The organism is Otoolea muris (assembly GCF_943193115.1).
Lineage (GTDB): Bacteria > Bacillota > Clostridia > Lachnospirales > Lachnospiraceae > Otoolea > Otoolea muris.
Genome location: NZ_CALPCY010000005.1, coordinates 1 through 57,671, shown reverse-complemented (window position 1 = coordinate 57,671; position 57,671 = coordinate 1). Strand labels below are relative to the sequence as shown.

55 protein-coding genes and 2 pseudogenes (1 of these 57 running past the window's edge) are annotated in these 57,671 nt (G+C 52.6%); 29 read left to right on the top strand and 28 right to left on the bottom strand.

Going from position 1 to position 57,671, the window contains the following annotated elements:
- The 25 genes from NFS31_RS05120 to tnpA form a co-directional block, all read left to right on the top strand.
- On the top strand, positions 1–262 hold the final stretch of the coding sequence (locus tag NFS31_RS05120; protein WP_251492458.1) for a LytR/AlgR family response regulator transcription factor. The gene continues 683 nt to the left of window position 1, outside the view; only the last 262 of its 945 coding nucleotides appear in the window; the start codon falls outside the window, past its left edge; it ends in the stop codon at positions 260–262.
- Positions 263–573: 311 nt separating this feature from the next.
- A complete protein-coding gene (locus NFS31_RS05115) occupies positions 574–1,878 on the top strand; it encodes a sensor histidine kinase (RefSeq protein WP_251492291.1) in 1,305 nt (434 codons plus the stop codon).
- A gap of 654 nt (positions 1,879–2,532) precedes the next feature.
- Positions 2,533–3,141 carry a transcription termination/antitermination NusG family protein gene (locus tag NFS31_RS05110; protein WP_251492289.1) on the top strand — a complete coding sequence of 203 codons (609 nt, stop codon included), beginning with the start codon at positions 2,533–2,535 and terminating at the stop codon, positions 3,139–3,141.
- Between the two features lie 41 nt (positions 3,142–3,182).
- The gene (locus tag NFS31_RS05105) at positions 3,183–4,412 is read left to right on the top strand and encodes a DegT/DnrJ/EryC1/StrS family aminotransferase (protein WP_251492287.1); all 1,230 of its coding nucleotides are present in this window, start codon (positions 3,183–3,185) and stop codon (positions 4,410–4,412) included.
- A gap of 37 nt (positions 4,413–4,449) precedes the next feature.
- A complete protein-coding gene (locus NFS31_RS05100; protein ID WP_251492285.1) occupies positions 4,450–5,451 on the top strand; it encodes a methionyl-tRNA formyltransferase in 1,002 nt (333 codons plus the stop codon).
- Positions 5,414–6,064: a PIG-L deacetylase family protein gene (locus NFS31_RS05095; protein WP_251492283.1), complete on the top strand. Its 651-nt coding sequence runs from the start codon at positions 5,414–5,416 to the stop codon at positions 6,062–6,064. Before NFS31_RS05100 ends, NFS31_RS05095 begins: the two co-directional genes overlap by 38 nt.
- Positions 6,061–6,915: a sugar transferase gene (locus tag NFS31_RS05090; protein ID WP_251492281.1), complete on the top strand. Its 855-nt coding sequence runs from the start codon at positions 6,061–6,063 to the stop codon at positions 6,913–6,915. Before NFS31_RS05095 ends, NFS31_RS05090 begins: the two co-directional genes overlap by 4 nt.
- Positions 6,912–8,147 carry a glycosyltransferase family 4 protein gene (locus tag NFS31_RS05085; protein WP_251492279.1) on the top strand — a complete coding sequence of 412 codons (1,236 nt, stop codon included), beginning with the start codon at positions 6,912–6,914 and terminating at the stop codon, positions 8,145–8,147. The genes NFS31_RS05090 and NFS31_RS05085 overlap by 4 nt, the downstream gene beginning before the upstream one ends.
- Positions 8,144–9,463 (top strand): nucleotide sugar dehydrogenase, encoded by a 1,320-nt coding sequence (locus NFS31_RS05080; RefSeq protein ID WP_331482518.1) that lies wholly within the window; start codon positions 8,144–8,146, stop codon positions 9,461–9,463. The genes NFS31_RS05085 and NFS31_RS05080 overlap by 4 nt, the downstream gene beginning before the upstream one ends.
- 33 nt (positions 9,464–9,496) lie before the next feature.
- Positions 9,497–10,564: a non-hydrolyzing UDP-N-acetylglucosamine 2-epimerase gene (gene wecB, locus NFS31_RS05075; protein WP_251492454.1), complete on the top strand. Its 1,068-nt coding sequence runs from the start codon at positions 9,497–9,499 to the stop codon at positions 10,562–10,564.
- Positions 10,565–10,569: 5 nt separating this feature from the next.
- A complete protein-coding gene (locus NFS31_RS05070) occupies positions 10,570–11,643 on the top strand; it encodes a Gfo/Idh/MocA family protein (RefSeq protein WP_251492277.1) in 1,074 nt (357 codons plus the stop codon).
- Positions 11,643–12,182, top strand: coding sequence for an acyltransferase (locus tag NFS31_RS05065; RefSeq protein WP_251492275.1), 540 nt, complete (start codon positions 11,643–11,645; stop codon positions 12,180–12,182). The genes NFS31_RS05070 and NFS31_RS05065 overlap by 1 nt, the downstream gene beginning before the upstream one ends.
- A complete protein-coding gene (locus NFS31_RS05060; RefSeq protein WP_251492273.1) occupies positions 12,136–13,230 on the top strand; it encodes a glycosyltransferase in 1,095 nt (364 codons plus the stop codon). The genes NFS31_RS05065 and NFS31_RS05060 overlap by 47 nt, the downstream gene beginning before the upstream one ends.
- A gap of 14 nt (positions 13,231–13,244) precedes the next feature.
- Entirely contained in the window at positions 13,245–14,375 is a 1,131-nt protein-coding gene (locus tag NFS31_RS05055; protein WP_251492271.1) for a glycosyltransferase, read from the top strand.
- A gap of 7 nt (positions 14,376–14,382) precedes the next feature.
- A complete protein-coding gene (locus NFS31_RS05050) occupies positions 14,383–15,744 on the top strand; it encodes an oligosaccharide repeat unit polymerase (protein WP_251492269.1) in 1,362 nt (453 codons plus the stop codon).
- Positions 15,745–15,757: 13 nt separating this feature from the next.
- Entirely contained in the window at positions 15,758–17,212 is a 1,455-nt protein-coding gene (locus tag NFS31_RS05045; protein WP_251492267.1) for an oligosaccharide flippase family protein, read from the top strand.
- Positions 17,199–18,818, top strand: a complete 1,620-nt coding sequence (locus NFS31_RS05040) for an asparagine synthase-related protein (protein ID WP_251492265.1) — start codon at positions 17,199–17,201, stop codon at positions 18,816–18,818. Before NFS31_RS05045 ends, NFS31_RS05040 begins: the two co-directional genes overlap by 14 nt.
- Complete coding sequence (locus NFS31_RS05035; RefSeq protein ID WP_251492263.1) at positions 18,815–20,476, top strand: hypothetical protein; 1,662 nt, start codon at positions 18,815–18,817, stop codon at positions 20,474–20,476. The genes NFS31_RS05040 and NFS31_RS05035 overlap by 4 nt, the downstream gene beginning before the upstream one ends.
- Before the next feature lie 77 nt (positions 20,477–20,553).
- Positions 20,554–21,225, top strand: coding sequence for a class I SAM-dependent methyltransferase (locus tag NFS31_RS05030; RefSeq protein WP_251492261.1), 672 nt, complete (start codon positions 20,554–20,556; stop codon positions 21,223–21,225).
- Positions 21,183–21,788, top strand: a complete 606-nt coding sequence (locus NFS31_RS05025) for a glycosyltransferase family 2 protein (protein WP_251492259.1) — start codon at positions 21,183–21,185, stop codon at positions 21,786–21,788. The genes NFS31_RS05030 and NFS31_RS05025 overlap by 43 nt, the downstream gene beginning before the upstream one ends.
- A 17-nt stretch (positions 21,789–21,805) precedes the next feature.
- Positions 21,806–22,930 (top strand): DegT/DnrJ/EryC1/StrS family aminotransferase, encoded by a 1,125-nt coding sequence (locus NFS31_RS05020; protein WP_251492257.1) that lies wholly within the window; start codon positions 21,806–21,808, stop codon positions 22,928–22,930.
- Positions 22,931–22,953: 23 nt separating this feature from the next.
- Positions 22,954–23,946 (top strand): MBOAT family O-acyltransferase, encoded by a 993-nt coding sequence (locus NFS31_RS05015; RefSeq protein WP_251492255.1) that lies wholly within the window; start codon positions 22,954–22,956, stop codon positions 23,944–23,946.
- A gap of 15 nt (positions 23,947–23,961) precedes the next feature.
- Entirely contained in the window at positions 23,962–24,390 is a 429-nt protein-coding gene (locus NFS31_RS05010; protein WP_251492253.1) for an MBOAT family O-acyltransferase, read from the top strand.
- 50 nt (positions 24,391–24,440) lie between these two features.
- On the top strand, positions 24,441–24,878 hold the full coding sequence (locus NFS31_RS05005) for an alginate O-acetyltransferase AlgX-related protein (RefSeq protein WP_251492251.1): 438 nt from the start codon (positions 24,441–24,443) through the stop codon (positions 24,876–24,878).
- 64 nt (positions 24,879–24,942) lie between these two features.
- The gene (gene tnpA / locus NFS31_RS05000; protein ID WP_251492248.1) at positions 24,943–25,383 is read left to right on the top strand and encodes an IS200/IS605 family transposase; all 441 of its coding nucleotides are present in this window, start codon (positions 24,943–24,945) and stop codon (positions 25,381–25,383) included.
- Here tnpA and NFS31_RS04995 read toward each other — a convergent pair.
- The 5 genes from NFS31_RS04995 to NFS31_RS04980 all read right to left on the bottom strand — a co-directional run bounded on the left by NFS31_RS04995 (position 25,380) and on the right by NFS31_RS04980 (position 27,692).
- On the bottom strand, positions 25,380–26,138 hold the full coding sequence (locus NFS31_RS04995; protein ID WP_251492246.1) for a hypothetical protein: 759 nt from the start codon (positions 26,136–26,138) through the stop codon (positions 25,380–25,382). The two genes, tnpA and NFS31_RS04995, sit on opposite strands and share 4 nt — an antisense overlap.
- Before the next feature lie 70 nt (positions 26,139–26,208).
- Positions 26,209–26,493, bottom strand: a complete 285-nt coding sequence (locus tag NFS31_RS04990) for a hypothetical protein (RefSeq protein ID WP_251492244.1) — start codon at positions 26,491–26,493, stop codon at positions 26,209–26,211.
- A 352-nt stretch (positions 26,494–26,845) separates the two neighbouring features.
- Positions 26,846–27,127 (bottom strand): hypothetical protein, encoded by a 282-nt coding sequence (locus NFS31_RS04985; RefSeq protein ID WP_251492242.1) that lies wholly within the window; start codon positions 27,125–27,127, stop codon positions 26,846–26,848.
- A gap of 16 nt (positions 27,128–27,143) precedes the next feature.
- Entirely contained in the window at positions 27,144–27,269 is a 126-nt protein-coding gene (locus NFS31_RS26835; protein WP_275563873.1) for a hypothetical protein, read from the bottom strand.
- Between the two features lie 18 nt (positions 27,270–27,287).
- Complete coding sequence (locus NFS31_RS04980) at positions 27,288–27,692, bottom strand: hypothetical protein (protein WP_251492240.1); 405 nt, start codon at positions 27,690–27,692, stop codon at positions 27,288–27,290.
- A 286-nt stretch (positions 27,693–27,978) separates the two neighbouring features.
- On the opposite strand from NFS31_RS04980, the gene NFS31_RS04975 reads away from it, so the two are divergent.
- Together NFS31_RS04975 and NFS31_RS04970 are read left to right on the top strand one after the other, a co-directional pair.
- A complete protein-coding gene (locus NFS31_RS04975) occupies positions 27,979–28,692 on the top strand; it encodes a tRNA 2-thiocytidine biosynthesis TtcA family protein (protein WP_251492238.1) in 714 nt (237 codons plus the stop codon).
- Between the two features lie 56 nt (positions 28,693–28,748).
- Entirely contained in the window at positions 28,749–29,807 is a 1,059-nt protein-coding gene (locus NFS31_RS04970; RefSeq protein ID WP_251492236.1) for a tyrosine-type recombinase/integrase, read from the top strand.
- Positions 29,808–29,859: 52 nt separating this feature from the next.
- Here NFS31_RS04970 and NFS31_RS04965 read toward each other — a convergent pair whose 3' ends face one another.
- Complete coding sequence (locus NFS31_RS04965) at positions 29,860–32,118, bottom strand: alpha-galactosidase (RefSeq protein ID WP_251492234.1); 2,259 nt, start codon at positions 32,116–32,118, stop codon at positions 29,860–29,862.
- Positions 32,119–32,308: 190 nt separating this feature from the next.
- Positions 32,309–32,572, bottom strand: coding sequence for a LysM peptidoglycan-binding domain-containing protein (locus NFS31_RS04960; RefSeq protein WP_251492232.1), 264 nt, complete (start codon positions 32,570–32,572; stop codon positions 32,309–32,311).
- A 361-nt stretch (positions 32,573–32,933) separates the two neighbouring features.
- On the opposite strand from NFS31_RS04960, the gene lexA reads away from it, so the two are divergent.
- Positions 32,934–33,551, top strand: a complete 618-nt coding sequence (gene lexA / locus NFS31_RS04955) for a transcriptional repressor LexA (RefSeq protein WP_251492230.1) — start codon at positions 32,934–32,936, stop codon at positions 33,549–33,551.
- 131 nt (positions 33,552–33,682) lie between these two features.
- Here the strand turns inward: lexA and NFS31_RS04950 are convergent, their stop codons facing one another.
- From NFS31_RS04950 to NFS31_RS04855, 20 genes and pseudogenes are all read right to left on the bottom strand, one after another.
- Positions 33,683–34,414: a DUF554 domain-containing protein gene (locus tag NFS31_RS04950; RefSeq protein ID WP_251492228.1), complete on the bottom strand. Its 732-nt coding sequence runs from the start codon at positions 34,412–34,414 to the stop codon at positions 33,683–33,685.
- A gap of 173 nt (positions 34,415–34,587) precedes the next feature.
- Positions 34,588–34,938, bottom strand: a complete 351-nt coding sequence (gene rsfS, locus NFS31_RS04945) for a ribosome silencing factor (RefSeq protein WP_251492452.1) — start codon at positions 34,936–34,938, stop codon at positions 34,588–34,590.
- Positions 34,939–35,023: 85 nt separating this feature from the next.
- A pseudogene (gene yqeK, locus NFS31_RS04940) lies at positions 35,024–35,572 on the bottom strand (bis(5'-nucleosyl)-tetraphosphatase (symmetrical) YqeK); the annotation flags it as partial.
- Between the two features lie 59 nt (positions 35,573–35,631).
- Positions 35,632–36,306, bottom strand: a complete 675-nt coding sequence (nadD, locus tag NFS31_RS04935; protein WP_251492224.1) for a nicotinate-nucleotide adenylyltransferase — start codon at positions 36,304–36,306, stop codon at positions 35,632–35,634.
- A gap of 17 nt (positions 36,307–36,323) precedes the next feature.
- Entirely contained in the window at positions 36,324–36,620 is a 297-nt protein-coding gene (gene yhbY / locus NFS31_RS04930) for a ribosome assembly RNA-binding protein YhbY (protein ID WP_251492223.1), read from the bottom strand.
- Positions 36,621–36,646: 26 nt separating this feature from the next.
- A complete protein-coding gene (gene obgE, locus NFS31_RS04925) occupies positions 36,647–37,930 on the bottom strand; it encodes a GTPase ObgE (RefSeq protein ID WP_251492221.1) in 1,284 nt (427 codons plus the stop codon).
- An 85-nt stretch (positions 37,931–38,015) separates the two neighbouring features.
- Entirely contained in the window at positions 38,016–38,306 is a 291-nt protein-coding gene (gene rpmA, locus NFS31_RS04920; protein ID WP_160226685.1) for a 50S ribosomal protein L27, read from the bottom strand.
- A gap of 3 nt (positions 38,307–38,309) precedes the next feature.
- The gene (locus tag NFS31_RS04915; RefSeq protein WP_251492219.1) at positions 38,310–38,639 is read right to left on the bottom strand and encodes a ribosomal-processing cysteine protease Prp; all 330 of its coding nucleotides are present in this window, start codon (positions 38,637–38,639) and stop codon (positions 38,310–38,312) included.
- Positions 38,640–38,645: 6 nt separating this feature from the next.
- Entirely contained in the window at positions 38,646–38,954 is a 309-nt protein-coding gene (gene rplU, locus NFS31_RS04910; RefSeq protein ID WP_251492217.1) for a 50S ribosomal protein L21, read from the bottom strand.
- Positions 38,955–39,119: 165 nt separating this feature from the next.
- Entirely contained in the window at positions 39,120–40,340 is a 1,221-nt protein-coding gene (locus NFS31_RS04905) for a ribonuclease E/G (RefSeq protein ID WP_251492215.1), read from the bottom strand.
- On the bottom strand, positions 40,337–41,065 hold the full coding sequence (locus NFS31_RS04900; RefSeq protein ID WP_251492213.1) for a TIGR03936 family radical SAM-associated protein: 729 nt from the start codon (positions 41,063–41,065) through the stop codon (positions 40,337–40,339). The genes NFS31_RS04905 and NFS31_RS04900 overlap by 4 nt, the downstream gene beginning before the upstream one ends.
- Positions 41,049–42,917: a TIGR03960 family B12-binding radical SAM protein gene (locus NFS31_RS04895; RefSeq protein WP_251492211.1), complete on the bottom strand. Its 1,869-nt coding sequence runs from the start codon at positions 42,915–42,917 to the stop codon at positions 41,049–41,051. The genes NFS31_RS04900 and NFS31_RS04895 overlap by 17 nt, the downstream gene beginning before the upstream one ends.
- 169 nt (positions 42,918–43,086) lie before the next feature.
- The gene (locus NFS31_RS04890) at positions 43,087–43,362 is read right to left on the bottom strand and encodes a hypothetical protein (RefSeq protein ID WP_251492208.1); all 276 of its coding nucleotides are present in this window, start codon (positions 43,360–43,362) and stop codon (positions 43,087–43,089) included.
- Between the two features lie 131 nt (positions 43,363–43,493).
- A complete protein-coding gene (locus NFS31_RS04885; RefSeq protein WP_251492206.1) occupies positions 43,494–47,150 on the bottom strand; it encodes a DUF4132 domain-containing protein in 3,657 nt (1,218 codons plus the stop codon).
- A 136-nt stretch (positions 47,151–47,286) separates the two neighbouring features.
- Positions 47,287–49,626 carry an SWIM zinc finger family protein gene (locus tag NFS31_RS04880; protein ID WP_251492204.1) on the bottom strand — a complete coding sequence of 780 codons (2,340 nt, stop codon included), beginning with the start codon at positions 49,624–49,626 and terminating at the stop codon, positions 47,287–47,289.
- 96 nt (positions 49,627–49,722) lie between these two features.
- Positions 49,723–50,853: a VWA domain-containing protein gene (locus tag NFS31_RS04875; RefSeq protein WP_251492202.1), complete on the bottom strand. Its 1,131-nt coding sequence runs from the start codon at positions 50,851–50,853 to the stop codon at positions 49,723–49,725.
- Positions 50,854–50,883: 30 nt separating this feature from the next.
- Positions 50,884–53,349, bottom strand: a complete 2,466-nt coding sequence (locus NFS31_RS04870) for a DUF5682 family protein (RefSeq protein WP_251492200.1) — start codon at positions 53,347–53,349, stop codon at positions 50,884–50,886.
- A complete protein-coding gene (locus NFS31_RS04865; RefSeq protein ID WP_251492196.1) occupies positions 53,310–54,443 on the bottom strand; it encodes an ATP-binding protein in 1,134 nt (377 codons plus the stop codon). Before NFS31_RS04865 ends, NFS31_RS04870 begins: the two co-directional genes overlap by 40 nt.
- 115 nt (positions 54,444–54,558) lie before the next feature.
- Positions 54,559–55,695 carry a glycosyltransferase gene (locus tag NFS31_RS04860; RefSeq protein WP_251492195.1) on the bottom strand — a complete coding sequence of 379 codons (1,137 nt, stop codon included), beginning with the start codon at positions 55,693–55,695 and terminating at the stop codon, positions 54,559–54,561.
- A gap of 104 nt (positions 55,696–55,799) precedes the next feature.
- Positions 55,800–56,189, bottom strand: coding sequence for a PH domain-containing protein (locus NFS31_RS04855; protein ID WP_251492193.1), 390 nt, complete (start codon positions 56,187–56,189; stop codon positions 55,800–55,802).
- Between the two features lie 221 nt (positions 56,190–56,410).
- On the opposite strand from NFS31_RS04855, the gene NFS31_RS04845 reads away from it, so the two are divergent.
- Positions 56,411–56,737: a branched-chain amino acid transporter permease gene (locus tag NFS31_RS04845; protein ID WP_251492191.1), complete on the top strand. Its 327-nt coding sequence runs from the start codon at positions 56,411–56,413 to the stop codon at positions 56,735–56,737.
- Between the two features lie 61 nt (positions 56,738–56,798).
- Here NFS31_RS04845 and NFS31_RS04840 read toward each other — a convergent pair.
- Positions 56,799–57,593 (bottom strand): annotated as a pseudogene (locus NFS31_RS04840) (MATE family efflux transporter); the annotation flags it as partial.
- Between the last annotated feature and the right edge of the window lie 78 nt (positions 57,594–57,671).

The following is a 57,671-nucleotide window of genomic DNA, read 5'->3' as shown; positions in this document are numbered from 1 at the left end:
CGGCCGCTCCTATATTTTAAATATGGATCATATCGTCTCGGTGGAACGCGGCGAGATTGTGATGGATAATGGGGCGACGATCTATGTGCCGCGCAATAAGGCGGCGGAATTCAAAAAAAGTTATTTTTCCTACTATTTTGACCGCCGGGATGATACGGGGGGGGGTAAAAGCACAGAGTGTATAAACCATATTAAGCAGCCGCCGGGCCCGCGCCGGCAGGCATATGAGAGCATATGCAGACAGATATCCGGAAAATTTTAAGAAAGCTCCGTCAGCCGTTTCAGCAACGATTTTGCGGGGCGTTTTTTGTCGGCGGATGCTGTAACAGCACGGCGCTTCAGCCGCCGGATCGGGAAAGTTCTGTTTTTGTCCCTAAAAAATCCCCTTATATCCCATTATGTAGAATTTATCCGACAGAAATGATATAGTAAGTTCAGGTTACGATTCAGTCTGTGGTGTCAAGCTATGTCCAAACTACGATTCATCCATCTGCACCTGATTTGCTTCTGTTAATCCACAGCCTGAACCGTGCCAATTCAAGATTTCAGAACATGTAAGGGAGGGTTGGTTCTATGCTGGGAGGTTCATTTTGGCTCGCGCTTTTGCGCAATACCATTAGCGCAGGACTGATGCTGTCCTTTTTTCTGATGCTGGATCGCCCCCGGTTTTCCATGAAAAAAACGACAGGGTGTTATATTGCGTTCGGCGTTTCCCTGGTTACAGCCTACAGCCTGTGGTATCTTTTCGGAAATAAAAGCTTTGTCCAGTATGCGGCGCTGTCCACGCTGCCGCTTATCGGGATATTCTGCAGCCTGATGAGCAGCGAAGTGCTTTACCTTTCACTCTATAAAATGGCCCTGGCATTCTATCTGTTTTCGGTATCAACCTTCTGCGGCGTGGATGTGGCGCGCTGGGCGTTTGATGGAAACGCGCTGGTTGATATTCTGGTGCGTTTTCTGTGCAGCGCTGTCATTCTGATTATCACCTGGAAAAAGTTCAGAAGGCAGTTTTTAGGCGGCGTTGATTTCCTGATTGAAGAGATGGATATGTTCAGCGCCGTAACCCTGTTCGTGTCCGTGATGCTTGGCGCAATCATGGCGTATTGGCCAAACCTGCAGGGCTTTTCCATTTTCAATATGGTGCGGGCCTTCCTGATCCTGTTTATGGCCGGCGTGCTCCAGTACGCGATTCTGCATCTGTATATCCATCTGGGGCAGGAACACTACTATCAGGCGGAAAAGGAGCTTTTGGAGGTTAATGAACAGCTTTTGCACCAGCAGATGGAGCTGATGAAAGAATCAGAGAAGGAGGCGGCGCGGATCCGCCATGATGTGCGCCACCACACCCTCTTAATCAAGGAATACCTCAGTAAGGGGGAGTTTGGGGAGCTTTTGGACTATCTGGAAGAGTACGGGGCTGATGTGGCGAACCGGAATGCAGAGGAAGTCTGCATGAACCGGGCGGTCAACAGCATCCTGTGCGCCTATGCTAAAAAGGCCAGAAGCCAGGATATCCGCGTCTTAATGGATGTGAGAGTGGTGGAAGGCATTCCGGTCCGGGATATCGACTGGGTCGCGATCCTTGCCAATATCTTTGAAAACGCCATCCACGGATGCGCCGCTTCAGGCTGCCCGGAGCAGGAAATCCGCATATATATCGCCCAAAAGGGAAATAAGATCATGATCCAGTGCTGCAATACCAGCGCCCCGGCGAGTTTTCACAAGGGACTGCCCCAGTCGGATAAAGGCGGGGGAACAGGGGTGTTCAGCATCCTAAAGGCCGCCTCTCGCTACGATGGGGAAACGGATTTTTCGATGGAGAACGGGATGTTTGTGACAAGGATCCTGCTGAATCTCCCAACGGGCGAACCGGCTTAGAGCTTTCTTACTATGTAATTTCTTACTAATCCGCCGCCCCTCTGGGAGAAAGCCGCGGGCTATGATGTACTCCCGGAATCTCGCCGCATCTGATTTTGTGAGATTCCGGGAGTACATTATGTTCCCAGGCGGATAAATCGTGAAATACTATTATAATACGATTTAAATAACCTTACAAAACCATTTTCTAAAAACTTTGTAAATAATATGGATTTTAAAATAATAATGTAAAGAAATTAAAATCGATCTATACTATTTTCAAAAATCAAATCGTGAAACCTTTCTTTCAAAAATCAAGTTTCATCCAACAATTACAGGGAAAATCCAACGGAAATGCAGCCGCAGAGGGATGTGCTGTTACAGACAGGGATGTTCTGTTTCGTGGAATACGTTATTCTAGGAAATTTTTATTCATTATACTACGCTTTCCCGCTTATTTCAATGGGATTTTATTGTAATAATGTTTAATAATATTGATAAAAATCTTTATAATTTTCTTAATTTCAAATTATACACCAAAAATATCAGATTATAGAATAAGTTTTTATGCGCCGGATTTCGTAGAATAACGTATTCTACGAAATCCGTAACTGTGCGGAAGGGCATGATACCGCATACAGGCATACGGTATCATCCGCAAAGGGGGCGTTTGAGATGGAGGAATGGTATGTGTTAAGCGCTGCCGGTAAATATGAGGCTGCCGCGGCCGAACTTATGGAGAGGAGGCTGGGCGGGGAGCTTTTCAGCCGTCTGGCGGTTCCAAGAAGGGCGAAGGCGTTCCGTTCCGGCGGGACATGGCACAGGATGGAGGAAATTCTGTTTCCGGGGTATGTGTTTGTAAAAACCGCCCGGTGTGAGGAGCTTTCCAAAGCGCTTTTACAGAGCCGCGCTTTTCCGCAGCCGCTCGGCATAGGGGCGGGCAGCGTCCCGGAAGACGGACGGCGGGGGCGGGGCGGCGCGGGAGCGGCCATGGTTCCCGTGGAACAGGCGGATCTGGCGTTTCTTCAGGATGTCTGCGGCGAGGAGCTTACAGAGGTGATGGGCATGAGCCGGATTACGCTTGGGGCGGAGCGGGAAATTGTGGAGACACAGGGAGCTCTTTTACCGTATCTGGATCGGCTGGTCAGGCTGAACCTGCACAAGCGCTTTGCCGTCGTGGAGGTTCCCCTGTTTAACCGGACGCAGCGGATTTTGTTTGGCGTGGAGCTTATAAAGGACAGCGATGTACTCTCGGAGTCTCCCCGCGCCTGCCTTTACGGCTGAGATTCCGAGAATAGATCAAGCGGATAAAAGGAGGAACCAATATGATGAATATACCATTTTCACCGCCGGATATCACAGAAGAAGAGATACGGGAGGTTACAGAGGCGCTTCGCTCCGGCTGGATTACCACAGGGCCGAAGACAAAGGAATTTGAGCAAGGGATCGCAGCATTTACGCATACAGAAAAGGCGGCCTGCCTGAATTCCGCGACGGCCTGCCTGGAGCTGGCGCTGCATCTTCTGGGCATCGGGCCCGGGGATGAGGTGATCACAAGCGCTTATACATATTCTGCCAGCGCGAGCGTCATCCTCCATACAGGCGCGCGCCCGGTCCTGATTGATACAGCGCCGGGCTCATACCATATGGACTATGACCGGCTGGAAGAGGCGGTCACAGAGAGGACAAAGGCAGTCATTCCGGTTGATATCGCGGGGGTGATGTGCGATTATGAGCGGATCCTTGCAATTGCAGAACAGAAACGGGCGCTGTTTCATCCCCAGAGCCCGCTCCAAAAGGCGTTCGGCCGTATAGCCGTGGTAGCGGATGCGGCGCATGCGTTCGGCGCGTCGCGCCATGGGACGCCGTGCGGGCAGGCGGCTGATTTTACCAGCTTTTCCTTCCACGCGGTCAAGAACTTAACAACTGCCGAGGGCGGCGCGCTGGTGTGGAAGCCGCTTCCGGAGGAAGCCCGGGCGGCGGGGATGGATGATGAATGGATCTACCGCCAGCTCATGCTTCTGTCCCTGCACGGCCAGAGCAAGGACGCGCTGTCAAAGACAAAGCCCGGGGCGTGGGAGTATGACATCGTTATGCCGGCCTACAAGTGCAATATGACCGACATCATGGCCGCCATCGGCCTGGCGCAGCTAAAACGCTATCCGGGAATGCTTGCGAGGAGGAGAGAGCTTCTGAACCAATATGAGGAGATGCTTTCCGCGCTTCCGGTTCAGCTTTTGCGTCACGACGGCCCGGATTTTTCCTCAAGCCGCCATCTCTGCCTGGTCAGGCTGAGCGGGAAAACAGAGGATTTCAGAAACCGCCTGATTGCGGAAATGGCGGAGCGCGGGGTGGCGGCCAACGTGCATTATAAACCGCTGCCGATGCATACCGCTTATAAAAAACTTGGATTTGATATAAAGGACTGCCCGAATGCTTTTCATCAGTATGAAAATGAAATCACGCTGCCGCTGCACACACGGCTGACGGATGAGGAGATGGGATATATCGGGGAGGTGTTTGAAACGTGTTACAGGCGGATTTGCGGGCGGTGAGGCGGCATCGGTTTGGGAAAGGAGGAAGGATGCAGTAATGAGAATCGTCTGGATCGGTTTTCACGAGGAAGGCGTGCCGGCCTTCCGGCGCCTTCTGGAAAAGGGCGTGGAAATTGCGGCTTTCCTGACGCTTAAGAGGGAACGGCTCTGCCTGAGAAGCGCATACTCAACGGAATACGAAAAGCTGTGCAAAGCATATGGCGTAGCCATATACCAGATTTCAAGCATCAAAGGAGAAGAGGCGTATCATCTGCTAGACTCCCTGCGCCCGGATCTGCTGATAGTGCTCGGATGGAGCGAAATACTGCCAAAGCGGCTGCTGAGAATCCCGTCCATCGGAACCGTGGGAACGCACGCCTCCCTCCTGCCGCACAACCGGGGAAGCGCCCCTGTAAACTGGGCCATCATCCGCGGTGAGACAAGAGGCGGAAATACACTCATGTGGCTGAGCGAGGAGGTTGACGCAGGAGAAATCATTTCCCAGATGGAATTTCCGATTACCATGTACGATACATGCCGCTCTGTCTATGAAAAGGTGGCCAGGACAAATGAAAGCATGCTTGTCAGGCTGCTGGAACGGCTGGCCGCCGGGGAAGAGAAGATCCGGCGCGGGACAGGCGGCGAAGAGGGATGGATGCACGGGGCGCAGGATGAGCCGCTTCTTCCAAGGCGCAGGCCGCAGGACGGCGTCATTGACTGGGATAAAACGGCAAAACAGATTTATGATTTTATCCGCGCCTTGACAAGGCCATACCCGGGCGCATTTACATATTTGGGCCATGAAAAGATATGGATCTGGAGCTGCGCGCTGCTCGCAGGTTCAGAGACGGGAAAGCCGCCGGGCACAATCCTGGGAAATGTATATTCCCCGGATCCGGCCTGCTGCGGAATCGCGGTTGCGGCAAAGCAGGGGATTCTGATCCTCCATGAGATAGAGGATTCAGGGGGGATCTGTTCGGGAAAACGGCTGCATGAGGCAGTATGGGAGGGGAGGTTTGAGAATGCACAGGGTGTTGGTTGTGGCGGCGCACCCGGATGACGAGCTGCTGGGCGCCGGCGGGACGGTTATAAAGCATGCAGACAACGGCGACTGTGTGAGAACTGTTTTGATGTGCGAGGGGGAATCGCTGCGGTACGGAAAAAACTCCGGGCAGGATGAGGCGATCACCGAAGCGGCGCAGATACTCGGTGTTTCCCGTCCCATCACGCTGGGGTATCCGGATCAGAGGCTGGATACCTATACGCTGACAGAGCTCATCCGCCCTTTGGAAGAAATATCACGGGAATACAGGCCGGATATCGTCTACTGCCAGTGGGGAGGCGATGCGAACCGGGATCACCAGATCGTATTCGAGGCGGCGAATATTGCATTCCGGCCGCTTGACGGGCAGCTTACGGAATTTTATTGCTTTTATACCGTAAGCAGCACGGAATGGGCGTATCCAAGGAGCTTTGTCCCGGACACCTGGTCTGATATCAGCGGTGTTCTGGAGAGGAAAATACATGCGTTTCAATGCTATAAGAGCGAGGTAAGAGCGTATCCGCACCCGCGTTCCGTAAAAGCGCTGGAATTTGCGGCGCATTTCTGGGGAAATCAGTGCTGCCTGGACGCGGCGGAGGCGTTTATGACGATACGGAGGATTTTAAAGTGAAGGCGGCGGGAGGAGACGTGAAGGGCGGCAGGCAGGGACGTGCGAAAAAGCGGTATGGGAACGTAAAACGCTGCCTGGACGCGGCAGCGGCCCTTGGAGCGCTTCTCGCGCTGTCCCCGGTATTTTTATTTGCCGCGGCCGGGATCAGGCTGAGCAGCGAGGGGCCGATCCTCTTCCGGGCAGAGAGGATGGGAAAAGGAGGCGTCCCGTTTATCATGTATAAATTCCGCACGATGGAGGAAGGGACGCGGACAGAAAAGGGACGGCGGAAAAAGGAAGCCGGGGCAGAAGGCGCAGGCAGAAAAGAAACAGGCCATGGCGGCCGGATCACTTCCGCAGACGATCCGCGGGTATTTCCCTTTGGAGGCTTTCTGAGGAAGGCCAAAATAGATGAGCTGCCGCAGCTTGTCAATATATTAAAGGGGGATATGGCGGTAATCGGCCCCCGGCCGGAGGATGTATCGATTGTGAAAACACATTATACGAAGAGGCAGATGCATACGCTTGACGTCCTGCCCGGGCTGGCCGGCCCCGGGAGCCTTTTTCTTTATACGCACGGGGAGGCGCTTTTAAAGGGAAGCCATGCAGAGCAGGCGTACATCGAACGGCTGCTGCCCGTGAAGCTGGAGATGGATTTATATTATGTAAGGCATGCCTCCCTTCGCTATGATGCAGGGTTGATCCTGCGGACGATGGCTGTCATCGCGGCGCGGATGTGCGGGGTGAAGCGGTTTGGGTATCCGGCGGAATATAGGGTTGTGAGAGGATGTCAGGAAAAAAAGCGGCAGACACCAGAGGATATACAGGCTTATGCTTGTCGAAAACGCTGTCAGGGAGATAAAACAGGATGAATATTTTATTGCTGAATCATTATGCCGGCAGTGTGGAGATGGGAATGGAATTCCGCCCCTATTACTTTGCCAGGGAATGGGTAAACATGGGATATTCCGTCCGGATCGCGGCCGGGGATTTTTCCCATCTTCGCATGAAAAATCCATGTGTGGCCAGGGATTTCCAGGAAGAAGTCATAGACGGAATCCATTACCACTGGCTCCGGACCGGAGATTACAGAGGAAACGGGATACGGCGGGCTGTTACGATGCTCCGGTTTGCCGGAAAGCTGTGGCTGAAGGCGAAGTGGATTGCCGAAAACTGGAAGCCGGATGTGGTGATCGCCTCCTCGACTTATCCGCTCGATACGTATGCCGCGCAGCGGATCAGGCGCTTTTGCGGGGCGAGGGTAATCCATGAAGTGCATGATATGTGGCCGATTACTCTTATAGAAGCGGGAGGAATGAAGAAAACGCACCCATTTGTTATATTGATGCAGATAGCGGAGAATGCATTTTGCCGTCATTCCGATTATGTCGTCTCCCTGCTTCCCCATGCGAAATCGTACTTTATCCGCCACGGGATGAAAGCAGAAAAATTTAAAACCATACCAAACGGGATCGCGCAGGAGGAATGGGAGGAGGCGCTCCCGCTTCCTGCAGAACATAAAAAGCAGATGGAGGCTCTGAAAAGCCAGGGAAAATTCATACTTCTTTATTTTGGCAGCTTTACAAAATCCTATGCAATCGATCTGCTGATCCGGGCAGTTCAGAAGACAGAAGCGCCCCAAATTGCATTGATCTGTGTGGGAAATGGAATCGAGAAGGAGGCATTGATACGCCTGGCTGAAACGACATGCAAAGAAGCATTTGTATTTCTTCCTCCTGTGCCGAAACGGGCTGTCCCATCTCTGACCAGCCTGGCTGACGCCTTGTATGTGGGCGCCTTGAAAAACGATATGTTCCGGTTTGGGATCTGTATGAATAAACTGTTTGATTCTATGATGGCAGGAAGGCCGATCCTTTATGCGGCAGAAGCGCCGGATAATTATATAGAAACGTTTTCCTGCGGAATTTCGGTGAAGGCAGAATCAGTCGATGACCTGGCGAAAGGTATTTTAAAAATGGTGAATCTGCCGGAAGCGGAGAGGGAGCGGATGGGGCAGAATGGGAGAAAGGCCGCCACAGAACATTTTGAATACAAAACATTAGCGGCCCGGTTTGCCGCATTATTTGAGGAGACAGAGCAATGAGCATAAAGGAAAATCTGTTAAAGAAAATAGAAGAAAAATGTATCCGTGTCGGGGTGGCGGGGCTTGGCTATGTCGGGCTTCCGCTTGCTGTGGAGAAGGCAAAGGCCGGCTTTAAAACGATTGGCTTTGATATCCAGGCCGGGAAAGTGGATATGGTAAATGCAGGTCATAACTATATCGGCGATGTGGTGGACAGCGATTTGAAAACTCTGGTGGAACAAGGGATGCTCTCAGCCACCACGGACTTTTCCTTTATGAAAGACATGGATTTTATCGCGATCTGCGTCCCGACTCCCCTGGATAAGCACCAGCAGCCGGATATCAGCTATGTAAAGCATTCCGTCGAGGAAATCGCCCGTTATTTAAAGAAGGAAACCATGGTTGTGCTGGAGTCAACGACCTATCCGGGAACAACGCAGGAGCTGGTGCGGCCGCTTCTGGAGTCGGGTTCGGGATTTAAGTGCGGAATCGATTTTTATCTGGGATTTTCACCGGAGCGCGTGGATCCCGGAAACCTGATTTATAAGACAAAAAATACGCCCAAGGTGGTCGGAGGCGTCGGAAAGGATGCGACAGAGGTCATTGCCGCTATGTACCGCGCCGTTCTCGACGGGGACGTGTTCGAGGTTTCTTCTCCCGCAGTCGCTGAGATGGAAAAAATCCTGGAGAATACATACCGCAATATCAATATCGGCCTGGTCAATGAACTGGCCATGCTCTGCGACCGGATGGACATCAGCCTCTGGGAAGTGATTGATGCGGCAAAGACAAAGCCCTACGGCTTCCAGGCATTTTATCCCGGGCCTGGCCTGGGCGGGCACTGTATCCCCCTGGATCCGTATTATCTTTCCTGGAAAGCGAGGGAATACGGCTTCCACACCTCCATGATCGAGAGCTCCATGATGATCAATGACCGGATGCCGGAATACTGCGTGGAACGGGCCGGGCGGATTCTCAACCACCATGAAAAGTCCCTGAAAAATGCCCGGATTCTTGTTCTGGGGGTGGCGTATAAGCAGGATATTGACGATTACCGCGAGAGCCCGGCGCTGCGTGTGATTGAAGTTCTCAGGAACGAGCAGGCGCAGGTGGAATACTATGATCCGTATATCCGTTCCTACCGCTATCATGGGGAGACGGTTAAAGGGCTTGAAGCCATTTCCCCGGCGATCGTTGCATCGTTTGATCTGGTGATGGTAACAGCGGCCCACAGCAATGTGGATTACGCTATGATCCAGAGGCATGCCAGGGCTGTTTTTGATACGAAAAATGTGATGAAGGGTTTGGAACCGCGCGGGAATATCGAGGTTCTGTAACAGGATTTTACCGGAGGTGAGGCATTGAAGATAGTGACAGTGGCAGGCGCGCGGCCTCAATTTATCAAGGCAGCCGCTTTTTCAAGGGCGGCTGCAGAAATACATGAGGAAATTCTGGTACATACCGGCCAGCATTTTGACGCAAATATGTCAGATATATTTTTTGAGGAGCTAAAGATACCGAAGCCAAGGTATTATCTGGGGATTTCAGGCGGAACGCATGGAAAAATGACAGGCGCCATGCTCGCAGGAATCGAGCAGGCGCTGCTTGCGGAAAAACCGGACTGGTGCCTGGTTTATGGGGATACGAATTCCACTCTGGCAGGCGCGCTGGCAGCCGTTAAGTTGAATATACCGGTTGCGCACGCGGAAGCCGGCGTCAGGATGGGGACGCTGAGCAACCCCGAGGAGGTCAACCGGGTTGTGACGGATCACGTTTCCCGCCTTCTTTTTACACCGACGGATCTGGAAAAAGGAAATCTGCAGAAGGAAGGCATTGGAAACAATGTCTACGCGGTGGGAAACCTCATGTATGACTCTTATCTCTATGCGGACGGACTGCAGACAGATTTGCGTCCGGCCGTTGATTTCGATAACCGTCCGCTTGTCCTGCCGGATCGCTATTATTATCTCACCTGCCACAGGCAGGAGAACACATGCAGCGATAAGCCGCTTCTGGAAATTTTCACCGCAATGAACGAGTTGGACGCCCCCACGGTTTATCCGGTTCATCCGAGAAATAAGGAGCGGGCCGCGCGTCTGTGCAGGGAACACGGTTTTCACCGGATCCGTCTGATCCAGCCGGTTGGCTATATGGAATCGCTTAAGCTTTTAAAACGCTGTGAAAAGGTGGTAACAGACTCCGGAGGGCTTCAGTGCGAGGCTTTTTTTGCAGGAAAACAGTGCGTAACCGTGTTTGACCGGGTTATCTGGCCGCAGACAATGGCTGCAAAGCGCAACCAGCTCGCCAGGGCGGACGCACGGGATATCTTAAACAAACTGGCGGCCTCACAGAAGATAGACAACACATATCAGCCGTTTGGAGACGGACATACAGCGGAGCGGATGATACGGATTATGGAAGAAAACATGGAGGGATAAGTCGAATGAGATACGCACTGATCGGCTGCGGGAGAATTTCTACGAACCATATGAAAGCAGCCGTAAACAATCATCTGGAAATAACGGCTGTCTGTGATCTTTTACCGGAGCGGATGGAGACGCTTCTCGAGGCGCATGGCCTTCAGACGAACGGACAGATCAGGCGGTTTACGGATTATAAAACGCTGGTACATGACATTAAGCCAACGCTTGTCAGCATTGCAACCGAAAGCGGCAGCCATGCAGAGATCGCATTATACTGCATCCGCCATGGAATCCATGTGATCATCGAAAAACCCATGGCCATGAGCATGGCGGACGCGGATGCTATCATCCGCTGTTCGCAGGAACAGGGCGTAAAGGTGTGCGCCTGCCACCAGAACCGATTTAATCTTGCCGTCCAGTCCATGCGCAGGGCTCTGGAGGAGGGGCGGTTTGGCCGTCTGTCGCACGGCTCGGTACACGTGCGCTGGAACCGGAACCGGGCGTATTATCAGCAGGCCCCCTGGAGAGGGACATGGGCCCTGGACGGCGGCGCGCTGATGAATCAGTGCATCCATGGCATTGACCTGCTGCGCTGGACATTCGGCGGGGAGATCGAGGAGGTGTACGGCCAGACAAGACGGCAGTTCCACCCCTATCTGGAGGCCGAGGATGTGGGAATGGCGGTGATCCGTTTCAAAAACGGCGCGATTGCCACCATCGAAGGTACGACAAACGTTTACCCCGGAAATCTGGAAGAGACGCTTTACGTTTTTGGCGAGAAAGGAACTGTAAAAATCGGCGGAACATCCACGAATTCGATAGATGTGTGGGAATTTGACGACGAAACGGATGCGGATCAGGCGAAAAAGGGATTCCGTGAAGCGGCTGCAAATGTATATGGCAACGGGCATACCAGCCTGTTTGCGGATATGGCGGACGCTATCCGGACCGATCGGGCCCCCTATGTGGACGCGCGCGCGGGACGCGATGCGCTGGAGCTGGTGCTGGCTGTCTATAAAAGCCAGAAGGAAGGCAGGGCGGTGAGACTTCCCCTGACGGACTTTGCATGCGGGGATATGAAAGGCGAATTCTGATGGAAAACAAGTATTTCGTACATGAAAGCAGCTATATTGACGATGATGTGGAGATCGGTTCCGGAACGAAAATATGGCATTTCTGCCACATCCAGAGCGGCGCGCGGATCGGAGATAACTGCTCGCTGGGGCAGAATGTGAATATATCAAACCATGTAAAAATCGGAAACCGGGTCAAGATTCAGAACAATGTCTCTGTTTACGAAGGCGTGGAGCTGGAGGACGGCGTATTCTGCGGGCCTTCCTGCGTATTTACCAATGACCTGACGCCGCGCGCGGAGTTCCCGAAGGGGAGAGAGGGGTATCGGCGCACGCTGGTAAAGCGCGGGGCCAGCATCGGAGCGAATGCCACGATTGTCTGCGGCGTCACAATAGGAGAATACGCCATGGTAGCCGCCGGAGCAGTGGTGACACGGGATGTTGAGGCATATACGCTGGCAGCGGGAGTTCCGGCAAGGGCTGTGAGAAAGATCGATGTGCGAGGGGACAAAGATGGAACGAAAAATCTGGTGTATGGTGGAATATTACCCGACCCCTGAAAACAAGGCCTCCGCCTTTTTTGTACATAATCGGGTGAAGTATTATCAAAACAACGGCGCTGCGGTAGAGGTGATAAGCGATTCAGCCAGATCCTCCTACCAGTTTGACGGAATTTCCGTCATAACAAAACAGGATTTCCTGTGCCGAAAGCATGAATGGAAGGACTCGATTTTAATCTGTCATGCCGCCAATATCCGCCATCAATATTTCTTCCTGAAAAAATATGGGCGCTGTTTTAGAAAGATAGTCATGTTTTTTCATGGACATGAGATCTTGAACATAAATAAGGTCTATTCAGAGCCGTATGCGTTTGAAAAGAAAAATCCTGCAAAAGAGCTTCTCCAGAATGGATACGACTGTTTAAAAATCAGGCTTTGGACGCAATTTATAAGAGAACATATGAATTCCCTGTTTCTCTTTTTTGTAAGCGGGTGGATGAAGCGTCAGTTTATGGCGGCAACCGGCATTTCGGATGAGGAGATGAAAAATCACTGCTCTGTGACTTACAATGCAGTAGGAGAGATGTTTGAAAATAGCCGGTTTGATAAGGATTCCCAGAAGGAATACGATTTTATCACTATAAGAGGAAACCTGGATAACTCGAAATATGCGGTTGATATTGTTAATGAGCTGGCCGGTTTAAATCCCCAAAAGAAGTTTCTTTTAATCGGAAGAGGGAAGTATTTTACATACAACAGGAAAGCAGACAATCTGGAATGGATAAACGATGTTCTGGCTCACACGGAAATCTTGCAGTATCTTGACAAATCCCGCTATGCGCTGATGCCGACAAGAACCGACGCACAGGGTGTGATGGCCTGTGAAATAGCGACGACAGGAATGCCGCTGATCACGAGCGATATCGAGGTCTGCCATGAGGTCTTTGACGGCTTTGGGAATGTAAGGTTTATCGATAATCATCACATAAAGCCGTTTGATGAAACATTTTTAAAGGGCTTTGGAGAGGGCGGGAGCGGGAAATACAAATCCGCCCGGACGAACCAAAAGGAGTTTTCCATTATACAGAGCCTGGGACGAAACGAATAAGGGGACAGTAAGGCATGAATGAAAAGCGATGTATATTTCATATACCAAATTATGTTGATCCAAAGGGATTATCCGGCTCCAATGTCAGGCCGTATAAAATGGCCGATGCATTCCGCCAAAACGGGTATGCGGTGGATGTTGTGATGGGATATGGAAAGGATCGGAAACGGCAGATTGCAGAAATTAAAAGGAATATTTCAAACGGTGTAAGATACGATTTTTTATACAGCGAGAGCAGCACCATGCCGACGCTGTTGACGGAGCGGCATCATCTTCCGGTATATCCATTTCTCGATTTCGGATTCTTTAAATTTTGTAAAACACATGGAATTAAAATCGGTTTATTCTACCGGGATATATATTGGAAATTTCCTTTATATCGGGAAAAGATAAATGTCCTTAAGGCAAAATTGGCTACGGCTATGTACCGTTATGATCTTTTCCAATACGATCGATTACTGGATGTATTATTTTTGCCGTCTGTTCTTATGAAACAATATATGAAGGAAATAAAACCATCATTACCGCTTATTCCTCTGCCTCCCGGAACTTGTCCGGCAAATAGCATTGCGCAGCGGGATGGCCTGGACGACTCGCTTCGTCTGCTCTATGTCGGCGGGATCAGCCGTGGTGTGTATGATTTAACCAATCTCTTAAAATCCGTTGTGTCTGTATCCGGAACAGAACTTACCATTTGTTGCCGCGAAAAGGATTGGGAGGCTGAAAAGGGCTATTACGAACGCTTTTTAAACGAGCGCATAAAAATTGTACACACATGGGGGGCCGGTCTAAAGCCATATTACTCACAGGCAGATATGAGCTGTTTAATAACGAATCAATCCGATTACAGAAGCTTTTGCATGCCAATCAAGCTGTTTGAATATCTTTCCTACCAAAAGCCAATCTTCATTACAGACGGATCGGCCGGGGCTGAATTTGTCCGGAACAATAATATCGGGGTTGTCGTGCAGCCGGATGAAGAGAGCATAAAAAGCGCTTTACAGGATATATCATCCCATCGTGACAGGCTCACAGAAATTTCCGTCCATATGGAAGCGATTGCCGAACATAATTCCTGGTCCGCACGCGCGCGGACGGTCGAAGCGGTATTATGTTCCCAAAACCAGAAAGAAGAAATGCGGTAAAAAAATCATGAAAATTATCATCGTTTTAGCTGTTTTGTGCCTGTTCACCCGTTTGTTCCGAATAGCGGCAGGAACCCTGGATATTAAGAAGCTGAATATTATCAGCTATGCTTATTACAATATATTGATCTTTTCATTTATTGGAGCCTCGCTGGTTTTTCTGGGATTTCGCGATCACTATTTAATTGCAGATATAAAAAGCGAGGCTGTCATTCATAAAACGTATCTGTTTCTGTGTTATGCAATCATCGTGTTTCCTGCTTCTGTGATTCTTTGCAACTTCCTTCTGAATGGCAGGAAGATCCGGAAACAATATGAGAAACAGCTACAAACCGGCGCTGCGTACAGGAACGGGGAAAAAGTGGTTTTTATATTCTCTGCCGCCATGGCCGTAATAGGAATATCCGCCACAATCTACATGTTTGTCTGCATCGGCTCCGTTCCGATTCTGCACTTAAATCAGACAAGCGAGGAGCTGGCCAGGATAAGCTCACAGGTAAACCGCAATTTTGCGGGAAACACTTATATAAAAAATATTGTTGTGCTGACATTTGTTCCGCTGTTTTCCTATTTAACATATGTATACTGGAGAACAAGCAGAAAAATCCAGTGGGGAATGCTGTTTTTTATCTTCTTTATCACAAGTATCCTGGTTAAGACGCATGACTTGTCAAAGGCGCCTGTGATTTACTATGCATTTCATTTCATTGTGATTGAAGTAATTTTGAACAACAGGAAGCTGTTCCGATATCTTTTCGCTTTCGGGGCGTTGGGGCTTATCTGTATTTTTTTGCAGTACAAATACATTATGGGCTATAATACGAACTTTTTTACGATTCGTTCCGGCCCGGGAGGGCGCATTTTTATGACGCAGATTGCAACGCTGTTTTTACATATTCAGGCATTCCCGGAGCAGATCCCATATCTGAACGGAGCAAGCCTGCCGACAGTGCTGGCAAAGCTGGCAGGCATTCCGGATTCCTGGGTACGCTCCGGCCGCGAAGTGATGAAACTGTATAATCCGGCGGCAGTGAGCGATGGAACCGCTGGTTCGATGAACGCCTTTTTTATTGGGGAGGCGTATGCCAACTGGGGGACTGCAGGGGCGTTTGCAGCGCCTGTGATCATTGGGATCCATTTTTCGGTTGCATTTACGCTGCTGCTTAAGATGAAGAAAACGCCGCTGTCCATTATGCTGTATATCGCGCTGTTTCAGATGCTGACAGGCGCATTGCAGGGCGGTTTTGTCGATTATCTGTATAATATAGGAATCATTCTCACCATCGCTTTGGTTTATGGCATAAGCGTTCTGCTAAGCCGCGGAAAACTGGGCGTCAGGAAGCCTCTGAGATGGAAACGCATACAGTAAGGACGGGTGTCAGATGAGAGATTTTATACATAAAGCCTTCGGACATGAGAGCTTTTTAAAAAATATTTTGCTGCTTGTATCCGGCACATTGCTGGCTCAGGTGATTTCCTTTCTGGCCTCCCCGGTTTTGACAAGGCTTTATTCTCCGGCTTCCTATGGGGAATTTGGCTTATTTACGGCCTGCACCGCGATTGCCGGCGCGCTGATCTGTTTCCGGTATGAGCTGGCGCTTGTGATACCGCGCTCAAAGGAACATGCGGCGGCCTTGTTTTGCCTGGCTGTCATCTGCTGCTGTATCAATACAGTATGCATCACGCTTCTTATCACAGCAGCCGGGAAATATGCGGGGTTCGCTTTGGTGAGCGGACATGCCTTCATAAGATATATTGTGTTTCCAATCTATATTTTTTGCTCCGGTATATCTTCCATATGCAATTACTGGTATACAAGAGAGGGGAAATTCAAGTACCTGGCAAAACGCCAGGTTGCGTATACCATACTGACCGTCCTGGCGGAATTGTGCTTTGCCTGGCTTCTGACCGGGGATTCCGGCCTGGGACTCGTTCTGGGCTCCACGCTTGCATTGGGGGGGACGACGCTGTTTTTATTTATGAGCATTATAAAACAGGACTGGGCTGACATAAAACAGGTACGCTGGAGGGATATCAGGAAAGAAGCCTGGCGCTACCGGGAATTTCCCCTGTTCTCATCATGGACGGCTGTGTTTAACACGCTTTCTTTTTCTCTGCCGTCTCTTATGCTTTCAGCGTATTTTAACAGTGAAACCGTAGGCTGCTATAACCTTGGCTATAAGATCCTGGATCTGCCGATCAGCCTGATCGGGACTTCGGTCGCCCAGGCGTTTTATCCGAATATCCGGGAGCAGGATACGCCGGATAAAAAGAAGCAGGCGGCGCTGACCGTCCTGCGCCATCTGTTTGAAACCGGCTTTGTGCCATTAGCGCTGATCAGTATTGCAGCGCCATGGATTTTTTCGATTATTTTCGGAGAGGAATGGCTTGTGACCGGTTATTATGTACGGCTGCTGGCTCCGTGGCTGTTTCTCGTTTTTATTGCCTCCCCGGTTTCGGATTTATATATTGTTCTGAACCGGCAAAAGGAACACTTAATCATGAATATCGCGATGCTGGCCGTGCGGTTTCTCTCGCTTTATATCGGAGGCCGGCTGCGCCACGACAGAGTGGCAATTGGCTTATTTGGGGCGGCCGGCGCGGTTATGTGGATCCTGAATATGACCTATATCCTGTCAAAGGTAGGCGTCCATATGGGGGAATTGTTTCAGATCGTGAAAGCAGGCGTGAAAACAGGCGCGAAATATCTGATCCTTCCGGTACTCAGCCTGTTTTTCCATAATCGTTCCGTGTTTTTTATCTCTTTTTTATGCGGTTTATGGTTCCTGTATGGTTATTATGTGAAGATAAGAAGGGGTGCAGATGGTACGGTATAAATTATGTAACAACTACGGTGTCAGCCGGATTCAAACAGACAGGCTTACCATGCAGGGAAGCTGTTTCTGGAACAACCGTCTCCTGTCAGAGGAGGACGAAGAGCAAATCATCCATTTGCTGCGCCAGAACCGGAGCCATGAATTTCATGGTTTCTACTCCATTTATGTGTTTGATGCTCCGGATGTGTATTGCCTTTGTGATCCGATGCGAAGTTATCCGGTCTTTTACTGCTGTCATAAGGAAGATTTATATATAAGCGATAATCCGTACTGGATTGCGCAGGAAACAAAAGACCGGCTGGACGGGAAAAAAGCCGAAGACTATAAGCTGGCTTTATTTACATTTGGCGATGAAACCCTGTTTTCATCCGTGAAACAATTGCGCGCGGGAGAAATGCTGCATTACAGGGACGGAAGGCTGACGGTCGGGAAAGCCGGCGCGGTGTATGAGAGGCATTACAGAAACAGGAGCTATCCGGCATGGATGAGGGAACATGAGGCTGCGCTAAAACAGGCGTTTACGCGTCTTATTCGTTTTGCGGACGGAAGAAGGATCGTGGTTCCTCTTAGCGGCGGTTATGATTCCAGGCTGGTCGCCTGTATGCTGAAAAAGCTGAACTATGAACATGTCACTGCATTTACATACGGGGATCCGGATGGAGCCGAGGTCCGGCTGAGCCGGGAGGTTGCGCGGCGTCTGCATTACGACTGGCTGTATATTAAGGCAGAAAAAGAGGATTGTGAGCAGGCGCGCGATTCAGAGGAATTCCTTGCATTCTTTTCATATGCGGGAAGAGCCGTTTCCGTTCCGCATCTGCAGGACTGGATTTGTATAAAGAAAATGCGGGAACACGGGTGGATTCCAGAAGACAGCGTTATCGTGCCGGGGCATGCCGGGGATGTGCTGAGCGGGGAGTGCAGCGACAGAAAAGGATGGCTTTATAAAAATAAAACAGGAGAGAGGGATATCAGAAAGGCAGCGCAGGCGGCTGTGGATTACCTTTTTACAGAAAAATTTTTGAGCAGGGATGAAAAACGGTATTATGAAGCGTGTGTCGCCAGAGAAATGAGGCGATTTTCCAGTGCGCCGGATACAGCCTCTCTCTATGAAAGCTGGTGGCTCTGTGAGCGGACGTCAAAATTTATCATCAATTCCGTGCGCGCCTATGAATTTTTTGGCTATCAGTGGTGGCTTCCTCTGGCGGATCGCGGGTATGCGGATTTCTGGTCAGAGGTCCCGCTGCCTTACCGTGCGGATCAGAAAATATATTGTGACACGGTAAAGGAGCTGATGAACCAGGTCTTACATAAGGCGATCCCAAGGGAGGGGGAGGCGGCCGGGCATTTTAACGGAATGAAGAAACTGGCATCCCGGTATTGCTCCATCAACGCCAGAAACCAGTTAAAACGAATCATCAGGAAACCGGATGAAATGCGCAGGGAGTATGAGAGAGGGCCGGGCCTGATGTGGTATTACTTTACTCGTAACAGCGAAGAATATATGGATTTTAAACAGAAAAATAATACGGCCAATTATGCCGCAGGGGAGTATTACTTAAAGCATTTTGATGATTTTATGGAGGCAGAGAGGGCGGCAGAGCCATGAAATGGCGAAATAGGATATTCCCATATATCGGCATTTTTGCTTTTGTGCTCATTGTATGGGGAGTTATGATACACCGGATGCGCCTGGGGGTGGACTTCACAGACGAGACAGCCTATCTGACCTGGGCGTACCGGTTTTCTCTGGGAGATCGTATTTTATTAGATACATCAGAGGAACTTCAAAGCATAGGAAGCCTCTTTATTGCGCCGGCTTTAAAGGGATTTCGTTTCATAAACGGAGGATATGACGGGGTTATATACTGCTTTCGCATGATGTACTTTTTGTCAACGATCGCGCTGTATCTGGTTATCGTTTATTCACTCAACTGCAGAAATAAGGCTGTATATTATTATCTCTTTACCCTACCAGTGACAATTGCGGCTGTGGCGAATCTATACCAGTTTTCGTACAATACACTTTCACTCAACCTCGCATATGCCGCTATATGGTGTTTATTTCCGATTCGGGACATGGATGGAAACGGCAAAGCGCTGGCCGCGCTGTCAGGCTGTCTTATGGCGCTGTCATCTATCATCTATCCCTCATTCAGTGTGTTATTTATTGCTATGGGAATCGTGCATTATCATATCTTAAGGAAGGATCAACAGCAGAAGGCCGTATGCTTTATCAGGATTTATACAGCCTTTGCCGCTTTTGTTGTATGCCTGTTTTTACTGTGGCTCCTGTCATCATCTGAGTGGGATATTCGGGGAATGAAGGCAGGAATCCATGCTATGCTTAAGCAGCTGCAACTGAAACAGGCGCCAACTCTGATGCAAAAACTCCGGTTCGCACTGCTGGAGATAAGAAAAGCGGCAAATTCGCATATAGCTGTGTATGTTCTGTGTTTTGTGGCTGTTTCCGAGTGTATCGGAAGAAAACAGAATCAATTACGTTTATATCTTCTTTTGGTTTTATATGTAAGCGTGCTGTTGGATTTCAAACTTTCAGGCGCTTCGTATTTCATCGTGTATGCCAGTATGTTTTGTTCAGAACTGTATGTTTTTCTGCGATGGGCTCATATCGAAGAAAAAGAACATATAGTGAATGGAGTTATTCTGCCGGGCTTTTTAATCATCATCCTTCGGTTTATAACAAGCGATAACCAATCAATACTTATGCAGATACAGACGGGATTTGTCCTCATCGCTCCGCTTTATCCATTGTGTTTCCCTGAACAGAATGAGCGCTTAAGCGGTAACGTATGCGTTCTCGGAATGATGACGGCAATTCTTTGCTTATCCATATCTTTTCACAGTTTTTACAGGGAAGAAGAGTATGGGAGCTTAGATACGGAGGTGGAAGATGGGATATATAAGCATTTATATACAACTGGGAAACGCCATGCAGTTATCGGCAGGATTCAGGAAGAACTGAAAAATTATATCCGGCCCCAAGAGGGTATGACAATGTTAGCGGCAAACCATTTTGTTCCTGTGTATATGATATCAGGAATGAGGCCGGTTACACCGGATATTTGGGATGCGATGGGAACAAACAGAGGAAACAAAAGCTCTGAGCCATTACTGGCATACATGGAGCGGACAGGACGGGAGCCGGACTACATTCTGTTTGAGGATTATGAAGGAAATATGTACTGGTACGATGATCCTGCCTATTCTTTTAATTTATACATTTCAGATAACTATTTGTTATAACCAGAGATCTTGCGGTAAAAGTAAATTGGATATTAGATAATCTGATTCCTCCGATTTTGCGCGACTGCAGATTATTTATGAAAGCCATCGAATATGCGGTTTATGGAAAGAAAGGAACCATATTTCTTGATTTTAAAGAAAATGGCAGGTATTTACATCTGTCATCTGCTGAATTAAAGACTATATATCAGGAGGTTGCCGATGCATCGACGGCAATGACGCGTCCTACGGATTTGAATCATGTTATGGAAGAAAAGGTTTTGAATTTTTTTAAGGCAAGAGCCGGACAAGTTATCAAAATTTTGGATGTCGCATGCGGGCGTGGATATTTGTCAAATGAAATAGCAGGAATTTCGGCCAGTTTCGATGTATATGGTATCGATATAATTATTCCAAATATATCAGAACAGCCTGAAAACCTTCATTTTCTGGAAGGAGAAATTGAGCATATTCCGTTTCCGGATCGTTTTTTTGATGTTGTAATCTGTACTTATACATTGGAGCATGTATTGAATTTAGAAGCAGCTCTGGCCGAATTGCGCAGGGTATGTAAAGGAAAATTAATCGTCGTTGTTCCCTGCGAACGCGAATACCAGTATACGACCAATTTACATACATACTGGTTTCCTTATCCCCACACAATAAAACGTTTATTCCATAATCCGGATGGGAAGGTTGCAAAATGGGGAGGAGAACTTCCCGTCTTGTGGTCATTGATGACGGAAGCAGCGACAGGACTTACGCGATGATAAAAAGGATGGCTGAGGACATGCCCTTATTGGAGCCTGTTACAAAGGAAAATTCCGGGCACGGGCCAACGGTTCTTTTCGGATATCAATATGCTGTGAAAACGGGAAATGCAGATTATATTTTCCAGACGGATTCAGATGGCCAGACTGCTGCATCCGATTTTGAAACATTCTGGGATTTGAGAAAATCGTATGATATGGTAATCGGACAGCGCATTGACCGCAGGGATGGAATGCAGAGAATATTCGTCACACGGATGTTAAAAATGATTGTAAACTTTATTTTCAGGGAAAAAATTCCAGACGCCAACACGCCGTTTCGTCTGATGAAGGCAGACCGGCTGAAGGATGTGCTGGAATCCGTGCCGGAAAATTTTTATCTGGCAAATGTTCTGATTTCGATTATTTACATAAAGAAAAATTATAAAGTAAAATTTGTTCCAATCATGTTCAGGGAACGGCAGGGGGGAACGAATTCCCTGAATATGATAAAGATCTTTAAGATTGGCATGGCAGCAATAAAAGATTTTTTATATTTAAGAAACAAGATAAAACATCTGTAAGAAAGAGAGGAGATAGTATGCAATTTCGCGATTTAAAAACCCAGTATGAAACCTTAAAACCTTCCATTGACGCGGCGATTGCCGGCGTCATTGCCGAAACATCTTTTATCAGCGGTTCTCCGGTAAAGGAACTGGAAAAACGGCTGGCGTCCTATGTGGGCCGCAAACACTGTATTACCTGCGGCAACGGCACGGATGCGCTTTCCCTGGCGATGATGGCGTGGAATATCGGGCCCGGAGACGCTGTCTTTGTCCCGGATTTCACGTTTTTCGCGACAGCGGAGGTGGTATCCTTTGAGGGAGCGACGCCGGTTTTGGTCGATGTGGATGAAAGGACTTTTAATATGGATCCGCAAAAGCTCACAGAAGCGATTGAGGCGGTTCTCGGCGAAGGCAGGCTTCGCCCCAGAGCAGTTATCCCTGTCGATCTGTTCGGCCTTCCGGCGGACTATCCGGAAATTGAGCGGATCGCAGCGCGTTATGGTTTAAAAATACTGGAGGACGCCGCACAGGGCTTTGGCGGACGTATAGGCGAAAGAATGGCGTGTTCCTTTGGGGATATCTCCGCTACCTCCTTTTTTCCGGCAAAGCCTCTTGGCTGTTACGGGGACGGCGGCGCTGTTTTCACGGATGATGATGAGACGGCCCGGTATCTGGAATCCGTCTGCGTTCACGGCAAAGGTTCTTATAAGTATGAAAATGTCCGCATCGGATGGAATTCCAGACTGGATACGCTGCAGGCCGCAATTCTGCTGCCAAAGTTCAGGGCTTTTGAGGAATATGAGCTTGAGCGGGTGAATGAGGCGGCGGCGTGGTATACAGAGGAGCTGGCAGATATTGTGAAGACGCCGGTTATTCCAGAAAATTTCCGTTCCAGTTGGGCGCAGTATACGATTCAGCTTGAAAATAAAGAAAAAAGAGACGGTCTCCAGGCTTTTCTCGAAAAACAGGGCATTCCGACAATGGTTTATTACCCCATTCCTCTTCATCAGCAGGAGGTCTATCAAGCAAATCCGGTTTATCAGGCATGCCCGGCAACAAAGCGGCTCTGCGAGCGTGTGCTGTCCCTGCCTATGCACCCTTATCTGGGCAGGGAGGATGTCAGGATGGTAAGCGGGCAAATCAGAACCTATTTGAAATAATTTGATTGACCAGGGGGCGGCGTATGCTTTTTCATTCCATTACCTTTTTATTCTTGTTTTTACCGGCTGTTTTAATCCTGTATTCCATCTTTGACCTGAAAATCTGCGTGGGAGCGGGCATAGCCGCCTCCCACAGACAGACGATATTAAACCTCATTCTTCTTATAGCTTCCCTTGTTTTTTATGCATGGGGCCGTGTAGATCATACCTTTGTTTTGATTCATATTCTGTTCATGAATTATCTGTTCGGATTTTCCAAAGCAGAGTGCCGGACCGTGCTGATTCTCGGGATCGCTTATGATTTGTGCATTCTTTTCAAATACAAATATCTCGCGCTGGTTTTGGCATTTCTAAAAAAAGGCGATACGGCGGGCGCTCTTGCGCCGCTGGGGCTCTCGTTTGTGATCTTTCACTGTATTTCCTATCTGATGGATTTGTATCAGGACAGGGAAGAACCAGAGCAAAATCTGCTCACTTTTGCACTGTATATTTCATTTTTTACTAAACTGGCCCAGGGACCGATTGTGAAATACAGAAATATGAAGATGCAATTACAGTCACGGGAATCGGTTTCGGCAAAGGGGATGCTTGCAGGAACAGAGCGGTTTGTGACGGGCCTTGGAAAAAAGGTATTGCTCGCGGATTTGCTCGGTGAAACAGCCGGCCGCATCTTCGCGCTGTTTCCGGATTGGGGAATCGACACTCTGACTGCCTGGATCGGGTGCGCGGCGTATACCATGCAGCTTTATATGGATTTTTCCGGCTATTCGGATATGGCGATCGGGCTTGGCCGGATGTTCGGTTTTCAAATAGAGGAAAACTTCCATTTTCCGTACAGAAGCTGTTCGATAACAGAATTCTGGAGGCGGTGGCATATATCATTGGGAAGCTGGTTTAAGGATTATCTGTATATTCCGCTGGGAGGAAACCGGAGGGGAAATGTGTACGTTCACCTGTTTTTGGTATTTCTGGCGACAGGCATCTGGCATGGGGCCGGCCTTCTTTTTCTTATCTAGGGGATCGGACATGGCATGTGCGTGATGTGGGAGAGATGGGCCGCAGGCACAGCCTGGTATCAGAAATGTCCCAGGTTCTTAAAATGGATGTCTGCCATGCTCCTGGTAAGCATTGGCTGGCTTTGCTTTTGTCTGCCGGACACGGCTGCGATGAAACAGTATCTTTCCTGTCTGTTCGCCTGCGCTCCGGCTCCGGAAAGAGGATATCTGCCCTTTACCTGGCGGTATTTTACCAGCCGGCGCTTTGTATTTCTCATGTGCCTTTCAGCAGGAGGGAGCTTCCTGCTGGGGGACGAACGGATTCAGCGTTTGTGGAAAACTAAGCTTGAGGCATTGCCCGCCATGCAGACGGCCCGGTACGCATTTCTGTTACTTGTGTGGCTTTTATCATTTATCACAATTGTGGCAAGGCAGTACAGCCCTTTCCTGTATTTTCAATTTTAAGGTTCGGGACAGGAGAAATACAGCAAGGCAAATGTCAGGAGGATAATGAGATGAATTGGATTGAAAAGGCATTTTTATCAGCTATGACGGCAGGAATACTTCTCCCATTATGCTGTTTTAACTGGAAAAGGGACAGCGTATCGCCCATTGACAACCGCAGGCTAAGCGAACTGGATTTTGATTCCGGAGATGTATCCTCGATGCTGGATTCCTTTTTCAAGGATCGCATTGGATTCCGGACGTTGTGTATAGATGCATATACACAGTGGAATGACATTCTGTTTGGGGAAATGGCGCATCCTACTTATGAATATGGCAGGGATGGTTATGTGTTCTTTAAGGTAAAGGCTGAACAGGAGGACAGGGAATTTATTGACGCATTTTGTGCGCATTTAAGGAATGTCCAGGAATATTGCGAAAATAGAAATATTCCTTTTATTGTCTGTATACTGGGGTTAAAACCCTCGCCTTCCAGGCGAAACCTTTAGGTCAACCCCACATCTCAAGGTTTAGAAAAAAGAAATGTAGAGATACTAAACTTGAGGTGAGAAAATGGAAAACTATAGAAAATCAGCCCATTGCACGTATGATATCAAATACCATATTGTATGGATAACAAAATACCGAAAACCGGTGCTGATGGGAAAGATTGCGATAAGGACAAGAGAATTGATACGCAAGATATGCCAGACAAATGATGTGGAGATCCTGGCGGGGCATGTAGGGAAAGACCATATACATCTGCTGGTATCTGTGCCACCCCATCTGTCAGCCAGCAGACTGGTACAATATATGAAGGGGAATACATCCCGAAAACTACAGATGGAATATAAAGAATTGAATAAGGAGTTTTGGGGGCGTCATCTATGGGCAAGGGGATATTTTGTAGCCAGTAGTGGAAACGTAACAGATGAGATTATACAAGAATATATCAAAAATCAAGATATAGAAGAACGAAAGAAGAGCGATAACTTCGAGGTCGGACAACTTTAGGCTGCTTCAGCAGCCAGCCCAAACCCACCGGCTTTAGCCGGTGGTGGTTTAGATGTAGTCAAAGTCATGGAAGGGACATCATAAACACCAAAAATGTCGAGGGAATTGAGATAATACCAGTTCTGTATGTTCATGCAGCCGGAACCGTAAGCGGACTGGACATAGCTTGTCAAAAAATACGTATAATCGGGATCTGTAGGATACGAGGGATAAAGCGGGCCTACCGGCACAGGGTAAGCCTCCCGGGCCGACCACTGGGAGACTCCCCAGGTATGCTCTTCCGGGACGGCCGGGAGGTACCACGCGCCCTTAGCCCCATAACCAAACGCTTCCTTTAAAAATTCACTGATGTCCGCCGCCAGGGGCCGGATCCCCGTAACCGTTTCCCCCCAGGCGGCGGAAGCGCAGGAGAGCAGGATCTTTTCTATCTCCTTATATTTTTCCGCGATAGCTGAATCCTGGCTCCTGGCATATTCATAGACCCTCTGGGCGTAAACCCCCAGCGTCTTTTGCGCGCCGCGGAGCAGGTACTCCGCCTCATCCGCCCAGTCCCCGATCAGCGTGCCCAGCATGTTGGCGCTGATAACCACGCCGCAGGCCGCCAGGATATAATAAACCGCATAGCAGACCGTCGTGACAGCGGCGGCAGTCGCCGAAGCGTAGGCGTGGGCAGGGGAGAGGAGGAACAAAACGCAGGAGAGGAACGCACACAAAAACCGCTTAAAATACCCGGGCCGGGCTTTCTTTAATTTCATGCTTAACCCCCTTATAAAAACAATAGCCCCGGGGGAAACCGGGGCCAGAGCTTTAGCCTTTTTACGCTTTTTACGCCTTATTTGTAATCTTAGTAAATACCTTAAGGCCAATTGTAACGACAAGGCCGGCGCCAACCAGGGGGATGGCAATCGGGATAACCGCCCCAATCGCAGAGGCAACCGAGGACGCCATATCTGTGACGGCGGAAGTCAGGGCAGAAGTAGCCGTATCTGCCAGGGAGCCGCCGCCAGTCCCTGTTTCGGCCGCAAAACTTGTAATTCCATTAGCGGCAACTGCAACCACCGGCAGGAAAACAGCGGAAACCCTTTCCAGTACCATAAGGCCCTTTTTCATAACAACACATCCTTTCTTTTTTTAATATATTCCTGAATCCGTGAAATTTAAGTCGGTACTATTTCCTTTAGAACCATATTTTACAAGGTCTCTTGGGATTTAGAAGTACCAAAATTTCTTCACCCATTGGGTGATAGAATTTTAGCATCTCGAAAAGCTGGAATACAGCATAAATCTTGGTTTTCTATGCCTAATTATGCAATTGAACTTCACGGATTCAGGATATTGATTACTGTATGAATGCCTGGCTCTACAAAAAGGGGAGGGCAGCCATACAGGAAACCAGCGTCTGCAAACTGCGGGAGCCGGCCCGCAATATCTTTATTCGTCATCCGGCCAGTATTTGTCTGCATTAAAATGCATCCACAGGGCATCCCTGATACGCCCAAAAAACCAAAAGGACGTTCACAATGATTAAGACGGCCATAACAATATTAAGCGCATGCGGGATAACCTGCCCGATTGCAGAAGAAACAGAAGACACCATACCCGTAATGCCGGAAATCATGGAAGCGGCCGTATCATCCACCGGGGACGAACCGCCAGTTTCGGCCGCAAAGGCCGTGATGCCATTGGCGGCAACTGCAACAACCGGGAGGAAAAGCGCGGGAGCCCTTTTCAGAGTCTTTTTCATAACAACGCCCCTTTCTTTAGATTTTTTTAAATATATTGATTACCGCATGGATGCCCAGCCCCATAAGAAGAGGGATGCCGCCAAGCAGGAAACCAACGCCTACAAACTGCGGAACCAAATCCGTAATATCCTGTATCCTCATTTTTCCACCTCAGAAACCTCACCTTGTCCACCGCAGGAAATGGCTGAAAATGGAAGAGCAGAGGCAGCCAATCAAAATAGCAAGGAGAACCACGCCCACAACCGAAAGATACATGCAGGCTTCCATGAAATCCCTGCATTCTGAGAGCGTAAGCCCCAAATCCGCAAGCACAGCTTCCTCAGCCCCCATGTCAGCGTAGTCAGAATACATGTCGTCTATAAGCATTTCATAAGCATCCCCATAGGCTTCCTGCCAGGCATCCCGGTAAGCGTCCTGGTATGCCTTTTCAGATGCAGAGGCATCCGAAGGCGTTCCAACCTCCGCAAACACGACGGAGGGGCGGAACAAAGTTATCAAAAAGACCATGCAGGCCGCAAAAAACAGGCCCTTCAAAAAAAAGCAGTAATCAGCCTGGAACCTCATAAAACCACAGCTTTCTTTATTTATCTGGACAAACCGCCCAAAAAGTTATAAACTATATGGCAATGGAAGTTATAAGGGAAAAAACCGCTAACTATTCGATAAACTAGACTTTCACGAATAGTTGAATCTGTATAGAGTCCGGGTTTGCATACGCTCTCTTCCATCCTTTAATCCTTTATTATAGCGTGATAAATAGGATATACAGCATGACAAATATAATAAAACGGATGAATCATGTCCTGGATACGCTATTCGGGAATCGCTTCATCTAATCGGGAGTTTGATTATGAAAATGCAGCGTTTACTGAGCCTGACGCGCCAGGCCGTTGATGACTATGCCCTGATTGAGTCCGGCGATAAGATTGCCGTCGGCGTTTCGGGTGGCAAGGACAGCCTGACCCTGTTATATGCATTGCACGAATTGAAGCGTTTCTATCCAAAACCGTTTGACCTTTGTGCGGTGACGGTTGATCTGGGCTTTGGAAATTTCGATCTGACCCCGGTGCGTTCGCTTTGCCGCGAATGGTCCCTGGAATATGTCACGGTTCCGACGAAAATTGGAACCATTCTTTTTGAATCGCGCCGCGAATCGAATCCCTGCGCGCTCTGTGCAAAGCTGCGCAAAGGCGCTTTAAACCGCGCTGCCCTGGACATGGGCTGTAATAAGATCGCTTACGCGCATCACCGGGATGATCTGATTGAAACCATGCTTCTGTCCCTGATCTACGAAGGACGCTTTTATTCCTTTTCCCCTAAAACCTTTCTGGATCGGACCGGGCTGACCGTTATCCGGCCGCTGTTATATGTGCAGGAAGCGGATGTGATTGGCTTTCAGAATAAATACCATCTCCCTGTATGCAAAAATCCCTGTCCTGTCGACGGAAAGACGAAACGGGAATTTGTTAAAAATTTAGCAAAGGAACTGCATACAAAAGCGCCCGGCGTCAAGGATCGCCTGTTTCACGCGATCACAAGCGGCGGCATCGCGGGATGGCCGTAACAGTTCAGATAACTTAAACTGTTACGGACGGCCCCTGAAGAAAGGAGAAATTGATTATGGGAAACCTATCCTATCATGAGCAGGAAAATATTGAAAATACAAAGCGTTTACGTCAGATGATGAAGGAGCTCCCCCCGTTTTGCGCCGATTTTTTCCGCGGGATCGAGCCGCGGACCTCTTCGCGCACGCGAATCGCATACGCATATGATTTAAAGACGTTTTTTGAGTTTTTAAAGAAAACCAACCCTGTGTTTGCAGCATATGAAAATAAGGACTTCTCTCTCACTGTTCTGGACGAGCTCCAGTTAATGGATCTGGAAGAATATATGGAATTCCTGAAGTGCTACTCCACCGAAAGCCGGGAGGATCTCACCAATACAGAGCGCGGCATTATGCGGAAAGTCTCTTCCCTGAAAAGCTTTTACAACTATTTTTACAGGAGGGAGCGGATCAAAAATAATCCGGCCGCCCTGCTCGGGCTCCCCAAGATGCATGAAAAGGAGATCATACGCCTGGAGGTGGACGAGGTCGCAAAGCTTTTGGATCAGGTGGAGGACGGAGACAGCCTGACAGAAAAGCAAAAAAGCTACCACGCAAAGACAAGGATCCGCGATCTGGCCCTCATGACGCTTCTTCTGGGAACCGGAATCCGCGTATCGGAATGCGTCGGGCTGAATCTGGACGATATTGATTTTAATACAGGAGGAATGCGGATCCACCGCAAGGGGGGCAAGGAGGTCATCGTCTATTTCGGCGCTGAGGTTGAGGACGCGCTGCTCGATTATTTGGAGGAACGAAAGCATATCACGCCCGAGCCCGGCCATGAGGACGCGCTGTTCCTCTCTCTCCAGCGGAAACGCTTAAATGTGCGAAGCGTCGAAAATCTGGTAAAAAAATATGCCCGGCTCGTGACCCCTCTCAAAAAAATCACGCCTCACAAGCTCCGCAGCACATATGGAACCAATCTCTACCGCGAAACCGGCGATATCTATCTGGTCGCAGATGTGCTGGGGCACTCGGATGTCAATACAACGAAAAAGCATTACGCCGCCCTGGAGGATGAACGCAGGCGGAGCGCCAGAAATAAGGTGCGTCTGCGGGAGTCAAATCCCTGAAATGTCTTTTTGCGCTCCGCCCGGCCGTATGTCCCGCTGTTCGCTTCGTGATTTATGAAATGAATGCTGTACGGGCCTTCAGTATAAAAAGTCTGGAATCAAAATCACAGGAATGGCGCTGGCCCGGAGCGCTCTCCCCGGACGATGCGTCGCTTGTGATGAGGCCCACATTCATAAGCTCATCCCCATAATAGCCTCTGCGCTTTCCTCCCCTCTCTCCCGCTTCGTTTACAATCTCATAACAGAGATCCGGATCCAGCCCGGCAAGGCGCACACGGCCGTATGGCAGATTGACGCCGTTTAAAACGCGGTACCATCCCACAATCGCTTCGCGCTGGTCGCTGCTCACGGTTATCCACACCGTGATATTGCCCTCAAACGGGCTTTTCAGCCGGTAAAACGTGCCAAACTGCAGAAGCTTCCGGTACTGCTTCATAAAGCGAATCTGTTCCTTTACCTCCCCCTGCTCTTCTTCTGTAAGGCGATTCAGATCCAGCTCGTACCCAAAGGTCCCGAAGCAGGCCACATTTGCCCTCGTATAGAGCGGCGTCGAGCGGAAAAGCTGATGATTCGGGGATGCCGAGACATGGCTTCCGATGGAGCTTATCGGATAACAGAGCGAGGTTCCGTACTGGATTTTCAGGCGCTCCACGGCGTCGGAATCATCGCTGGCCCATCCCTGTGGCGCATAGTACAGGATTCCAGGATCAAAGCGCGCGCCGCCGCTGGCGCATGACTCAAACAGGACGTGCGGAAATTCCGTTGTCAGGCGCTCGTACAGCGCATAGACACCCAAAATATAGCGGTGGAACACCTCTCCCTGGCGATCCGGCGGCAGGGCGGCGCTGTAGCACTCGCTGATACTGCGGTTCATATCCCACTTAATATAGGAAATCTTCGCCTCTCTCAGAAGCTTTGCCATCATCTGATAAATGCAGTCCACGACTTCTTTTCGCGAGAAATCCAGGACATACTGATAGCGCCCATGGGAAACGGTACGCCCCGGCGTGTGGATCATCCAGTCCGGGTGTCCGCGGTATAAATCAGAATCCAGATTCACCATCTCCGGCTCAAACCAGAGGCCGAATTTCAAGCCCAGCGCCTCGATCTGCTCTGCCAGCCCGGCGATCCCTTCCGGCAGGCGCGAGAGGTTGGGAACCCAGTCGCCCAGGCCGGCCCTGTCGTTCGTCCTTTGACCAAACCAGCCGTCGTCAAGCACAAACAGCTCTACGCCGCAATCCCTCGCCTTTTTTGCTATCTCCAGAAGGCCCTGATGGGTAAAATCGAAATAAGTCGCTTCCCAGTTATTGATAAGCACCGGCCGCGGCCGATCTCTCCAATATCCCCGGGCCAGGCGTCTCTGATATAGGCGGTGAAAGCTCTGGCTCATCGCGTTTAAACCTCCGGCAGAGTATACCATAACAGCCTCCGGCGTCTGGAAACTCTCTCCCGGCTCCAGCTTCCAGTCAAAGCCCTGGGGATGGATGCCAAGCAGGACACGGAGCGTATCATGATTGTCCACCTCTGCCTGCGCTAAAAAGTTTCCGCTGTATATCAGGCTGAACCCAATCGCCTCTCCCTGTAATTCATCCGTGCCGGGGCGTTTGAGCACAATAAAGGGGTTATGCTCATGCGAGGAATGCCCTCTGAGGCTGCCGACGGACTGAATGCCATATTCCAGGCGGCGGCAGCGGATATGGCGTTCCCTGGACCACGCTCCGGACAACTGGAGCATCTCATAATTAAAATCAGGCAGATCCATACAAAGGCTCATGGCCGTTGTCAGATGAACCGCCGCTTTCCCGCCATTATACAGGCGCGCGCTGCGGGCGAGGATAGCGTCCTGCGCAAACAGCGTATAAGAAAGGCACAGCAGAACGCCTGTCAGGGGATCGCGCAGCCTTATGGTAAGCGTCTCTGCTTCCCCGTCCGATTCCGTATAGGTTGCGGGAAGTCCTTCAAGCGCCGGCTTTCCGGGCGTAACCGCATGCCCTTCATACTGGAAATCCGATAGCCGGCTGCCGTTCTCCTGCAGGATCTCCACTGCCGGCTGGCGGTAATCTGTTGTTCCATACACGCCGTATTCCTGCCTGACATGCTCCAGGGAAAACGACTTGTCCCCTTCAAAGACACAGGAGCTCATCACTCTGGAACGCAGCTCCAGAAGATGGCCAAAATCCTCCCTGTCATGGATCCTGCGCCCAAAATAGAGCTGCCCCATCTGCCGGTTCGGCAGAATCACCATAATGTAGCTGACATAATCATTGAATAAATGAAATATTCCTGTCTTTTCATGAAATACAATGTTCATCCGACTCTCCTCCTTCGATGATCGTTCCCGCGTCTGACAAAATCTGCCAGCCGTTTTTTACAGTATATCACATCTGTATCTTTATTTCCACACCGGGAATATGGCGGAGAGATCGATACAGCCCTGACGGCGCCGCCTTTCAGAGATTATCTGAAAATGGTACCAGACGGTTAGGATAACCTCTGAACGGTTACGGCGAGGTCAGATAATACGAAACCGTAAGGTAATGTCCCGCGTGGATCGTATCATCGGACAGGCCGTTCATCCGCCGCAGTTCCCGGACATACTCTTCCGTTGATTTATTTGAATGCACATTGTAGCGGACAGCAATACTCCATAAGGTGTCGCCCTCCTCCAGGCAGATGCTGGTATAATACTTTTTATACGGAGAGCTCTGCTTCTGTGCAGGTTTTTGCGGTATGAAACTGAGGCAGAAACAGAGCAATGTAATCATGACAGATATCCAAATATGCCGCTGGTTCGCCTGCGGCCTTTGTTCCCATAAAATGCATCGCATTGACCGGCGTGCAAAAAGTAAATCACATGCTTCCCTTTTCATATGGCCTTCCCCCATCGTCTCCCTTTTGTATATCGCTGTCCGGTATCATGCGGCCGGCCTGGATAGCGATTGTTTTGCCCATCATCTGCAGTTATTTAGAACGCACGTTCTTGTTTGTACGTATTATAACTTGTGAACGTATGTTTGTCAAGAAAAAACAAAAAAATACGAACAAAGGTTTGCATTTTCCCAGAACATATGTTACTATAATAACAGCACTATCTATTTACCGGGATCGAAAGGAGGAAACTGCTGTATGGCACAGGGAAAGATTAGCGATAAGCAGAGAGAAATTCTTGAATATATTAAAGAAATGATTTTAAAGAAGGGGTATCCGCCGACTGTCCGGGAGATCTGTGAGACAGTGAAACTGAAATCGACCTCTTCCGTCCACTCCCATCTGGAACAGCTCGAGCGAAACGGATACATACGCCGGGATCCGACAAAGCCCCGCACGATCGAGATTACGGATGATACCTTCAACTTAGCGCGCCGGGAACTGGTGAATGTCCCTCTGATCGGAACCGTCGCCGCGGGCGCGCCCCTTCTGGCGCAGGAAAATATTGAAAGCTATTTTCCGATCCCTGCGGAGATACTCCCCAACCGCGAGACTTTTATGCTGACTGTAAAGGGCGACAGCATGATTGAGGCCGGGATTCTAAGCGGCGACCGCGTGATTGTGGCGCAGACAGACACGGCTGAAAACGGTGAGATCGTTGTAGCCCTGCTGGATGACTCGGCTACGGTAAAGCGATTTTTCAGGGAAGACGGATACATCCGCCTTCAACCGGAGAATTCATCGATGGAGCCGATCCTGGTGAAGCAGGTGAGGATTCTCGGACGGGTGATTGGGCTGTTCAGGATGATGGCGTAGTTCGCCTGACGTTCACGGCCCGGATTCATGGATCCGGCGTTATCACTTTTACTTTACCTCCTTGAATGATACCTGCGTATATTGTTCTGATCCTCTTTGCGCTTTATTTATTGTTCGGGGCATCATTGTGCTTATCTGAGAATCTGCAGCGGGATAAAGGCGCTTCCTACGGCAAAGACAAGCGAGGGAAGCAGGTTTGCCACCCGGATGTTTTTGTCAAACAACAGATTCACGCCCACGCAGAAGATCAGCATGGAGCCTACCAGGGACAGGTTGGAAACCGCCTCTGCGGTGAGAAGAGGCTCGATGACCCCGGCCAGAAGTGTGATGCTCCCCTGAAACAGTCCCAGGGGGATCACAGCAAAGATGCATCCTTTGCCAAGCGATGAGGTAAGAACCAGTACGATGATCAGATCCAGGACGGCCTTGGCGGCCAGCGTGGAGAAATCGCCGTTTAAGCCGTCCTCGATAGAGCCGACCACCGCCATGGCGCCGATACAGATGGTCAGGGAGGCGCTGACAAAACCGTCTACAAAGTAGGCGTCATTCCCGCTTCCGGACCGGATTTTGACCCACTGTCCGAATTCCCCGATATGCTTTTCGATATCCAGCGCTTCGCCGCTTATCGCGCCAAGGGCAAGCGAAAACAGAATCATCATAGTCTTATGGGAGGCGAGAACGCCGCCCTCGATGGCGAGCATCTCTTCCAGTGTCCCGGCGATCCCCAGAAACAGGGTGGACAGCCCGCAGACTGTGATTAGGCTGCTCTGGTAGCGCTCAGCCAGTCCCTTTCTCAGGCACAGCCCCAGAGCGCCACCGCCCAGAACTCCCAAACAGTTGATGAATGTACCCAATCCATGCATCGATTTGCTCCTCTCCGGAACTCTCAGGCGTCCGCCTCTTTTTAACAGTCTGAAACACCTGAACCGCCGCTCCTCTCCTCTTCTGCCAACGGCTGCAGGCGAACTGCCCGCGCTCAACGGCTGCCCGGCGTTCGCCTGTAACTAAAAATAAACTCTGCCGATCATCCGGTGGATTACAGATTTTCCGGCCGATCAATCATGATTCCGTCCCGCCAGATTCGCTCCAGATCATAGAACAGGCGATCTTCCTTTGAGAAGACATGGACGATGATATCGCCATAGTCCATTAATATCCAGTTGGCGGTGCGGTATCCCTCTATCTGGCGGCACGGGCAGCCGGCCTTTGCGAGCGTCTCCTCCACGTTGTCCGCCATGGCCTGGACCTGGCTCGCATTCGTTCCGTCTGCGATTATAAAATAATCTGCCAGGACCGACACCTTCCGGATATCGATGATTTTAATGTTTTCTCCTTTTTTTTCTTCGATGGCCTTTACGGCTGTTTTTGTTAATTCCTTTGGATCCATCATCAGTGGATGCGTCCTCCTTTCCCTTCGTGTCCTCGTTTTCAGCGAGCGGCTCCTCTTTCCCTCGGCGCAGCTCCTCACAGGCTTCAAACGCCTTCTGCGTCATCTCGTCCGCAAAATGGCCGCTTCGCTCCAAATAGGCCAGCGTGCCCTTTAAGATCTGATACAGCGCCTCGTCCAGCTCCTCAAAGGCCAGCCGGCGCATATCTGTCAGCCCCGGCGCTTTATCGCGCCTTGGTTCAATATAATCGGCAACGTACAGGATCTTGTCTAAAAGCCCCATCTGCGGCTTGCCTGTCGTGTGGCAGGCGATCGCAGACAGAATCTCCGGATCCGATACGCCGAATTTGCGCTCCGCCAGAAATGCTCCCAGCTTCGCGTGGATCACCGCCGGAGAGCGCAGCTCGCTGTCTGTGAGCGCAATGCCGTGCTTTTCACATTTTTTGATGATTTTGTGATCATCATAGCGCTTCGCGCAGTCGTGAAGCAGCCCGGCCAGCTCCGCTTTTTCCAGATCATACCCGTATCTCATAGCCAGAGCCATACAGGTAAACGATACGCTGATCGTATGCTCATAGCGGGCCGGCGTGAGTCTGGCCTCCAGTTTCTTTCGTATGCTATCGATTTCAATCATTCTCTCTGCCCCTTTTTCTGTCTTGTGCCCGCATATCCGGTCTCTTTAACACCTCCCTCTTAGTAAGGAGGCGTGTGAACGGCGGCGTGACGGTTTACGTTGTCTGAACGGTTGCCCTGCGGCCCTTTTTGGTACAGCCCTGTCCGGTTGATATAGGACAGGACCTCCGGCGGCAGAAATTCATCCACAGGCTCTCCTTCTGCCAGCCGCTCCCGGATCTGCGCTGAGGACACGTCCATTTCCATACAGTGAAGCCGCAGGATCCGGGCGCTGTATTTACCGGTCAGATATGCAATCTGCCGGTCCAGAGAGCGCTTCTGCTCCTCACACTCCCTCTCCGCAGCTAAAAATGTGACAGCCTTCAGCACATATTCCGGATAATACCATTTTTCGATATCCCGGATCGAATCAGCGCCTAAGATAAAATAGAATTCCGTATCCGGGTACGCGGCCTTCAAAAGGCGCAGCGTATCAGCCGTGTAGGTATTTCCTCCGGCGCGCTTTAACTCAAAATCCGATAAGACAAAGTGCGGATATGGTCGGATCGCCGCTTCCACCATGGCGCAGCGCGCGTCGGCTCGCGTGATGGTGTGATCCCGCTTGTGAGGCGGGATCTTGGACGGCATAAACCAGATCGAATCCAGCTTATATTCCTCGTATGCCTGCCTGCCCAGCATCAGATGCCCCAGATGAATGGGATCAAAGGTTCCTCCCAATATCCCGATTCGGTCCATAGCCAGCCCGTCTCCTTTCATCGCGGCAATACAATTTTTCTGTTTTTCTCTTCCCTCGCCGGTTTGTAAAGGACGATCTTCTTCCCAATCACCTGTACCACCTGGGAATGGGTCCTTTCCGCAAGGACAGCGGCCAGCTCATTCGCGCCGTCGATGCAGTTTTTCAGGACGCCCAGCTTGATGAGCTCCCTGGCCTCCAGCGCTTCGGCAACTGCAGAAGTCAGCTCCGGGGTTGCGCCCGACTTTCCAATCTGCAGAACCGGCTCCATTGTCATCGCAAGGCCCTTTAAATACGCTCTCTGTTTGCTTGTCATGAATGTTTGCTCCTGTTTCCTGTAAATCACTTGTAATAATCGAATTCCAGCCCGTACATGCGCACTGTATCGCCCTCTTCAATCCCGGCCTTTTCCAGCTCCTTAAGAATCCCGGATGTCTTAAGGAAATTTTGGAAGAAACGGAAGCCTTTTTCTGAGTCAAGGTTCGTATAGCCCAGCATCTTTTCAATCTTCGGCCCCTCAACCACAAACACGCCGCCGTCTGTGCGCTCCACCGTATAGGGGAGCGAAACAGCCTCCTCGGGGTATTCAAATTCTCTCTCGAAGCGGATCGGCGTCTGCGGGGCGCTCTGCAAAAGCTCGTGCACATGGTACAGAAGCTCCTTTACTCCCTGGCCTGACACGGCGGAGATCGGAAAAATACGGATCCCCTCCGGTTCAAATTCCTCTTTGAGGCGCGCGACAGGGCTGTCGGCCTCCGGATCATAGACCGCATCCATCTTATTGGCGGCAATTACCTGAGGGCGCTTTAAAAGCTCCGGGTTATAGGCTTCAAGTTCCCTGTTTACCGCCCGTATATCTTCCACCGGATCGCGGCCCTCTGTGGAAGCCGCATCCACCACATGGATCAGGACTCTGGTCCGCTCAATATGCCTTAAAAAGGCATGTCCCAGCCCCACGCCCTGAGAGGCTCCCTCAATCAGCCCCGGGATATCAGCCATCACAAAGCCCTGTCCCTCTCCGATATCCACAACGCCCAGATGCGGGTTCAGGGTGGTAAAATGGTAGTTGGCAATCTTCGGCTTTGCGTTTGAGACACGGGAAATGAGCGTCGATTTGCCCACATTCGGAAAACCCACAAGCCCCACATCCGCGATGACCTTTAATTCAAGCTGCAGCCAGAGCTCCTTAGAGGCCTGCCCCGGCTGCGCATATTTCGGAACCTGCATGGTCGAAGTGGCAAAGTGCATATTTCCAAGGCCGCCTTTTCCGCCCTTTAAGATAATCTCGCGCCGGTTATCGCCGGACATGTCGGCAATGACCTTTCCGCTCTCGAAATCCTTGATAACCGTCCCCTCCGGAACCCGGATCACCAGGTCTTTTCCGTCCGCGCCATGGCAGCGGCGCTTGCCGCCCGGTTCCCCGTCCCCGGCCGCATATTTATGGACATGCCGGAAATCGGTCAGCGTGTTGAGTCCGTCGTCCACCTCAAAGATGATATCTCCGCCTCTCCCGCCGTCTCCGCCATCCGGCCCTCCGGCGGCCACATAGAGCTCGCGGCGGAAACTCACATGCCCGTCCCCTCCCTTTCCGGAGCGGATCCAAATTTTTGCACTGTCGGCAAACATAATCTCCTCCTCGTCTCACAGGGAAAAGGCCCTGCAAACGGTTAATGCAAAAGGCTTCATACGGGTGGGTATGAAGCCTTCTGGATTATTCGTTGATTGCTCTCGGGTATACAGAAACCTGCTTTCTGTCTCTGCCCTTTCTCTCAAATCTCACAATACCGTCTACCTTGGCAAATAATGTATCATCTCCGCCGCGGCCTACGTTTACGCCCGGATGAATCTTGGTTCCGCGCTGTCTGTAAAGAATATTGCCGGCTAATACGAACTGCCCGTCCGCTCTCTTGGCGCCCAGTCTCTTGGACTCGGAATCACGGCCGTTCTTCGTGGAGCCAACACCCTTTTTATGAGCAAATAACTGAAGGTTCATGTTAAACATAGCTTACACCTCCTCAAATCGAATTCTGATATATTTCTGTCCATAGGCCCGCGCTGTATTTGTGAGGCCCAGCACAAGCGAATCCATCAAAAGCTTTGATTCCCGGCTGACAGGTCCCGTAAACCGGAACAGAAAGCGGCCGCTTTCGTCGTCCACGCGGGCGTCAAACCGATCCCTTGTGAACGCCTCCACCGAATTCGCCATATTCAGCGCCAGGGACGATACAGCAGCGCAGATAATATCTTTCCCGTATTCATCATATCCGGCGTGCCCCTCTATCTCTATTCCTGTGACGCTTTTCGCGGCATCCCGGCAGACCTTTACCTGAATCATCGCTTACTAAGCCTGGATCTTGTCGATCTTTACTTCTGTATAGAGCTGTCTGTGGCCGTTCTTTTTGTGATATCCGGTCTTTCTCTTATACTTGTAAACGATCACTTTCTTGCCCTTGCCCTCTTTTACCACAGTGGCGGAAACACTGGCTCCTTCCACGGTCGGGCATCCGATCTTCATCTCTCCGTCGTTCACGGCCAGAACCTGATCAAAGGTCACGGTCTCTCCGGCGGCTTTGCCGAGCTTCTCAATCTTTAATACGTCGCCCTCGGCCACTTTGTACTGTTTACCACCTGTTGCAATAATCGCGTACATCTTGATGGCACACCTCCTGATTATCATTACTCGCCAGCTTTGGCGGCGCTTTCGCGCACTTATGGCCTCGCTGTGCGGCACACTAACATAATATACCATCCGGCGGGCGGGTTGTCAACTGGATTTTTGGGAATATAGGCTTTTTTTGTTTGACATCGTTACTATTCACGGGTAGTATTCCGCGAGGTGTTTTTTGTGGGCTGTCCCGGCCGCTTCATACAGAGGCTTTCTGACTTTTTTGCGCGTAATCTCTACCAGCCCCAGCTTTGTCATCTCCACCAGAACCGTTTTGATCGGATCCTTTTTGAGCTCCCCGTCCAGAATGGCAAGCAGCCGTTCCCGGTTCTCTTCTGACGCCATGTCAATGAAATCGACGATAATAATGCCCGAAAGGTTGCGCAGGCGGAGCTGGCGGGCCGTCTCGATGGCGGCTTCCGTATTGATCTTAAAGATCGTGTCCTCCACGTTTTTCTTTCCCGTATATTTTCCGGTGTTGACATCCACGACCGTCAGGGCCTCGGTGGGCTCAATCACCAGATAACCGCCGGACTTGAGCCAGACCCGCTTTCCGAGCGCTTCCTTAAGAACCGACTCCAGGCTGTAAAGCTTGACAAGGGGAAGGCTGTCACTATAAAAGGAGAGCCGGGACAGTTCTTCCTGCTGTTCTTCTTTCATCCAGCGTTCCATCTGGGTAAAGCATTCCGCGCTGTCGGTCACGATGCATTCCAGGCGGCTTACATCCATGTCGAGAAGCTCCTGGACATGGGGCGGCTTGGCCTGTTCCAGAAGGGAAAAGCATGTGCGCATCGGGGCCAGTGAGAGCACTGCTTCCATCCTGGCGCGGAGCGCACGGATCTCGGCGATGATCTGATCCGCGCCGGCTCGCTCCGCGCTGGTACGCACGATCAGCCCGAAATCCGCCTGTTTTTCCTCTGACAGACGCGCCCGCAAGGCCTCCTTCCAGGCCGCGTCGCGGATCTTTGCAGAAAAGCCGAGCTGTGTTTTCCCAAGCGTCAGCACCGCATATTTCCCGGTAAAACTGAGATTGCAGGTCAGCACCGGATCCTTGGTTTTGACGGCGTCTCTGCTGACCTGGACGATCAGCTCGTCTCCCTGGCGGACGGCTCTTTTTTCTTTGCCGGACGGCGCTCCGGCAAAAAGGTGCGCCTGGTTTTCAGACAGGCTGTAATAGCCTGTGACGCCGTTTCCAAGGTCAATAAAGGCGGCGCCTATATTTTTTACCACATGCTTCACTTTTCCGATATAAATATTGCCCACAAGGCTCTGTCCGTCCTTGGGGTTTAAGCTGAGAGAACGGCACCGCCCCTCTTCAAAAAGCGCGGTCAGGATTCGTCCGTCCCATTCGGTTACAATCAGCTTCGTCAAGACGCCTCCCACCCTTCTGTCCCGTATTCCTCCAGCGGGATAAAGCAGTGCGCGCCGTCGTTCCCCGCGTCGGCGTACAGCTCCTCGCGCTGGATCTGGAATGCAAACGGAGGGTATTCCATGCCCTTTGACGCATAAAAGGCGGCCAGCACCTGCTCGGGCTTTACATTGGCCGCGCTTCCGGCGGAGAGCCTCATGAAAACGCCGTTCTCTATGCGGGACACCGTATAAATAAAGGGCTTTATGTCAACGGTTTTTTCTCCCTTTTTGGCCTGCTTTGTGATCTCGATCACAGGGCGGGCGCAGAATGCGCAGAATTCCTCATAAAAGTCCGTCCTCTCCTTCGCGCTCTCCGGCCCGCGGCCTTCCTTAAACCAGAATGTATAATCCGCGGCCGCCACCTGGGACATGGCGTTTTTGGCCGAATCTTTCAGGACGCGGCAGCTCAGCACGCGGATCCCTTCCGCGCCGCAGGCGTTGAGCGCGTCTGCCATCTGCCCTGGCGGCATGGCGGAATGTGTCTCGATATCCATATATTCGCCGTTGCTGACAAGGCCCACGCTTAAGGGCGCGGCAAAGGACATGATCTGGTGCGGGCTGAAGCCCTCGCTGTAGCGGATATCGATACCCGCGCGGCGGACGGCCTTCTGAAAATAGCGCATCACATCCAGGTGCCCGATAAAGCGGACCGGGCCCTGCTTGCTGAATTTAATTCTGATTTTCATAACAGACGCCCCCTCCAAAGGCCCGGGCCCCGCAGCCGGAGCACTCTGCCCGGCAGTTCGGCGTTACAATCTCTAAAAGCGCCCGCTTCCATTCTCTCTTTAAAAATTCGTTTGTCACTCCGGTCTCAATAAAATCCCATGGCAGGCATTCGTCCAGGCTGCGCTCGCGCACTGTGTAGAAATCGGGATCCACGCCGCAGGAGGCAAAGGCGTCCATCCAGAGCTCATTGCGGAAATGTTCGGACCAGGAATCAAACCGCGCGCCGGCCCGGTATGCGGCCTCAATCACCGGGGCCACGCGGCGGTCTCCCCGGGCGAGAACGCCCTCCAGCACCGTCAGATCGGCCTCATGCCAGTTGTAGCGCAGGCTTTTGCGGTTTAACATCTCTTTCATTTTCCGGCTGACCATGCCGGCCCGGCTGAGAAACTCCTCTTTGGTGCACATCCTGGCCCACTGGAAGGGCGTAAAGGGCTTTGGCACGAAAAAGGAGGCGCTGGCCGTGACCTGCACACGGCCGTGGCGCTGCTCCTTTGGAACCGTGTCATAGTAAACCTCCGCCACTTTTTCAGACAGTTCGGCGATACCCTCAATGTCTTCTTCTGTCTCTGTGGGAAGGCCCAGCATGAAATAGAGCTTGACGCGGTTCCAGCCGCCCTCAAACGCCTGGGCCGAGCCGCGCAGGATGTCCTCCTCTGTCAGGCCCTTATTGATCACATCGCGCAGCCTCTGGGAACCCGCCTCGGGCGCAAAGGTTAAGCTGCTCTTTTTTACATCCTGCACCTTACTCATGACATCCAGCGAAAAGGCGTCGATGCGCAGGGACGGGAGCGACACATTCACACCCGTTTTCCCGAACTCCCGGATGAGGAAATTTACGATATCCGCAAGCTCCCTGTAATCGCTGGAGCTTAAGGAGCTTAAGGAAATCTCCTCATGGCCCGTACTGGCAAGCATGGCGCGGGCCAGGCGCTTTAATTCCTCCGCGCTTCTCTCCCGCACCGGACGGTAAATCATGCCGGCCTGGCAGAAACGGCAGCCGCGGATACACCCTCGCATGATCTCAAGAACCATCCGGTCCTGGGTGGCGCGCAGGAAGGGAACGACCGGTTTTTCCGGATAACACGCTGAATCCATGTCCATGACGAGCTGCCTGGCCACCCGGGCAGGCGCGTGCGGATTAACCGGCGTCATAGCCGCAATCGTCCCGTCCGCCTGGTAGGATATCTCGTAAAAAGAAGGCGCATAGATGCCGGGTATCCCGGCCGCGGCCTCCAAAAACTCCCGCCGGCTGCCGCCGCGCTTTCTGACCTTCTTATAGCGGTCCAGGAGCTCAAAATAGACCACCTCGCCCTCACCGATATAGAACAGATCAAAAAACGGAGCGATCGGCTCAGGATTATAGGCGCAGGGGCCTCCCCCGATCACGATCGGATCCTCATCCGTCCGCTCGTCAGCATGCAGGGGAATCCCGGACAGCTCCAGAATCTGCAGGATATTCGTGTAGCACATCTCATACTGCAGCGTGATTCCCAAAAAGTCGAACGCCCGAATCGGATCCTGGCTTTCCAGCGCAAACAGCGGGATCCTGTTTTCCCGCATGAGCCTGTCCAGATCCGGCCACGGCGAATAGACGCGCTCGCACCAGACGTCCTCCCGGCGGTTGAACATATCGTACAGGATCTGAATGCCCAGATGGGACATGCCGATCTCATATACGTCCGGGAAACACATACAGAAACGGATGTCCACCCGGGACGGATCTTTGACCACGGAGTTCACCTCTCCGCCGATGTAGCGGGCGGGCTGCTGAACGGATAAAAGTATCTCATCACTTAATGCTAATTTTCTCATTTTCGTTCCTTTTTACACTTGAAGTTTTTCTTCAAAAGGATAATGTCCGCATAACAAGGACACATTTTGACATTCTCGCTTTTCTGATTTTTTGTATGACGGAAATTACATGCAAACCGTATCAATGCGTACAAAACATCACACAAACCAGCGTCAGATTACCCTTTTTTTAATGAAACCATTCTAAATAAGTATACGTTATTTTGTTTAAGCTGACAAGCCTTTCTAAGATTATTCTTACAAACCAATCATGATATCCGATCGGCCTTATTCCGTAATAGCCCATACCCTTGCAGGAAGTCCGGGTAGCGCCTTCAATTCTCGGATAAGATACAATGAGGACTACGCCTGCGGGGGCAGCCTGATCCGGATTGTCAAGTAGTCCTGCCTGCAGTTTCCCCTTGTCAAGTACATACCGTTCATATGCCGGGTCGCCAGCCTTCATGGCTTCTGCGGAAGCATCTGTATACGGTGTCTCATGTCTGCTGGCAGCGGCGTTGCGTTACATATTATCGCATCGATATCGCTCCTAACGCCGATCCCGGGCAGGCTGTCTCCCTAAAAGGCGCTTTCCGCCTACTGTCTGCACGCCGGATATGCGAGCTGCTCCTTACTCGAGGCCGTGGCCCTCGCAAGCTGGAGGCAGACCTCGCTGAAATACCCGGCTTCCACATCCCCAAGCGCCATCTGGTTTTCCTTTTTAAGGGCGCGCCAGACACAGCTCCCGCCCCTGTTTTGGCCGCTTTCGGTGAAGTACGCGCCGTAGACGGTGACCTCTTCGTTCTCGTCTCCCACAAAGCAGCCGGAAAATTCGAGCACGGCGCACAGGCCGTCGTCTTCTCTGTAAAACGTGGAGTACACGCCCGCATCCTCGACCGGGCCGCGGAGCCAGCCCATGCCCTGCAGCTTTCCGGAAAGCGATAAGCCGTTTAAGAGCATGCCGCCAAAGCGCGTCAGTTCTGTCTGGGTCTCCTCCTCTGTCGTGGGACGGCTGACCGGGCGCGTAAGCTGCTCAATGGGCTGCGTTACTTCATAGTCTTCCAACTGCTCCTTCCAGCCGCTCAAAAGCGCCTGATCAAGCTCCACCGGATGGACCAGCCCAATCCGGCCCCCGGCGGGAAGTTCATACTCCTCCTCGTCTGCTGTATTAAAGCTTCCGTCCTCCATGTAGCGGAAGGTATCCTTCAGACGGCCGTCCTCATAGACGCCCCAGATCAGGGAAATGGCAAACTGATGCATAACCGGGTTTTTGACGAACAGCTCCGTCCAGCGCGGCGCACTCCACTGGCGTCTTGTCATGAGCGCCTGCTCCAGGCGCAGCTTCTGGTTGGATACCACGGCTTTAAGCTGCTTTTTCATCTGCTTGAAGGCCGCGTTGGCCGCCCTGGCCGTTTCCTCATCATCGCGTTTCCCGGGCGCGGGCAGATTTTTTAACCGCTTCCCGTCGCTGTCAAAGATGTCGATCTCCAGAGAGAGCGAGAGGACGGCCCGGAACGTGCGCGCGCCATAGTCGATTACCTGTTCCATGCGCTCGTCAAAACCAAGATTCGGCACGATGCGATCCTCCAGCTCATCGCGGCTTAGCCCGAGCTGCTGCGCGGCAAAGCTTAAGGCATCCCCCGCGGCGGCCTTAACCTGCCGGAACTTAAATTTGCGCGAAATCTGATCCACCTGCAGAAGCGCCGCTGTACTCCCGTTTAATGCCAGCGCTTTTACGGCCTCCGCCGCCATCGCGCCCCTCGCGTGCTTCGGCCATTCCTGTATCTGTGAATAGAGCAGGGGAACGATTGCATCGCCGCCGTGGATGGAAGCGGCGTAAAGCACCCACTTCTGTTTTGCCGGCGCTCCGGTCTCCAGCCAGCGGTTAAAAAGAAGCGCCATATTTGCGGCCAGATCCCCTGCATTTAAGCTGTCTGCCAGGATACGGGCGTCCGGGCTGATACCCGGTAGCGCCAGATCCGCATAAGCGGCCAGGATAGCGGCGTATGTATCCTCAGGGGCATCCGTCCCGTCCGCCCGGCGCACAGGCGGATACGGCGTCTCAAAGGCCCAGGCTACCCTGCGCTTTTTTCCGCCCTTTAATATGCGGGCCGTCAGGGCTTCCACACTTACATCCATGCTGTCTGCTCCCTCCGCGGACGCGCTTTCCCGCTCCCCGGCGCTGATTCCCAGCGCATCTTCTATAAGCTCCCTGACCTTCCTGCTTTTTTCCGTCTCGAGGGCGCGTTTCAGATCTTCCGCATAGGCGTCCGCCCCCCATTTCCTTAACACAAGCACAGAAAGCTCCCTCTCCTGGGATTTCTTCGACGAGAGCATGGCCTTGATTTCCGGCGCCCACTCCCGGCGGCTCTCATAGACGGCTAAAAGCAGCTCCCGCACCTGCTTCGAGCTGTCAAGCGCGCAGGAAAGCAGCCGTTCTTTATAGCTGTCCCCGCATTCGTCCAGAAGGCGGATACAGAGAATACGGCCAAAGGCGCTCCCCTCTTTCGCCCCTGCGGCGACAGATTCCTTTATGGACGGCCAGCGCTTTCTGAGCGCCGAAACGCAGGCGTCCGTAAATTTCTTCTTATCTTTGTCAAGGTAAAAGGAATTTAAGATTCCCTCCATGGCCTCAAGCTGCCAGACAAACGGGATCGCCTCGTCTGCATAGAGATCCAAGAGCCCTCCAATCCGCTCCTCCCGGATCGGCTCTTTATAATCATACACAGGCTGCCCGTTCTGCATTTTCACAATCTGGAAATAGCGGGAACGCATGCACAGGCCCTCCAGGACAAGCGCCCGCTTATAAAGCGTATCGTTTTTCATGCTCAGGCCGCCAATGATGCGGTGGCGTTTCGGGCTGTAGTCCTGCCCTGCCGCTCTGAAGTCCGCCAGAAACGGCGCCAGATCTCCCGCGCTGCATTCGCCCAGAAGAAATCGCTTCGCCTCGCGCGCCCCGGCCCCCAGATCCTCTGTCAGCCCCTCTGCCATTTTTTCCATAAAATCAGCCTCAAATTCTCTGGTGAGCGTGTCATAGAGCGCCGCATTCCCCTCCTTGATGGACTCCAGCAGGCAGGGAAGATCCGGGGCGGCGGCCTGCAGCGCCGCTTTTTTCATCTCGTCCGGATACTGCGCGGCCATCCGTTTCAGAGCTGTGTGATGCTGCTTTTCCAGGCACCAGGAAATATACGGCTCTGCCGACGCGGGCAGAAGCGCCTCCAGAAGAGGCATATATTTCTCAAACCGCTGCTGTTCCGCCATGCTTTCCATTGCGTCCAGCGCCTGCCTCATATCCATAGCCATGGCAAGGCGCAGGAAACGGGAAAAGAAGGCGGAGTGGCCCAGGGCCAGGAAGGCGGAACCGGCTGAGAGCTTCATGAGATACGCGGAAACCGGTTTCCCCGCAAGCGCGGCAGAGACGGATCCGGGGAGCGGGGGGAGCGGATCCGCAGAGCGCAGATACTCTTTCATTTCCCCCAGCTCCCCGCCGGAAGGCTTTGCCCCTGTAAACATATTTTCCAGGCTTCCTGCAAGATAAGATTCAAGAAGTGAAACGATTTTTTCATATTTTTCGTCCGTATTTTCTTTATCTGAAATATTTATTTCACTTTTTGATTTGTTTTGAAATATTCCCTGCGACAAGGTGGTTTGCACAAGGGAGAACAGTTTTTTGAAGCCCCCCTGCTCCTGTCCCACGCCCGCTGCGCGGAGAGGCTTTTTGCAGGAGAGGCAGAGCGCGGCCAGGAGTATCTTTGCATTGGCGCTGTCCTTATTCCAGCAATAGTCAATGGCGCGGCAGAGGATGTCCGGATTCCGCTTTCCAACCTCAAGGACAGACCGGAGCCCCCATTCGCGCAGGGAATGGAACTCCCATACGATCCCTTCAGCCTGGATGGCCGCCGCCTGTTCCGGGGAGAGGGAGGACGCAATGGTATTGCGCAGGTTCCATGTATAGGAGGACAGGACGTAGCACGCCGTAGAACCGCCTGTGGCGGCGGCAAAGCGTAAGAAACGGCCGTATTCGTCCTCCCGGCCGCGCTTTTTTAAGTGCTCCAGCCAGGAGATGCATGCGCTCCTCCTGTCCTTGTCAATGGCGGAAAAATCCTGATGCTCCGCCTGTTTAAGAAGCGATGCCTGTTCCGGCTGCGACGGGTCCAAATATTCCTCGGCCAGCGCGCGGTTTTGGGGTGAAAGGGACATTGCGTCCAGCGCTGCGTAGAGTTTTTCCAGTCTTCGTTCTTCGCTTAAGTTCATTGTGCGTACCTCCTTTGGGTGTGATTGAGGCCAGCCCTGCATATACAAAAAGGCTGTACGGCCCGGAAAAGCCCCGCCGGGCGCCGGCTTTTTTGCGGGAGGATTTCCCCGGGATATTAAAAAGGCGCCGGCCGCGTTATTGGCCGGACATATGCTGGCAGGCATTATCGTAGGACAGTTTATTCTGGCAGATTGTCATGTATTGATCGAGATATTCCATGAGCCGGATCACCGGTTCCGGCGAAAAGGCCATCTCGTGGCGTTTTGCGCTCAGGAGCTGCTCCAGGGCTGTAAAGTCCTTTCCGGCGCGGTGCAGGCCGAGACGCTCTCCCTCCCGGGCAAGCGCCGAGAGCATTTCCAGCGCTTCCTCCGGGACGGATGAGAGGCCGCTGACAAACAGATCGGTCAGAAGCCGCCGGCCTTCCCGGATATATTGGGCCATTGCCTGTATCGCAGAGGGCGGCGCGGCCTGTCCGGGGGCTTTTCCAGGTGACAGGGCGGCTGCCCCGCGTGTCTGGGGGCCCGGCGTGGAAGGCTCTGAGGCTTCTTTTCCGCTCTCTCCTGCCTCCTTTGGCGTTTGGCCCGGCGTTTTCATGAGCCGGGCGATCTCATCCGTCTCAGACAGGAAACATTCGATTGGGTACAGGCAGAGCCGGCCGTCGCCCAGATACACGTTTCCCAGAAACAGAAGGCAGTCCGGGGGATGCTTGGCCAGCTTTTTTCCGATTCGCTCCAGAAGGGAGATCAGGAGGCCGTCTTTTTCGGTATAGGAGACGGCGATACGCAGTTCTCTTCCCGCCGCGTCGTAGAGGCTCCAGGAAAAGCGCTGTTTTACGGCATCAAAGGAGGTATCCCCCCAGCGGACGGCCCCCACCAGGGCCAGGCGTTCCCGGACAGCTCCCACGGCGGGATCCGGGAGCGGGACAGGGTTTCCGGAAGGGGCGGCCGGGATGGGAGCCTCCGGGACGGCGAAGAAGTGCGCAAGGAGCGCGCTGTAATCCCAGAAGCTCATTTCCATGGCCCGGGAGAGCGTTCTGCGCCCCAGGATCTCTCCTTTTGTCTCCTGGCTGGCGGACAGCCGGCCTCCGGGAGCGGCTTTGGCCCCTGTCAGGCGGAATTCATATTCGCAGAGCGCTTCCCTGGAGCCCGGGAGCCCCCAGGGCGCGGGGCCTTCCTGCGCCTTCCTGCCCCGTTTCCGGACTCCCTCGTAAAAGACGGGGCGCGCGTCGGTATAGACATACCATTTCTTCTGATCCGGTTCGAGGAAGTAGTAGGTCTCTCCTTCGTAGCCGCTCTGCCCCAGAAAGGCCCGGACGCCCATTCCGAGAAGATGCAGCGTCCCAACCGGCTCATAGGAGCTGCGGAAGCTCCCGGCCAGAGCCGCAAGGGAGGAGGAAGGGGCCGCGCCCTGCGCGGGCGCCGGCCCTTTGGCCTTTTGCGCCCCGGACGCCGGGCTTTCGTCTTCGGGAGGAAGGGCCTTTAAAAGCTCTTTTCCGAGCCGCGAGAGGGACAGGAGGCTTTTAAGCAGCTTATCGTCCCGGAACACGGCTGAGCGCGAAAAATAGCCGCGGTACTGCGCGGCCGCGGTCCGCAGGCCGGACGCAAAGCGCGGGAGCGCCGCCCTGTGGCAGATCACGGCCAGGCGTTCCAGATGCTCCGGGATATCCGCGGACTGTCTGGAAAGGCCGATGCTTAGCTGCTCTTCAATCGATGCCAGAACCGCCCGGACGGCTTCCCGCATCTGGTCCCTGTCGTAAGCGGCAGAATCCGTTTTCTGACAGGCGGCAAAGAGCGACCCCGGATCCAGACGCTTTTTGGCGAGCTGGTACAGGAGGATGGCCTGCGCTTTGTGGGCGCAGAGGCTCCTGCTTTTACAGGTACAGGAGGAATATTCCACGGGCTCTAAGAGGCTGACCGTCTCCCCTGACCATGGGAGGCGGACGCTGACCACGGAGCTCTCCTTAAAGGAGGGCAAATCCCCCCTCCCCACATAGGCCAGAAGCGCTTTTAAGCCCGCGCCCTGCGCCGCGCGGATCAGGCGGGCCAGAGGGATTTCGAAGAGGGAGGAAAGCTCCAAAACATTCGTTTCCGGCAACTGTCCGGATGCATCCGGCAGGGCTGTTTTAAGAGCCGGCTCTCCCCCGTCCCCGTTTTCCTGTCCCGCATTGCCCGCTTCTGTCCCTTCCTGTTCCTGCTCCCGCCTAAGCCACAGGATCGCGGCCGTCACATGGCGGCAGATGCTCCTGGAAGGGCAGGTGCAGGTACTCTCTCCCAAAGGGACGCGGATCCGGCATGTCTCCTCCTTAAAGGCAACCTCTGCCTCCTGTGCCCCGCCGCCCTCTTCCTCTCCCGTCCAGGACACCTTTGGCGTCTCCTTTTCGAGATCCTTTGCGGCGCGTTTTACGGTTCCTTTATTGCTCAGGCCGGCGAGATAGTCGTCGTCCGCCCGTTTCAAGCATTCTCTGAGTGTTTGCATTTGCGTACCCCTTACGTTTTCCCTTAAAAGCGCGTCCCGGATGATTGAAAAAACCTTCCCGCTGCCTAAAGCCCCGGAGCATGGCTCAAACATGCTCTAAACAGCCGCAACCGTCCCGATAAAATCCCCCAGCCGTTCCGGCGTCATGGCCCCCACATGGGCCCCCAAGGCGGCCAGACGCTCTCCGGTCTGCCGGTCATAGGCCGGGTTTGCATCCCTGTCGAGCGCGGTCAGGCAGATAAGCTTTGCCCCGCTCTCGATGATCCGGCGGCTGACGGCCAGAAGCTCCCGGACGCTGCCGCCCTCGCAGAGATCCGAGACGAGGATCATCATGGTCCGGTGAGGCTGCGTGATCAGTGTCTCGCAGTAGGCGAGCGCGCCGCCGATGTAGGTCCCGCCGCCGAGCTGGACGCTCATGAGCGTGGCCACCGGATCGTCCAGGCAGCCGCTTAAATCCACGACCTGCGTGTCAAAAATCACGAGCCGCGTGTCCAGCATGGGAAGCCTGGCAAAGATCCCGGCCATCACCGCGCTGTGAATCACGCTGTCTAACATGGAACCGCTCTCGTCCACGGCAATCACCACATGCCAGTCATGATACCGCCGGCTCCTGCCGTGGAAATAGACGCGCTCCAGAAGAAGCGTCCGTTTCTCTGTATCATAATGCTTTAAATTGGCCCGGATGGTCTTGCGGATATCAAGGCTGCGCATCGAGCGGACCGGGCTCTGGCTGCTTTTGTCAATTTTTCCCAGAAGGGAACGCTTAAGCTCCCGGCGGAGCCGCTCCTCGATCTCACGCGCCGCCTGGCCGACCATCCGCCTGGCCGTCTCAAGGACCTCTCCCTTCATCAGGTGCTTAAGCTGGAGAATGGTTTTTAACAGCTCCTGATTTGGCTCCAGCTTAGAAAGTACCTCCGGATCCGTCAAAAGCTCCGTCATCCCATAGGTATCCAGGGCATGGCGCTCCAAAACCTCCACGGTTTCTTTGGGAAACAGCTTCCGGATACGGGTGATCCATGCGGCGGCGGTCAAATGACTCGCCCCCGTCCCGCCGCGGCGGTACACGTCCTTAAGCTGCTCCCTGCCGTATAAGAATTCAAGGATCTCCTCCAGCTCCGCGCAAGGAACCCCGTTTTCCAGCGCCGCGCCCGGCGAAAAGGCGAGCTCCCCGGCCGCCGGCTTTCCCAGAATCAGGCGCCAGCGGTTGATCTGGCTGCTGTGTTCCATAATGGTTTCCTCCTAACCGTATGTATGTACTCACAAAATCAGGCGCATGTTCCCGGCCATGGCCCTCTCCGCAAATGCGTCCAGATATTCCCCGTAATCGTATTCCAGCGGGGAAACGGGCCTGCCATACAGAAGCTCCTTTTTGGATACGCCGTGAAGCTTTGCCGCCTTTGCGGCGAGGCGGTCCGTTTCCAGGGGGGTAAAATACCCGAAGGCCATGCGAAGCTCCGGCAGGAGCGCCATGAATTCTTCGGCGTCCGCCCGGGCGAGAAGCGTGTCAATCAGAACAAAAAAGCGTTCTCCTGTAAAAATCAGATCCCTTGCCGTATAAAAGAGGCCGCGCAGGAAGCGGGCGCTTTTGCCGCGTTTCTTCGCGGTTCCGGTCAGATAGCCGGCCGCGATCCTGTGGATCCGCTCCTCAAGGCCGTGTTCCATGCCGTAGAGAATCCCGAGCGCCGCTCCCTCCAGAACAGGGTTTATCTGCTCCGGATCCTGTTCAAGCATGCGGGAAAGCGCCCCGCCAAGCGGCTGGCGAAGCTGTAAGAAACCCGGCCGGCCGGCTGCCTGATACAGGGACAGGAAGCATTTCATGCAGTCCGTCTCCTTTTCCTGCTCCACGCTTCCCATGGACGGAAGGAGCGCGAGCAGCTTCTGGAAGCATATCTTCAGAAGTTCCGAAAGGCTGCCTGCCTCCTCCACCCCGTACAGCGTCCGCAGCTCATACAGCATTTGAAGGCTTGCAAAGCCGCCTGTCAGGGAGAAAAAGTCCCCGTCCGCGCCTAAACTTTGCCTGGCCGCCTCCGTGAGCGCCGCTGTCTCGCCCAAAAAGCCCATGAGAAAGCCGTTTACCATCAGACGGCAGCTCTCCCGCGCGCTCCGCGCGTCAAGGGCGCGGCGAAGGAGCACAGCCTTTGCCGCCTCGCGGACCGTCCCGCCCGACATGGACACATCTGCAAGCGCCGCCAGGACAGAGCCGGCAAAGCGCACGGACCAGATCTCCCGTATCCGGCTCCGGTCCGTATTTCCCAGCAGATCCGCTCCTTTCTTTCGCGTCCCGAAGCGGGTGTCAAGAAATTCCATCTGATACAGGAAACGGCTCGCGGCCAGATGCTTCTTTTTTGTAAAAAGCTCAAGCGTGACCATCTGCTCCGCCCCCAGAAGCTTAAATCCAAAGCGCCTGCACTGCTCTTCAAAATCACTGAGAATCGGCGGGCGCGGGGCGTCCTTTGGAAGGGCGCCCGCCGCAGTCCCGGTATTGATTGCCCGCAGGATCCGCAGCGGCCGATCTGTGGAAAGACTGACTTCCCCCTTTACAAAGGACGAGAGCGCCGCGTCCTGCAGCTCATAAAGCCCGGGCTCCCGTTTGCCGCGCAGGGCAGCAAGCCCCTTTGCCATGGAAAAGGCGCAGATCACGTCGTATGAGGAAATGCCCTCCTTTTTCCTGCGCGCCTCTCTCCCGGCCGCCGTGAGCTGATGGAGTACGGCTGATTCGTACGCGCCGGCCGCCTCCCCGGTTTCCGTAAGCCCTTTCCACACCCTTTCATAAAAGCCCGGGGACGGCATGCCGCTCGCATAGCCGTTTAAGGCGTCCGCGGCCTCCATAGAGTAGGCCAGGGGATATGCGCCCTGCTCTGCGTCTGTCAGCCCGTGAAGCGTAAGTTTTTGGCCTGTATAGGTCAGATCCGGCTTTAAAAGCGACAAAAGCCCGCTGGTATGAAAGCCCCCTGTCACCACCAGAATGCGCCGGTATTCTCCCGCCGCCTCTGAAATGCGCATAGCCATGCGCCGCTCGCGGAGAATGCACCCGTCCTCAAGAAGCTCCTCCTCAGGCGTGTGGCTTCTTGAGAGCGCGCAGTAAAACAGCATCTGGCGTATGAACGCGTCCGTATCCATAAAAAGCCCCTGGATCTCAAAGTATTTCTCCCAGAACTCGTCAAAGCTGCGGAGGCCGGTACGATCGCATAAAAGGGACACAAAGCGGCTCCGGCTCAAAAGGTAATCGTCATTGTAGCCCGGCTTTTCCCCTTTTCGGATTCCCCGGTCTTTTGCTGTGCCGAGCAGGATTTCCCCGTACGCAAGATCCACAAACCGGGCCGGTATCCCCCTTTCTCTCGCCTCCCGGAGCGCGAACAGTTCCGGAGAGGTATCTAAAAAGGGGTAATAGCACTTATAATCCGCCTTGTCTTTCCCAAGGAGCCCCCTGGTATCTTTGTAGAAATAGTAGAGGGCCATGGGGGCCTTTGCATCCGGGGAGGAGAGCACTAGCAGAAGCGGGGCGGCGTTTTCCGGCCCCTCGATCAGCACGCAGTCCGGCCGGTACGCTTCAAAGACCTTTTTCAAGTGAAAGGTACACGCGGGGCTGTGGTGGCGGATCGGAAAAAAGAACGCCGGGCCGTCCCAGGACGCGGCGCGTTCCAGGACGTCCTCCCAGGGCGCGCCCAGGCTCTCAGAGCCCATTATTTCAGATATTTCCTCGCCTCGTAATAGCGGTTCCATAGGCCCCCCTCTTTTTCTCCCCTGTCGCGGACAACGGTCTGGAAATAGCTTCGCACCTTCTCCAGATCCTCGCCGTTTTCCTTCCTCACCGCCCCGACCAGGTTTTGGACAAGGCAGCCCAGATCCATCTCCTGCCCGCCGTAATACCAGGCGGTCATCATGGTCTGGTAGTAGACAGATACCGCCTCGGCTGTGCTCATCACCGCGGCCGGGCGGTCAATGCGGTGGCCCATGGAGGAAACGCCCTCCCTCAGTTCGTGGTATGTCGCGGCCAGAAGCTCCGCCACATCCTCGTCCACCGGCATACCGATGCGGCTGGCGTCAGCCAGGCTTTGCACCTCATGGATGATGATTTGCTTCTCCATGGCCGCGTCGCGCACCGGGAGCACAGTTTCAAAGTTAAAACGGCGCTTTAAAGCGCTGCTCATCTCATTGACGCCCTTGTCCCGCGTGTTCGCCGTGCCGATCACATTGAAGCCGGGCCGGGCGAATAAAAGGCCGTCTTCTCCCAGCTCGGGAACGTTCAGCACCTTATCGCTTAAGACGCTGATCAGGCTGTCCTGAATCTCCGCCGGGGTGCGGGTGATCTCCTCAAACCGGGTCAGGATGCCCTGCTCCATGCCCACATACAGCGGCGAGGGGACCAGCGCCTCCCGCGTCGGCCCCTTTGCCAGGAGCAGCGCGTAGTTCCAACTGTATTTGATCATATCCTCCGTTGTGCCCGCCGTCCCCTGGATCGTATTCGTACTCGTCCCGCTGATCGCGGCTGCCAGAAGCTCGGAGAGCATGGTCTTTGCTGTCCCCGGTTCCCCCACAAGCATCAGCCCCCGGTTCCCGGCCAGGGTGATGATGCAGCGCTCCACAAGCGCGTCGTTTCCCAGGTATTTCTTGTGGATGGCGATCTCCTCCCCGTTATAGGAAAGGGGTTTTCGGCTCCCCAGGATGAAGTCGCGCACCGCCCTGGGGGAAAGCTTCCAGTTTAACGGCCGCGCCCCGGCGTCAGAGGCCGCAAGTGCCAGAAGCTCCTTTTCATACCTCGCTTCCACCGGAGGGCGGATCTGTGTGCCGGGACTGTTTTCTGTCGTCTTTTCCATTGATTTCTCCATGCCTTTCTCTGATCTGCAGCGCAGGCTGATTGTTTCTTCCTGCCATTTCACGCATTTGCCATATGTTCTTTTATTGGTAACCGTTCAGGGAAGCAGCCGTTCCTTATCCCGGATTCTCACCTGTTTTCTGACGTATCCGCCTGAAATATTCCCGGTTCTGCTTCACCGCGCCGCTGTCCGGCTGGTAGCGGCCCGCCAGCTCATTGAAGCGCTCCGCCTCCCCGTACCGTCCCTGGCGGTCCAGGCAGACCGTGAGCTGGAGCGCCGGTATCTCCCGCTGGTACTGCGGCTCTACAAACGCCCCGGCGCCGGCCTCATACGGCGTATCCATGGCCTGCCTGTACCAGTATTCCGCCTCGGAAAGCCTCCCCTTATCCAGGCAGATGCTTCCGATCTCACAGCATACCGCCGGCCTCGGGAGGCCGTAGCAAAAGGTGTGGAACAGGCAGTCAAGCGCCTGCCTCTCCTTTCCAAGGCGTCTTAAGCAAATGGCGCAGAAACGGCAGGCGTCCGCCAGGTTTTCCACCCACGCGCCGCCCTCCTTTGTCTCAAGGAGTTCCCTGAATACTTCCACCGCCCTCTCATCAAGGCCATGGTAGTACAGCTCCCGCCCGTAGTAAAACTGATGGCGCGCGTCAAGCGTCTCCCCCTCCCGGAGCATGGCCTCATAAATATTCAGATTCCGCTTTGTGTACGTCTGTTTCACCGAGTGGTGATCGATCCGGATATCCGAATACAGGATCCGGCCGCCTGCTGTCCCTCCGGGGCCGCCCTTAAGGCCCTTTTGTACGTCAATGACCTCATGTACGCGTCCTTCCCACATTAAGCCCGCATCCCGCCTCACAAGGCGTTCACGGTCAAATAAAAATGCCGGCCGGCCGGCGCTGTCAAAGGATGTCGCATACTTCATCATCACCGCCAGCACATCCGGCTCAAGCTCTTCCTTGAGCTTTATGAGCTTTTGCCTCTCCGAATCCTGAATCACGTCATCCGCATCCAGCCACATGCAGTAATCCATGGAGGCCCTGGCAAAGGCCGCGTTGCGGGCCGCCGAGAAATCATCCTTCCATTCCACATCAAAAATCTGCTCTGTATAGCGCGCGGCTGTCTCCTTCGTCGCATCCGACGAACCTGTATCCGCGATAATGATCTCATCCGCAACACCCAGCGCACTGTCCAGGCAGCGCCCCAGCACGCTTTCCTCATTTTTTACAATCATACAAAGGCTGATCGTCGCCATAAACCGCCGCTTCCCCCCTGCTCTTTTACTACACTGTATGCAGCCTCCCGGCCGCTTGCGCCGCCAGGATGAAAAAAGAAGCAGAAGGCAAGGCCCGTTACAGGCTACTGCTCCCGATCCGGCTCCTCGTCCTCCCCGGATTCATAACTGATAAATTCCCTTGAAGAAACCTTCTTTCTCTGGCGCTCCTCCTCCACTAGGGTGGAAAGCTGCTCCTTTACATCGCCGCTCCTTTTTATGTTGGACAGCTCAAAATTGGACAGGCTGGAATCACTGGAAATGATCTGAATCGTTCCCAGCCCGAACATGCGCTGAAGGAGGCTGCGCCGCAGTACCAGGTCCTTGATCCGGTAAAGGCGCACCTCGTCCTCGCGCAGGTTCAGAAATCCGCTCTTGACAAAGAGGCGGTCCTCCGTTAAGCGGTATGTTGTAAAGGTCCAGGGAAGGCCGCACCAGAGGCGCCTGCGATCCGACCATATAAGCTTTGCATCCATGTACAGAACTCCTTTCTTTGATAAATGGCCTTATTGCCGAACCATTTCCGTTCCTTTTTGGAAATATTATACAGCATAAAGCGGATGAATGGAACCTTCTTTATTTCACTTGCCTGTCTGGCGCTGTTCGGCGCGGATCATTTCATCATCCCGTCGATGCTGGCGATTCTTGCCCTTTTGACATTTTTACGAAAGCCTCTCGAGAAAGGAGAATCCGGACAATGACACCGTTACAGCAGATGATTGCCATCAGCATGGTAATCCTGGGGACAGTCCTGACACGTTTTCTGCCATTCCTTCTCTTCCCGTCCGGGAAGCCAACGCCGACGTACATACAGTATCTCGGGAAAGTCCTGCCCCCCGCAGTGTTTGGCCTGCTTGTCATCTGCTGCCTGAAAAATGTAAATATCTTTACCGGCAGCCACGGCATCCCGGAATTACTGGCAATCGCCCTTGTGGCCGCGCTCCATATGTGGAAACGCCAGATGCTCTTATCCATCGCAGGGGGAACGCTCTTTTATATGCTTCTGGCGCAGTTGATTCTGTAATACCCGCCTTCCTGCCGGAGAATTTTCCAGACACGCTCTAAACGCCTTCCTGCGTCTGCCCCTAATCCGTATGTTCCCGCCCGCCGCGCGTCAGCTCCGGCCACAAAACGGCCAGCATCGTCCCAAAGCACGCCGCGCCGCCGATGAAGTTGGACACCGGCTCCGCGATAAACACGCCGGCCGGCCCCAGGCCGAACAGGCCCGGCAGCAGGACAGTCAGGGGAACGACGATGAGCACCTTCCTGAAAATGGAGAAAAAGATCGCATGCCTCGATTTCCCCAGCCCCACAAAGACGGACTGCCCTGAAAACTGCAAGGACATCATGAAAAAACCGAAAAAATACATCCGCACCGCCGGCACGCCGGCGCGTATCAGATCCGCGTCCTGGTTAAATATACGGATAAAGAATTCCGGCAGCCCGTGGATCAGGCTCCAGACCGCTGTTGTATACAGGATGGCGAACAACGAGGTAAACACAATCGCCTTTTTCACTCTCCCGTACTCCCCGGCCCCGTAATTATAGCCCAGAACCGGCTGCGCGCTGTGCGTGATGCCCGTCACCGGAAGCGTGGCGACCTCCCGGAGCGAATTGATCACGGTCATGACCCCCACATACAGATCGCCCCCAAAGCGGTGGAGCGTCGCATTGCACATGATCTGGACCGTGCAGTTTGTGATCGCCATCGTAAAGCCGGAAAGCCCCAGGGCCGTGATGGCGCGCACCCGCTTTGCCGAAATCCTCATGCACGATCGCTTAAGCTTTAAAATTGCCTTTTCCCCTGTCAGAAAACGGAGAATCCACACCGCGGATAAAAGCTGGGACAGGATCGTGGCAAACGCCGCGCCGCGCACGCCCCAGACTGTCCGAAAACCCTGATCTTCATCCATTTGAAGTCATTTTGGACACTAAAAAATCAGGTTCATCGGACTTAT

Excerpts from the sequence above, each read along its gene's own strand:
- NFS31_RS04950 (WP_251492228.1), bottom strand. The coding sequence starts at position 34,414 with ATGCATGGATTGGGTACATTCATCAACTGTTTGGGAGTTCTGGGCGGT.
- NFS31_RS04865 (WP_251492196.1), bottom strand. The coding sequence starts at position 54,443 with ATGGAAAAGACGACAGAAAACAGTCCCGGCACACAGATCCGCCCTCCG.
- NFS31_RS04990 (WP_251492244.1), bottom strand. The coding sequence starts at position 26,493 with ATGAAAAAGGGCCTTATGGTACTGGAAAGGGTTTCCGCTGTTTTCCTG.
- NFS31_RS05105 (WP_251492287.1), top strand. The coding sequence starts at position 3,183 with ATGATGAATATACCATTTTCACCGCCGGATATCACAGAAGAAGAGATA.
- NFS31_RS05060 (WP_251492273.1), top strand. The coding sequence starts at position 12,136 with ATGGAACGAAAAATCTGGTGTATGGTGGAATATTACCCGACCCCTGAA.
- NFS31_RS04900 (WP_251492213.1), bottom strand. The coding sequence starts at position 41,065 with ATGAAAATCAGAATTAAATTCAGCAAGCAGGGCCCGGTCCGCTTTATC.
- NFS31_RS05110 (WP_251492289.1), top strand. The coding sequence starts at position 2,533 with ATGGAGGAATGGTATGTGTTAAGCGCTGCCGGTAAATATGAGGCTGCC.
- NFS31_RS04970 (WP_251492236.1), top strand. The coding sequence starts at position 28,749 with ATGGGAAACCTATCCTATCATGAGCAGGAAAATATTGAAAATACAAAG.
- NFS31_RS04960 (WP_251492232.1), bottom strand. The coding sequence starts at position 32,572 with ATGATTACATTGCTCTGTTTCTGCCTCAGTTTCATACCGCAAAAACCT.
- rsfS (WP_251492452.1), bottom strand. The coding sequence starts at position 34,938 with ATGGATCCAAAGGAATTAACAAAAACAGCCGTAAAGGCCATCGAAGAA.
- NFS31_RS04995 (WP_251492246.1), bottom strand. The coding sequence starts at position 26,138 with ATGAAATTAAAGAAAGCCCGGCCCGGGTATTTTAAGCGGTTTTTGTGT.
- NFS31_RS05005 (WP_251492251.1), top strand. The coding sequence starts at position 24,441 with ATGAATTGGATTGAAAAGGCATTTTTATCAGCTATGACGGCAGGAATA.
- NFS31_RS04860 (WP_251492195.1), bottom strand. The coding sequence starts at position 55,695 with ATGGCGACGATCAGCCTTTGTATGATTGTAAAAAATGAGGAAAGCGTG.
- NFS31_RS05010 (WP_251492253.1), top strand. The coding sequence starts at position 23,962 with ATGTGCGTGATGTGGGAGAGATGGGCCGCAGGCACAGCCTGGTATCAG.
- NFS31_RS04975 (WP_251492238.1), top strand. The coding sequence starts at position 27,979 with ATGAAAATGCAGCGTTTACTGAGCCTGACGCGCCAGGCCGTTGATGAC.
- NFS31_RS05030 (WP_251492261.1), top strand. The coding sequence starts at position 20,554 with ATGAAAGCCATCGAATATGCGGTTTATGGAAAGAAAGGAACCATATTT.
- rpmA (WP_160226685.1), bottom strand. The coding sequence starts at position 38,306 with ATGTTTAACATGAACCTTCAGTTATTTGCTCATAAAAAGGGTGTTGGC.
- NFS31_RS04885 (WP_251492206.1), bottom strand. The coding sequence starts at position 47,150 with ATGAACTTAAGCGAAGAACGAAGACTGGAAAAACTCTACGCAGCGCTG.
- yhbY (WP_251492223.1), bottom strand. The coding sequence starts at position 36,620 with ATGACAAGCAAACAGAGAGCGTATTTAAAGGGCCTTGCGATGACAATG.
- NFS31_RS26835 (WP_275563873.1), bottom strand. The coding sequence starts at position 27,269 with ATGAGGATACAGGATATTACGGATTTGGTTCCGCAGTTTGTAGGCGTT.
- NFS31_RS04915 (WP_251492219.1), bottom strand. The coding sequence starts at position 38,639 with ATGATTCAGGTAAAGGTCTGCCGGGATGCCGCGAAAAGCGTCACAGGA.
- NFS31_RS04870 (WP_251492200.1), bottom strand. The coding sequence starts at position 53,349 with ATGGAACCGCTATTACGAGGCGAGGAAATATCTGAAATAATGGGCTCT.
- rplU (WP_251492217.1), bottom strand. The coding sequence starts at position 38,954 with ATGTACGCGATTATTGCAACAGGTGGTAAACAGTACAAAGTGGCCGAG.
- NFS31_RS04985 (WP_251492242.1), bottom strand. The coding sequence starts at position 27,127 with ATGAAAAAGACTCTGAAAAGGGCTCCCGCGCTTTTCCTCCCGGTTGTT.
- NFS31_RS05080 (WP_331482518.1), top strand. The coding sequence starts at position 8,144 with ATGAGCATAAAGGAAAATCTGTTAAAGAAAATAGAAGAAAAATGTATC.
- NFS31_RS04880 (WP_251492204.1), bottom strand. The coding sequence starts at position 49,626 with ATGCAAACACTCAGAGAATGCTTGAAACGGGCGGACGACGACTATCTC.
- lexA (WP_251492230.1), top strand. The coding sequence starts at position 32,934 with ATGGCACAGGGAAAGATTAGCGATAAGCAGAGAGAAATTCTTGAATAT.
- NFS31_RS04965 (WP_251492234.1), bottom strand. The coding sequence starts at position 32,118 with ATGAACATTGTATTTCATGAAAAGACAGGAATATTTCATTTATTCAAT.
- NFS31_RS05050 (WP_251492269.1), top strand. The coding sequence starts at position 14,383 with ATGAAAATTATCATCGTTTTAGCTGTTTTGTGCCTGTTCACCCGTTTG.
- NFS31_RS05095 (WP_251492283.1), top strand. The coding sequence starts at position 5,414 with ATGCACAGGGTGTTGGTTGTGGCGGCGCACCCGGATGACGAGCTGCTG.
- NFS31_RS04855 (WP_251492193.1), bottom strand. The coding sequence starts at position 56,189 with ATGGATGCAAAGCTTATATGGTCGGATCGCAGGCGCCTCTGGTGCGGC.
- NFS31_RS05070 (WP_251492277.1), top strand. The coding sequence starts at position 10,570 with ATGAGATACGCACTGATCGGCTGCGGGAGAATTTCTACGAACCATATG.
- NFS31_RS04875 (WP_251492202.1), bottom strand. The coding sequence starts at position 50,853 with ATGGAACACAGCAGCCAGATCAACCGCTGGCGCCTGATTCTGGGAAAG.
- obgE (WP_251492221.1), bottom strand. The coding sequence starts at position 37,930 with ATGTTTGCCGACAGTGCAAAAATTTGGATCCGCTCCGGAAAGGGAGGG.
- NFS31_RS05085 (WP_251492279.1), top strand. The coding sequence starts at position 6,912 with ATGAATATTTTATTGCTGAATCATTATGCCGGCAGTGTGGAGATGGGA.
- NFS31_RS05100 (WP_251492285.1), top strand. The coding sequence starts at position 4,450 with ATGAGAATCGTCTGGATCGGTTTTCACGAGGAAGGCGTGCCGGCCTTC.
- NFS31_RS04845 (WP_251492191.1), top strand. The coding sequence starts at position 56,411 with ATGACACCGTTACAGCAGATGATTGCCATCAGCATGGTAATCCTGGGG.
- NFS31_RS04895 (WP_251492211.1), bottom strand. The coding sequence starts at position 42,917 with ATGAGAAAATTAGCATTAAGTGATGAGATACTTTTATCCGTTCAGCAG.
- NFS31_RS04980 (WP_251492240.1), bottom strand. The coding sequence starts at position 27,692 with ATGAGGTTCCAGGCTGATTACTGCTTTTTTTTGAAGGGCCTGTTTTTT.
- NFS31_RS05015 (WP_251492255.1), top strand. The coding sequence starts at position 22,954 with ATGCTTTTTCATTCCATTACCTTTTTATTCTTGTTTTTACCGGCTGTT.
- NFS31_RS04890 (WP_251492208.1), bottom strand. The coding sequence starts at position 43,362 with ATGAAGGCTGGCGACCCGGCATATGAACGGTATGTACTTGACAAGGGG.
- NFS31_RS05045 (WP_251492267.1), top strand. The coding sequence starts at position 15,758 with ATGAGAGATTTTATACATAAAGCCTTCGGACATGAGAGCTTTTTAAAA.
- NFS31_RS05040 (WP_251492265.1), top strand. The coding sequence starts at position 17,199 with ATGGTACGGTATAAATTATGTAACAACTACGGTGTCAGCCGGATTCAA.
- nadD (WP_251492224.1), bottom strand. The coding sequence starts at position 36,306 with ATGGACCGAATCGGGATATTGGGAGGAACCTTTGATCCCATTCATCTG.
- NFS31_RS05065 (WP_251492275.1), top strand. The coding sequence starts at position 11,643 with ATGGAAAACAAGTATTTCGTACATGAAAGCAGCTATATTGACGATGAT.
- NFS31_RS05035 (WP_251492263.1), top strand. The coding sequence starts at position 18,815 with ATGAAATGGCGAAATAGGATATTCCCATATATCGGCATTTTTGCTTTT.
- NFS31_RS05020 (WP_251492257.1), top strand. The coding sequence starts at position 21,806 with ATGCAATTTCGCGATTTAAAAACCCAGTATGAAACCTTAAAACCTTCC.
- NFS31_RS05115 (WP_251492291.1), top strand. The coding sequence starts at position 574 with ATGCTGGGAGGTTCATTTTGGCTCGCGCTTTTGCGCAATACCATTAGC.
- NFS31_RS05055 (WP_251492271.1), top strand. The coding sequence starts at position 13,245 with ATGAATGAAAAGCGATGTATATTTCATATACCAAATTATGTTGATCCA.
- tnpA (WP_251492248.1), top strand. The coding sequence starts at position 24,943 with ATGGAAAACTATAGAAAATCAGCCCATTGCACGTATGATATCAAATAC.